Below are 57671 nucleotides of genomic sequence, written 5' to 3'. Positions count from 1 at the left end.
CTAAGTTCAAAATAACTATGTTTTAAAACCTCATAAAAATTAACGATATTCATATTAACGTCGTTAATAACTTCACATTTACTTGGGGGTTTAGCCCAAAAAATAGCACCTCCTCCAAAAAAGGCTTCAGTATAAATTTCATGCTCAGGAATTAATGGTAAAATATCTTTTATCATCATTTGTTTTCCTCCATAATAGCTGATTGGAGTTTTGATTTTGGAAGTTGTCACACTATCCATCTTTTTATTATTCATAACTTATTTATTAGTATTTAAATTGCTTTTAAACAGATTCAAAAATAATTTTCAAGCCACCATTAAGAATAGCCCCTCTAAAATCATCATTAGAACCTTGTGGAGAGTTATCTATTATGATAATATTTGTATCCGTTAATTCCCAGCTAAATGAGCTAGGTAATGACATAAGTCGTCCACTTGTTAACTCATGTAACAAGATAGATACTCCTTGTATTCCTAAAACGCCAGCTGTTTGATTATGAGTTATGGTAGCTTCATACCTGTTTGTTGTGCCATTCCAATCAAAAGAGCTAGGAGTTTCAGTTATCCAACTTCTAGTTAATGTATTACCTGATAATCCAAACTCATCTTTCAAAACACTTTTAACTGATTTTAACTGCCACAACTTGCGGTGATCTCCCATTGAAGGATGATAAGGTTCAATCTTAAAACGTCTGATTTTGTGAGGTTTAATTGTTTGACCAGCCTGCGTTACTTTAATCACATTAGGATCATCAAAGTTGTCAGAAACAATTCCATATTCTTGACTATCAGATAAGCCTATGGTTTCAGGTAGATACCCTATTTCACCATCTAATATAACCCAACCCTCGCTTATTTTTTCGTTATTATTAATATCCACCCCTCTTTCAACTCCTGTTAAAATAGCATTATCAGCAAGAGAGCGAATCACTTGGTGTATTCCATTACGATAGATATTATCTAAGAATCTAAAGTCGTCCAATTCGATTGGATATCCACCATTTACGTTTGTTTCTAATATATTCATCTTATTATTGTATTAAAAAGTTTCTATTTTGTATTTCTTACCAGCTGCTTTATAAAAATCGATTTGTTCTCTAACTACTTTTTCATTGAAAGTCACAGAAGAGGGGATAAATACAATAAAGTCTATCTTCTCTACAGCTTCATCATTGTTTATTAAATAAACAGGAACATTTTCGTTGGCATTATAAACAAATAAAGGTGGTAATAATTCAGCGCTATTATAAACGTAGTTATAGGTAGAATTTGCAGTATCTTGTATGTAAATTCTCCTTTGAGTATTATCATACAAATCATTTAGATAGTGTTCTAAATAGATAATTTGACCATTAAAAATAAGTTTATAATCAGTATCTGCTTTAAATTGATTGTACAATATATTTACAGCTTTTATTGGGTGTAAAATCAGGTATAAAAAAGCTATTGTTTTATCCTTTCTTTTTGAGAAAGGCAACAACTTATTAATTAAATTATTAAAATCTATTAGCATTATTTATATGTTATTGTTGTTGACAAAGGGTTAGTGACAGAAGCTTTTAAATGTCCTGCATTTGGTCTATAATAGTTGTTTTGAACGATTTGAAATGGTAAAACCCCGTATCTAGCCAATGCTGTATTAAAAACAGGATCAATAACACCTTCTATCTTCTGAATTTCATCTGTAAGCTTTGTAAAATTTAAAACACCATCAAAAGGTAGGTTTTGAATGTAATTTTTAATCACATCAATAACAGGATAAGTACCAGGAGCAATTAAAGATTCGCCTGAACCTGAGATTACCTGTTGATTGACAGTGATAGTATAGTGTATTTCAATTTCATCAGCGTCTGAACTAATAACGGCAATATTAGTACCAGCAAATTTAATTTTATTGATGTAGTTATTAAAAGCAACTAATTCGATGCCAGTTAATGGCTCTGGAGTTCCTGAACCATCAATTTTGGCAACTTTTATCCTCAATTGTGAACCAACTTCTGAAACCGCAGCTCGTTGTATAATTTGATTTGTTGTGTTAATACTTGGATATTGGTATTTATGATCAACAAAAGCTAAAGTATCACCAAATTGAAACTTTAAGCATTCCTGTCTATACCATCGTATATTGCCTGTAACTGCAGCTTTTACCCTTTCTTCAATTTCTGCTTTATGTCTATCAAAAATATTTTCATGTACCCATGCTGCCACAGCAAACAACCAAATGAACAGCCTCCAATTAGCGACTTTACTAGTTGTAGTTAAATCATTTAACAATGTTTGTGAATTGTCAATCTGTGGCTGAAGGTTAGAAAGTTCAGACATTTGTTGTTTTTCTGTGATGATTGAATCGTATATTTCTGTAATTAATCTAGCCATTTTTTTATTGTGTTACTGTCCAACCTTTATTGGTTGCTATTAATAAGTCCGAAGCTGTTAAATTTGATACTCCAATATTTCCTGTTATTGTTATCGTTGCTGATACTGTTGCTAAATCATTGAAAATTTGTATTAAGGCTGTTCTATCTAGGTTGCAGTTAGCAACACTAAAAGATACTGAGATATTAGGAACTCTTAATTCAGACAATGAGTAGCAATTATCAAACATTTGAGAAGTAACAGTGAGGTTACCTAAATCACTAAAAACAATACTTTTTATAGCTCTACAACCTAAAAACATATATTGAGCATTAGATAATGCTGTTGATATTACCTCAATAGATTCCAATGCATAATTATTCATAAACATTCTAGTAGCAGTTGTACAAGCTGGAATATTGACTAACCCTAATTTACATAGACTAAAATTGTTCTGTGAAAAAGAGTTTGCATTTGATGCATTAACAGCTGTTATATTACCTAGTTCTCTTATGCTGGAATCGCTAAAGACATATAGAGTTGGTCCTGTGTAAGTTAAGTTACCAACTTTTTCAATATTTCGTGCCGCATTTATATAAGGTAAAGTGTTGGAGTTAGTGATATTCAAGTCTCCTAACTTATTTATGCCCGAATATGAAAACATATTATTCAAAACAGTTGGTTTAGTCCAGTCTAATTCAACAACTCGAATATTTGGATTATAGTTAAATAGACTATTTAAGTTAGCACTTGGTGTTGTTCCTAATATTCTAAACCTTTCCAATAAAAACATCTTACCATTATTACCTCCAGCATAAACGTGTGCAACATTTGGAGCTATAAAAACAATATCTAACCAATTAGCAATAACACCAGTATTGTAATTATAACTAAATAATGAAGTGAAATTGTTAGTTGTTATTGTAGGCGTTACAGTAACTATAACTTGTTTATAGCCATCACTTGTTAAAGTAGCACTATTAATTAAGTTATAATCGTATGTATGGACAGCATTCGTATTGCTGTTATAATTAACAATGTTACCATCTCCCCAATCAACAGTATAACCTCCTGTAACGCTGAAACGCATGGTTAATTCATTTCTTCCGTCAGGAAATACAGCCAACAAACCAACAAACTTATCCTCATTAACTGGATCTGTTAATGCTAACCACTCATTATTTCTTTTCCATTTCTCAGAAACTAAAACTTTTCCATTAGTCAATTCTCCAATAGGGGTGTCATTGTCATCCACAACCTCTATGTTTAGATCATTGGTAGCTGGTAAATTAATTAATAGGTGATTATTTATTGTAATGATAGAATCAGGTAGATTTAGTATTGTTCCTGTTGGAACAACTTCGCTATAACTGTTATCACTATTTTTAGCAACTCCGTCTCCCCCAGTTGGTGGAGGTGGTGGAATTACTACAGGAGTAAAAATAAAGCTTCCAGTAGCTGTTTTATATCCAATTTCATTAAAGTAATTAACGACCTGTTCATCAATAGCTTTGATATTAGGAATATTCAACTTTTGCCCAGGAGCAATTTCACTATCAACATTCAAAGAGTTGGCATTTAAAATATAGAATATGGCGCTAATATCACCATACTCTTGGAGTGCTATATCCCATAAGTTTTGATTTTTTATGACTGTTATCGTTTTCATACTTATATATTTGTAGCATCAATATTTATTACTCCATTGTTAACTTTCATTTTTCCTACTTGCTTATTATCTAATTCCAAGTGTAGTTTTAACTTTCGTTTAACTTCTTCAATATTAGAAGACTTTAACATTGAAATTATATTTGGACCAATCAAAGGAAACTGTTTTAATTCACCTTGATTTAATGAAACGATGGTATCTACCTCCTGATGTAAAGAATCACCAATAACAAAATCACCATTTCGGATTGCAATATCTCCTGTATCATCCGTCAATATATCTGTGTAAAGATTAGCCATGTTTTATTTTTTTATTTTCAACATTTGAGAAGTTCCCTAATGTTTTTCCTGATATTGCTGTTTTAAATGCCGCTTGTAAAGCTGATGGTGAACCACTACCAGGTTCAGGTATTGGAGCTGGACTATTAATCACACCTATTAAAGCACTCAAAACAGCATTATTCTTATTAAGTTGCTTAACCAATTCAGGGGTCTTAGTTAAACCACCAAAGCCGTCACCATTTATTGTTGCTGTTCCATCATCTTTTAAATGGAGTTTAAATCCATTTTTAACGGTAATTAAATAGCTATCAATTTCTTCAGCCATTAACAATAATGCATTCATATCAGAATTTTCTACCATTCCAATAAGAACTTTAGTACCAATAGTAGGTATTGTTAAAATTCCAGTTGTATTAATATTCAATAAAACATCTTCAAAAGGCAAATCATCTTCTAAACCAATTGCAGTCATAGTGCCATTGCTTAAATCAATACTATCAACTTTTGCCCATTGAATTGTAAGAGGTATCATATCACTTACAATTGCTCGAACAGATTGCCTTATTTCTTCTTCAAAAGCCATTATTTATGCTTGTCTATCAATTTTTACTTCTCTTCTGTATCCACTATCTGAAAATGAGGTAACAACCTGTTGAATTTTATATTTACCCGCTCTTTCGGGATAATCTTTGTCAACTAAGTTGACAGTGTATCCATGAGAAATAAAAGGAAAACCGAAAGTTTGAAAACTTCCTTTATACCCATCTACTTTAAGCCGTTTTAAATCCTCATCAGCTTTCTGTTTTAATTCTTCTATGTTAGAAATATTGAAATAACTCAGTCTCTGTTCTTGACCATCTTTATCACCAACAGATACTTGTAACTTATTACCATTACTAAGTGTTGAAGTTGCAGTTACTTTTATTTTAACATCATCTGAAACAAGGTATTTTAATTGATTACTAATTATGTTTTGTGAGAAATCATAATTAACCACAGAATCATCATCAGTATATATTTTACCTGATACAAGCGTACTTCCTTTAAAATAACTATAGATTCCCATGCTTTTTAATCGAGAAAGTACTTGAGCAACATTTTCTCCTTTTTTAGTTCTAAAAGCTCCAATAGTAGCATCAGCAGTATCAATGTTAATTCCTAATTCATCAGGGATAATAGCTTTCAATAAATCAGAAATTTTTGTTCGTTTACTTGCATATTTAGCACCTAATTGTTTTAGTTTCCACATATAGTCTTCACATTGAATTTTAATTGGAATATCCGCTTCAACATCAGAAACAAAACCAGTAAACTCATCATGATATGTGTTATTATATCCAAGTTTGATTTGAACAACATCACCTCTTCTGATCCATTGCTTTATATCAGTAGGGGTGCCATCATTTAATAAAGGTAACTTGATATTTCGTGGCAATTCTATTTCAGCTTTATCAGTTAAGTTTTTCCAAGAGGTATCTATTTTACATTTTGATATACGCCTAATTTCAAACGCTTGTCTTCTGTCGTTTGCTTCAAACTTTATATAGGCTACCATTGCTAACATTATAATTAAGTATTTCATTTTTATTTTAGTATTAATTCAACAGGTTCGGTACTTTCGCATGAGAGCATAAACGGTCTATTATTGGGATACCCTTTTACTTGGGGTAGAGTTATTTCGTCAATGTCAATTTTGTAAATAGATAGTAAGCGAAACAATTTACCTGATACACGAATAGAATCAGCTAAGTTTTCAAACTCCTGTAGTCTTAATAATGTTTCTTCAGGAAAATCTCCTGATGCTTCAGGTAAGATTAAACCTCTTATTCTAATTTTCCAATCATCCAAACCGTATGTTTCTTTAATACTTCCATTACCTCCGTTTACTCTTGTTTTTCTTTTAATTTTTGATCGCCTAAAATCAACCATTGTAGTTGCTGGAAGTTGTAAATCTTGAAGTTCTTTTTGCTTGATTTGTCCATCACTATAATAATTGTATGTACCACCAAGAAACGTGATTGGAAAAATAATTGGAGTACCTAAATAGCTTTTAACATTGGATTCATCAATAGTAATAACCTCAGCATTAGGGAATAGAATATTCTCTACAGGTTGCTCTGTTGTACCAGTATCATAAACTGCCAATTTTCCAGCTGCGCCAAAAGCAGCATTAAAAGCTTGTGATATATCGTATCTTAACTCTGCCATTATCCTAATGTTACTAAAGCATCTCTACCTGAATCAACAAATAGTTGTGTCATCTTCTCTTTTATTTCTTCTAGTTTTTGATCAAGGTTATCAGATAGTGTAAAGTGGTTTGTAATTTCTAAATTCATAGTAATACTCTTAGCATTCCCTGCTGTGGTACCAACTGCTGCTGTAGGCTGTTGTACTGTACTAACTGCTCCACTACCAATTGATGATTCAGGGAACAAATTAGCATCAGCTGAAGCACCAAGTGCATTTTCTCTTTCCAGTTTTTGTTGAAATGTTTCTTGGACCTCTTCGCCTTTAGGGTCTGTTGTAACTTCACCATCACCTTTAACAGTTATTGTAGCCTCTTCATCACCTCCAAATCCAAATAAACTTTTAATGGAGTTCCAAACAGCTTTCATCTTTTCCCATAATTTTGAAGCCCACCCAGTCAAGTAATCCCAAATACCTGAGAAAAAATCTTTTAAAGCTTGTTTGAATCCAGGGAATATTCTGTCCACTATATCTATTAACCAAGCGAAAGGGTTATTTTTAGCAATCCATTTAATGAATTTCCATATAACGGCTGTGATTTGGTCCCAATATTTAACTAATGCAACAACAGCTGCAATAGCAGCACCAATTCCGACAATAATTAAACCGATTGGATTCGCTGTCATTGCAACATTTAATCCAATTTGCGCAACAGTTGCGCTTCCTAAACTCAATACAAAAGAACCTAATCCTTGAAGAGCTGCTAATATAAAACGTCCTGAAGCCATTAATGCTTTAAATCCTGATATTGCAACCCATTTACCAAAGCTAAAAGCTTGTAAACCTGCCCATTTCAAACCTCTACCAACTAACATAATAGAACTCCAAAAACCACCCATTATCAATTTTACACCTTCAATTGCTCCAGCTAATTGAGATAAGACACCAATACCTTTAATTCCTCCTTGAACAAATGGTAAAAATCCCTCAGTTGCATTGAATAGAGAAATACCTAAATCCTTAAATTTAGCATTTAAGCGACCCATTTTTTCAGAAAACGAACTCATAATTGTTTCTGATTGTTGAACAGTAGTATTAGTTCCAGTAACAGCTACTGTCATTTTATCAATTGAATCTGTATTGCCTATTAAAGCAGCTGCTGCTAACTGATTTTCCTTACCAAACAATTTGGTAATTAAAGCACTATCATTACTAACTTTTTGAAGTTCTCTTAAACGCTCAGTAAATCCAATAGACTTATCTGATAGCTTATTAATATCAACACCAGCAAGCGCTAACTCCTTTTGTACATCTTTGGGCAAGAATCTTCCTTGTGATAAAGTTGTCAATACATTTCGAAGAGCAACACCTCCTTCAGCTCCTTTTTTACCTGATTTATCTAGTTGTTCAATAGAAGCAACAAGCACTTCAAAAGGGAGGTTTGCTCTTTTAGCATCTCCACCGACATTTTGAATGGCAGCTTTTAAAGCAGGAAGTTCGGCACTTCCTTCTTTTGCTCCAGCACTCATAGCGTTCATCATTAACGATAATTGCTCTTGTGCCTTTATTGGGTTATCTAAACTAACACTATATTGATTCATTGCTGTTGTCAATACTTCAACTGCACCTGTAGTGTCGCCATTCATTGTTTTAGAAAGCCTAAAAACATTTTCAGTCATTTTATTTAACACATCAGGCGTATCAGCTAAAGATGGACCTAATTGTGATAATAACAACTTATATACTTCAACACCTTGGGAAGCTTCGCCACCATAAGTTTTGGCTAGCTTTCGGGCATTTGTTTCCATTACTTGTAATTGCTCATTTGTTGAACCTGTAATGGCTTCTAAATCTTTTAAACTACTTTGTAAGTTAACACCAGGATTAATAGCTTGGTCGATACTGTCTCCTAACTGTGAAAAAGTTTGGTTAACTTGCTGAAAAGCAATAGCCTTTAATGCTATTTTATCAAATGAGCCTGCTAAACCATCAAATCTTTTGGCTGTACCTTCAACTTGACTAGCCATCTTTTTGAGTGGTCCAGTTACCTTATCAACAAGGTTAAGAATCCATTTTGTACTTACATCAGCCATTTTCGTTGGTTTGTTCAGCGTTTCGGGTAGAGTTTTCTTCTTTGCCTAGTAGCAAAGCTTGTAGCATTTCTGCTTGATTCCTAAGGTCAAATCGTTTAATCCAAAAGGCTTGTTGGAAGAGTTCTGCCCAACGCTCTTCTTCCAAGCCCTCTGGATTTATACCAAACAAATGCCTTATGAGTGCATTTCCTTTTTGAATGAGATCGAAGCCGTCTCTGTCATCAATGACAGCTTCGCTTAAAGCTTTTTTACCTTAGCAGATTTGCTTTCAGTTAATACGTGCATTTGAGAGCTTACACCAGCCATTAACTTTACATTTGACTTGAATTTTTCATCACCTCCAAGCCAGCAAGCTTTTAGGAATAATAACCCTGCTGCCATTTCATCTGTTTTTGCTTTAGATGTTATAGCACCAAGTTTATCAATTTCAGGTTCTTTTAAATAGCATACATGAACAGCATCTTCAGTTTCAACATCAAAACGATAGACGTTTCCGTGTGCTTGTTTCCATTGGGTGATTTGAGCATTAGTTACTTCACCGATTGTTTGGGTCTTTTTGGACATAATTTTAGTTTTTTTGTTGGTGTTTCCAGTTTTCAATATCAGCGTGTGACACTTCATTGATTGTGTCTTCAATTAAAGGGGGATTAGCCCCTTGTTTAATTAATTCATCACGATGTTTTATTTTTCGGATTCTTCTTTCTTCAGACAGTAGATAGTTTCCGAAGCTAACTAAGTCTTTTCGATTAAAATAGGTTACCATTTTCTTTTATTTTTTCATGGTTATGTGGCACTATTGCCAATTATATATTGTAATCAACATGAGAGGTCAACAATTCATATTTATGCATCATTTTACCTTCTCCTTGTTTTGTACTTCTACCGTTTGATTTAAAACGGCAATTACGAATTACATCTTTGAGGATTTCTCCGTCATATTCATATACTACAGATATATCAAAAGGTGCAATTTCTTGTAAACGTTTACCAGGAGGCAAAGACTTTTGAAGTGCAATAGTTTCTTCAACATATAAAGAGATAGAAGCTTTTGCTGTGTAATTCCCCATAGATTGACCAACTGGATAGTTTCCTGCTCCATGTTCGTTGTTCATTTCCATTTCATCTTCGTACTCTATTTCAGTAATACCGTCAACGTCTCTACCTAATAAGTTTAACGTTATATTGTTCCACCCGATAAGTGTTCCAAATTTGTTTTTAATTCTAGGTTGTGCCATAATGTTTATGCATTAAATGGATTTGTAATTCCTAATTCGTTAACAATTTCTCGTGCAATTCCTTTAGGGGTAATACTTATCTTAATGATAATTGGATTACCTGATAACACATTTTGCTTTGGATCAATAGATATAGATAAGCCGCTAATCTCATCATCTTTTAACATTTGACCTGTATGTTTTAAAGCTGCGTTTTCCCAATCTGCTATTGTGCTAGGGGCTATAAATCCAGTTGTGGAATCTACATTTATTGTACTTTTCATCTTTGGAGTTAAAGCACGTCTAACATAACGAGCAGCTTTATTCCAAACACGATTCATTTCAATATAAGCATAGTCATCTGCTAACTCTACAGCTGTAGGAGAATCATTAAAATATATTCCAGCGTAAGCCTCATAAAAACCAGCAAAAATATATCCCTTATCTTCTAACACTTTTTGTTCTGTTCTATTAATAGCTGAAATCAATGTTCCATTACTTAAAGAAGCCGTTAGCCATACGCCAGCTGTTGTGTCAGTTAAAGGATAGCTTTCGTCCCCTTTCTTTGTGTCAGGTTTTTCAATAATATTAACTGACCCTAAATTCTCATGAACTTTTCTTACGCTCAACATCCCTAATCCAGCCCCTACTGCTGCATACTTAGCATAAGCATTATCTAAAGCTCTAATTGATGGGTCAGATGCGATAATAACAGATATATTTTCACTCGACTTTGTACGCATATCTTCCATCGTTGATATTGTACCTCCAGCATCTCTACCCTCAATTAAAACAGAGTCAACATAGATTGCATCTTCTTTAAGAGCATCTACTAACTCTTGTGCTTTAACAACAGCAGCGGTTGCATCTGCATCTATTCCATTGGTAATTGTTGGTGTATAGGTAGTTGTATCAGGGTTTAGTACAACACCAAAAGATTTAGCTTCACGATTAACTAATGGGTCTAAAATTAATTTTTTCAAATTATCATTATTAACATCACACATATTAGTAAGTGATGTTCCTTGTGTTACTAACATAATATAAAGAGTTCCATTAGGTGAGAGCCTGAAAAATTCTTTAATATGATGATAAACTAATACACCATTATTTGCATCATAAGCGGCATTTAAATCTAAATCTTCCGCATCACTTGGCTGAATTAACTTTTTAACTTGACCTAAAGCAATCTTTGAGGTGGCAATACCACCAAATAAGATACCCATTACTCCATCAGTAGATGCGTTACGCCTTGATAACCCTCCGTTTTTTTTTTTGTTTTTTGGACCTTGAAATGCTGACATAATTAGCTGTTTTTAGTAGTTTTACTTCCTGTTTTTCCTTTAGCTGCACCACTTTTAGTTGATGTTTTTCTTTTGGGTGTAGTTTTACTACCTGCTTTTACCTTGGTAGAAGCATCTTTAGTTGATGTTTTTACTTTTGGTTCGGTAGTGGATGTTTTCTGTTCTTGATCGGATGATTCCTCTTTTGATTTTAATGGATTTTCTATTTTATGAATTGTTAATCCACCATTAGCAGAAGCGTGATTGTGTGCAGCAAACTTTTTACCTGGTAAAAAGAACTGACCGTCTCTTGTTGCTAATAAAAAATCAACATTTTGATTTTCTTTAAAAACTGGCTGTGCCAATTCTTTTAATTCTGATTGTGAATATTTTTTACTCATTGTTCTCAATATTAGTTTATGTGAATCTTGAAAGAGGATTGATATGTTTGATAAATAAGAATAGCAGCAAGACTATTAACAAAGCAACTACAATAAAAAGTGAAGCTTTATAGTACCACTTCACAGGGTTAACAATAATTTCTTTATGCCTTGATCGTTCAATTAACCTGTCATTTTCATTACGTTGCTTGAGAACCAACTTTTCAGTACTTAAAACCAGTTTTTCCAAACTGTCACAACGCATGTCTAAGCTTAACAAACCATTATGGGACTTTATTTTTGTCTGCGCTCTACCTTTTTGATAAATGATTACTGTATCTGTTTTAAAAACCTCATAAGGTACTTGAACCTTAATAACTTCAGAAGGTATTTTAATTGTATCAATCTTTACTCTATCGATATATACAACACTATCTTGTTTTACACTCATTGATGTAGTTTGCTCTGTAATTGTTTTGTGTGACTTACAAGCAAAAGACAATAAAGTAATAGCTATGTATATTAATCGAATCATTTAGCTGTTAATTGAGCAATTAGTTTTTTGTTTTCTCTAGTTAATGATTGAACTTTCGTTTCTAGTGTTTTAATCTCCTGAGTTAGTTTTGTATTTTGAACAGTTAATTCATTTACTTTTTGATTTAGCTGCCTATTTTCATTTAAAATAAGCGTTTGGTCATTTATTATTTTCTGCTGGTTCTTTCTTAGTGTATCTACTTCTTTTTTTAAATCCTCTGCTAACTTTCTCCAAATTCCAGCGGCTTTATCTACATTGTCAATTTCTAAGGAATCAACCTCAGCAGCATTTTTCTTTCTAGCGAAAAACCATGTAATCAAAGCAGTAAAGAAAGCTGTAGCAACAGTAGATAAGACCTCTACAACTCCCATGACCTAAACCCTTAAAACGGTGTTACAAATAACTTGTGCTATCTTCTGTCGACCAGCTTCACTTGCTAGTATTTCACACTCTTTTTTATTGGTGTGAAACATAGATTCTATCAATATAGCAGGACACTTTGTTTTGGTTATAATTGTAAACTTTGCCTCTTTGTCAATATCTCCATCATCAAAATCGGTTCGCTTGCGTATGTCAGGAAATAGCTTGTTAAATTCCTCCATCCATATTGTTGCAATGCTATCGGATTTTGTGGTGCCTGGAGAAGTAAAAACCTCTGTTCCATGCGCAGAACTATGTTTGTACCCATTACTATGAACTGATATTAAAAAAGGTTTTTTATTGTGTTTTAAGTAATGTTTATTTGCTATTTTAACACGCTGTGATAAGCTGACATCCTTATAATTATCAGGTGCAACCGTAAACAATGTATCTACACCTTTCTTATTAAGCAATTCAGCAGCTCTTTTAACCACATCCCGATTGCCTACACCTTCATAATAGACATTATTTAAAATAGTAGAGCGCTTTCCTTTAGTCACATATTGTTTTGTGATAGGGTGAATGCCCCCGTGTCCAGCATCTAATATTACAATATTTGCCATTTCTTTAGGTTTTAAAGGATTTTCATTTGGAGTACTTGCTCCCATAACTGCTAGGGAAATTCCTAGCATTATGATTAGGTTGAATAAATATTTCATTTTACGTTTTCTTTTTAATTAAACTTTTCCATCGATTAAAGCAGCTTGCTTTCTATCGTCTTCGATTACTGCTCCAATGAACTCACCGTAAATACGGATTTCTGTTCTTGGAATCTCATTACGTGTGTCATTCTCCATGGAAGTCATGGTAAAGAATAAATCATTCAAGTAATAAATCGTGTTTGATTTATCAATAAACACACTAGCAGTACTGTCTGTAGCTATAGGAGTTGCACCTAAAGCTTTTTTAGCACCTGAGTTATCATAAAGAATATCGATATCCGAAGCAGCAAACTTAACTCCAGCATAAGGTACTGGCTTTAGGTTTCTTTCATCCATGATTAATTCACGGAATCTACTTTTGCTCTCTTCATGCGCTTGTAAATCAATTAAATGATTTTTGTTTAAGACACAAACAGGATTTTTAATGTCTGTTTGTCTAAGTAGTTTTAAAATATCAGCAGGAACTAACATTTTACGTCCAGTACCATCATCAGCACCTGATGTTGCAATAACTGGCTTTTTATTAGCTACATGAGAAGTTGGTGCAATAGCGTGCAAAGTATGCTGTAATAAGGCATTTAAAACAGCTTCTTTCAATAACTTTCTTCCTTCTGATTTTTTATCAAAAGCTAAAGCTCGCAATTCTTCTTTATCAAAATAAAGCGTTTCAGTTGTAAACGGCATCCAAGGAATAACTCCTTTTTGACCATTCAATTTTCTAGGAGTTAAAACCCCTGATGTAGTTAAACCTGTTTTAACTTGAATATCATTAATCAATTTGTTAATAGATACTCCTTCAGCTGTAGCAGCACTTTTATTTACTTTGCCTAAGAAACCAGTAAAGGTATCTTCATGGTTTTGTAAATCGTAAATTAATTGAGGTTTTACGAATCTATTTAAGTGATTGCCTGTTGTAAATGTTGCCATGTTCTTTTAATTATGAGTTAGTATATTTTTTAACTAAGGCATCGTAAGCTTCAGGGCTGTTTTCTGCCATTGCCTCTAATTCAGAAGGTGTATAATCATCTAAAGTTTTGCTTGAATCTGTGATCGCTTCAATGTGATCGCTTACCACAACAGTTGCTTGCATATTTTCAAGCATTGCTTTTGTCGTATCAAAATCATTTTTAGCAGCTTTTTTATACAGTTCTTTTTGATTAGCATTAATCTTTTTTGCTTTAACAGCCGACTCAATTAATGTATCAACTTTCTCGTTTTGAACTGTCTCTTTTAAGTTGTCTAATTCAGTTTTATAAACATCTGCTTTATCTGCTTTTGCTTTAAGTGATGTTATTGCTGCCTGAACTTCCTGTTCGTTGGCATTAGGTGTTAAGCCTAATGATAATGCAATTACCTTCATATTTGTATTTTTTATTTGATTTGTGTTTGATTGGGGATTAATAGCAAATGCAACCAATGCTTCAGGAATGTTTTGATATACTTTTTCAGAAAGTAAGGCTTGTATATCTTCGACATCAGGGTTTTCACTTTCTCCAATTATTGCATCGACAAAGCCTTTTGATTTAGCCTCTTTGGCATCCATCCAATAATCTGTTTTCCATAAATCAGCAATTGTTTCTTTGCTCATGCCTGTTTTAGCTGCGTATTGGTCCAAGAAATTATCCTGTAATGTTTGTAAAAGCTTTAAAGCAGAGGACAATTCATCCTCATTACCTTGAACACCAACCATTGGTCGATGAATCATAAACTGACCATTAGAAGCCATTGTTATTTTGCTAGCTTTAATTGCAATGATGGTAGCAGCTGAAGCACATATTGCTCCTAATTCAGCAGTTATGGTACCAGGAAACTTTGAAATAATATTAGCGATCTCATTGGCTTCAAAAACACTTCCGCCGCCACTATTAATATAAAGGGTAACGTTATTAACTCCTTTAGCAACTAACTCATCCACCTTTTGTTCAAAGTCTTCTGAAGAGTTTCGCCAATTGCTAATTGAACCCTTTATTTTAACTTGCGCTTCTGTTTTAGAAGTTGCTGTTACTGATATGTAAAACTTGCTTTTCATTTTTTACAAAGTTCTATCTGATTCTTTGCTAAAAAAAATCGGTTTTACACCTAAGTAGCTGTGTAGTAGTATAATAATTCGATAAAGACACCAGCCTGTAAGTTCAATTTTGTTTTACCTCTATATGACTAGACCTTTGTATAGTAATCAGTTATATATAAGGTATGGCAAAAGATAAGGAGAAGGCACTTGCAAGGGTTTATTACATTGATAATAACCTTGATTCGGATGTGATTGCCAGCAAATTAAATGTTTCAAAAAAAACGGTGGACCGTTGGATAATATCAGGCAATTGGAAAAATTTAAGATTAGCCAAGCAAGTTGCTCCTGAGAAACTTCAGTCCTTTTATGAAGAACTATTACAGGAATTAGTTAAAAAGCGTTTAGAACTAGAAAGGACTGCTGATTCATCGTCTAAAGAAAAGGTAGCGTTAAGTGATGAAATTTCTAAGGTTAGTAAATCATTAGAAGCATCAAGAAAAAGCGACAAACCCTCACTTACAGCAGTTGTACACGTTATTGAATCCTTTATGAATGCACTATTGCAACATGATAGAGTGACTTATTTTAAAATTCTTGACTTCCATATTAACTGGTTACAACAAATGGCTGAAAAATACGGATAATGGCAAACGTAAATAGAAATAAAGCGCTAAAAAGGTATTTGGCTAACCTTGAGTTTATTCGTGAAACTGGAGATGTGAATGCTGATAATTCATTATCGGCTAGGACACAACGAATAGAAAGAGCAAAGAGAGATGTTAAATACATGGTAGAATACTACTTTCCGCATTATGCAACCAGCGAGTGTGCTGATTTTCATATTGAATTTGCTGAAATGGTCAAAAAGCAAAAAGCCTTTAAAGGTTTTGCTGAATGGGGGCGTGGTTTAGCAAAATCGGTATGGTCTGATATATTGATACCCTTTTGGTTGTGGTTGAATGATGATTGCCACTACATGGTAATTATTGGTAACAACTATGATAAAGCTAAAATGTTATTATCAGATATTCAAGCAGAGTTTGAAGCTAACCCTAGGATTCGTCAAGATTTTGGAGAACAAAAAACATTAGGTTCATGGGAAAATGGAAACTTTAGGACAAAAAGCGGTTTTATCGGAAAAGCACTTGGTATGGGACAAAGTGTAAGGGGATTAAGGGTTAAATCCCAACGTCCTGACCTTTGTATTTGTGATGACTTAGAGGGCAAACAATTGATTAAAAACCCCAAACGTCAAGATGAAATGGCTGAGTGGATTCTCAGAGATTTAATCCCAACAATGGACGGTGATTTAAGACGTTTTATTCAAGCAAACAATCGATTTGCTCCACGTATGATTCAAACTGTGTTGCAAGAGAAAAGACCCAATTGGACCATTCACCATATTAAAGCTTATGATCCTGTTACACACAAACCAATATGGTACCAAAAATATAGTGATACTTATTACAAAGAATTAGAAACGGAAGTTGGAACACTTGCAGCATTAGCTGAGTTTAACAATGAACCGCATATTGAAGGTAAGATATTTAAAACAGAATATATCCAATGGGCTAAATTACCAAGGGTAGACCACTTTGATTGTATAGTTGGTTTTTGGGATGTAGCTTATGCAGGAACCCAAACAGCCGATTATAACGCAATCCGTGTATGGGGCATCAAGGACAAAGATTTCTTTTACATTGATTCTTTTGTTAAAAAAACAAAGATGCGAAGTGCTTTGGAGTGGATGGCTGATTTTTCAAAGAACTTACCTAAATCTGTGATTATCAATTGGAGGTTTGAGGCGCAATTTTGGAATGATGAAGTGGAGCGAACAATCAGCGAAGTAGAAAAGGACCACCAAATACATTTAAACATTGTAAAGGCTGACCGTCCAAAAGCAAACAAATACGAACGTATATTGACCTTACATCCTTATTATCAAAATGGTAGGATATACTACAATGAAAAAAAGAAAGGTCACAATGATACACAAATCGGTTTAGCTCAGTTATATGGAATTGAACCAGGTTACAAAGGACATGATGATGCGCCTGATGCAGACCAACAGGCTATTGAGTATTTAAGTGCCTATATTCAAACTTCAACTTTTCAGCCCATTTTAGGAATGAGGCAACGCCCATCAAAAGTGTGGTAATTAACTATAAAACAAACAATATGATTTTTGTTACAAATGGAGATATAGAGGTGTTAATCCGTGCAGATATGTTACAACATATTATTGGAACAGATAGCACTCTTTTAAATAAAGCTGAGTTAGCAGCAATACAGAAAATACGTACTTATTTAAAAACTAGATATGATGTAAACGCTGTATTTGCAGCATCAGGAGCAGATAGAAACGAGTTGATATTGATTTATACAATTGATATTATGTTGTATGATTTACATAGCCGAATTAATCCGAGAAAAATTCCTGATTTAAGACGTACGCGGTATAAAGAAGCAATGGAATGGTTAAAACAGGTTCAACAAGGTGAGTTATGCGCTGAACTCCCAAAAGCTGTCAACAATAATGGACAGCAAATTGGTTCTGATGATATTAAATGGGGAAGCAACCCCAAAAGAGAACATTATTTTTAAATACCATTTAAACAGTAATTAAGCAATGAGTACATTTCAAAATATAAAAAACAGCATTAAAGGTAACGTATTAAAATTATTATCTGATAGGGATATTATTGTTGAAGCTGCGGTTAGAAAATCCAATTCAATTGAAGGAAGAGTACAGCCACATGAAAAAAGTTTAGTCGCTGTAGATATTCAACATTGGAGGGCTGCAATATTATCAGCATTAAATAATGAGGACCCTGATAGGATACAGCTTTATCAAGTCTATGAAAATATATTAATAGACAACCACTTGTCAAGCATCATCGAATCACGTATTTTGCGTGTATTAGGTTCGCCTTTTAAAGTCATTAATAGTGATGGAGAAGAAAATACAGACCTCACTAAACTATTAGAACGTTCTTGGTTTGAACAGTTTATTAAACATACTCTTAGTTCTCGCTTTTGGGGTTCTACATTAATAGAGCTAGTACAAGGGGAAAATGGAATTGAAAAAGCAGTATTAATTCCTAGAGAGAATTGTAACTTTAAAAAGAAAGTAATCTATTTAAAGCCTGATGATGATAAAGGAATCTCATTTGATAAAGTGCCATTATTGAATACAATTGTAGAGATTGGCAACTTTTATAACTTAGGATTGTTGTATAAAGCAGCACCCATAGCATTAGCCAAAAAATATGCGTTAGGCTCTTGGAGTGAATACACAGAAAAGTTTGGGGTGCCTTTTCGTTGGGTAACTACAGACATAACCAACGATACTAGAGCTACGAAATTGGGGGAAATAATGAGCGCGATGGGAAGTGCTGGTTGGGGTGTTTTTAAAAAAGGAGAAGAAATCAATGTGATGGATACTCCAGGAACATCAGCACATCAAATATTTGATGCTTTAATTGAGCGTACAAATAAAGAAATGAGTAAGCTAATATTGGGGCAAACAATGACAACAGATTCAGGTAGTAGTCGTTCACAAGCAGAGGTCCACAAACAAGTTGCTGAAGATAGACACCTTTCAGATAAGATTTTTATTAAAAATATCATCAACGATTCTTTGTTGCCACGATTAAACAATTTAGGTGTAGGAAATTTCGAGGGGTATAGCTTTGATTGGGATACAACAGAGGAACTATCTTTAATTGACCTAATAGACACAGTAACCAAGTTAAGTGGAAGCTATGAAATTGACACTGAATACATCACCGAAAAAACAGGTATCCCAATAATAGGAATAAAAAGTTCAAGTAACAACACACAAGAATTATCAGAGGACGAAAAAACATCCTCAAAAAAAAAAGATAAAACAGTAGCTTTCAATTTCTCTATTCCTGTAATGCAAGAAGATAGTTGTTGCGGTGATACAAGCGAACCTTTAATGGAAAGTCCAACTCTAAAGAAAATCCAAGAAAAATTATTAAAAGATGTACATAGTGGAGTTGTAAAGCTGTCTAGTCAATCTTATTTCGATTACTTAAAAGAGGAATATATAAAAAGTTTAAACGAAGGTTTTAAAGCTATAAAATCATTAGACTATAATAAACCTGATCACACAGCAAAAGCTTTTATGGAAGCTAATATTAGTCGTTTTTCTGCTGCTAAAAACTTAGCAATGGTTAATGAATTAAACGCTGTTTTAAATGATTCTAATTCTTTTAATGAGTTTAGAACTAAAGCACAGCCTTTATTAAAACAATTTAACGCTACTCACTTAAAAACAGAGTATGAATTCGCAAGAGCTGTTGCTCAAAATGCTTCAAGGTATTATCGTCAACAAGATAATATAGAAGAGAATCCATATTATATTTATAAAACAGCTGCAGACAATAGAGTTCGACAATCTCACGAAGTATTGCATAATAAAGTTTTTAGTAAAAAAGATAGTGCAGTACAAGCTATTTACCCTCCAAATGGTTGGGGTTGTCGTTGTGAAATGGTAGAAACATTTGAAGTACCTAAAGGACAGAAGTTGCTATCAGGAAGTGATGCAAAGGAATTGTTACAAAGTAGCGGAATTGATAATAACGGAGTTAGTGAATGGGATAGAATGAAGCAGGGGCGTTTTAATGTGAATCGTGGGGATTTAAAAACTGTTTTTGATGAAAACAAACTTTATGTAAAAGGAAACTTTGAACAGACTTTTAACCTTAAAAATAATGGACTAAAACAACATGCTAACATTAATAAAAATCAATTTAAAGAATTGAAAACAAAGAGCACTTCAAGAATAGAAGCTTTAGAGTGGTTTGATAAACGTGTTGGAGATAACGACTTAAACGACAGTAATAATATTCGATTAACTGATTTTTCTGACAAACCGATTACCATCAATAAAAAACAATTTAAACAACATTTAAAAGATGATCGAGCAGACTATGTATCTGTAATTGATGAGTTATTAAATGCTCCTGATGAAGTTTACCTTGTTAATCAAGGTAATGGAAAGTTTGGTTATAGATATGTGAAATTTTATAAGAATAAGGTAATGAATGCTTTTGTTAGGCTGGATAAAGATAAAAACCTATTAGACCTTAGAACATGGCATCCGTTAGATAAAGCTATTGATACAAAAAGAGAAGGAATATTAGTAAGAAAGTCTAACTATAAATAGACGCTTACCAGCAGGAATACCATTTTGAACACTACACATGAAGTGTAGAATCTTGGCAGGTCGGACGAACCTCTTGCTGAAAGCCTGTTGTCTTGGTTCATTCCCTTTACTAGGTATTCCTGCTAGCTACAGGCGTAAAGCATTAAAACAAATATACAAAAAAAATGGCAAACCAATTTCAAGCACCTGATTTTAATGAAGCTAGCAAAGCTATTACTAAGCTAACTAATAAACTACCCAAGCAAATAGGAGCAATAGCTGAACAGTTTTTTAAAGAAAGTTTCGAGAATCAAGGTTTTACTAATAACACATTAATTCCATGGAAAGGAACTAATTCAGGTAAGGCCAATAAGTTTGGAAAAAAGAGTGAGGGGATTTTAATTAACTCAGGAACTTTAAAAAGAAGTATCTCTTTTGCTGCTAGTAAAGGATATGTTGAAGTTTCTGTGGATGGCGATGTTGTTCCTTATGCTAAAATACATAATGAAGGAGGGATGGTTTCTTTTGCAATAACTGATAAAAGTAGAAAGTTCTTTTGGTTTATGTTTAGTAAAACTTCTGACCAAATGTGGAAGGCTATGGCTTTAACTAAAAAAACATCCATTTCATTTAAAATGCCTAAACGTCAATTTATTGGCAAGAGTGCTATGTTAAACAAACAGATTGAAGGACATATCCTAAAAGGATTTAAAACCGTAGAAAACGAACTATTTAACCCTAAATTTAAATAATTATGAAAGTCATTACTGAAGCTTATAAAGAAATAGCAACAATATTAACTAATGAGATTGCAGATATTGCTTGGATTGATATGTGGCATAATCAAATTAACTTCTTAGAGGATGAATATGCCTTTCCTTTTCCTGCAGTATTCTTATCTTTTAGGGCTGGAGAAATGGAAGATATTTCAAAAGGAGATCAAAACATTGATACATTTATTGATGTGTACCTTGCTTTTGAAACTTTAGCCGATACTTATCAAGGTGCTTTTAATCAGCAAAGTGCTTTAGAATTTGGAAACATCCTACAAAAGATACATCAGAGTTTACATACTAGAAGTGGTGTTCATTTTGGAACATTAAGACGAATGTCTTTTGCTCCTATTGATACTGGAACTGGTATTATGTTGTATCGTGTTACTTATAATGGTATGATTGGAGATTGTAGCATAAGTGATATGCGAGCATGTCAACAAATCGAAGTTGCTAATCCTGGTTATGAATTAGAAAAGGGAGAAAAGACTATAAATCCTAATGATATAACTTATCAGATTGACTGTTGATTAAATTTATTTAATTATTTTAGCTATTATGAATATAAAAAATATTACTCCAGATTTATTAGATAATTGTTTAAGTTTTTTGTTAGATAACTGTTCGCTGCATTCAGGAAGTCAACTAAGCGCAGAATCATTAGAAAAAGAACTAGAGGTAAACAATGAAGATTTAATAAATATATTTAGCATTCTTGAGCATCATAACATAATTAGAAATTGGGAAATTAAACATAAAAAAATATTTATATTTTTTCTGCAGGCAGATGCTCATGACTTATATAACAAAGGAGGGTTTAAAGCTAAATATGAAGTGATTGAAAAGCAGATGATTCTTTTACAATCTGAATTAGATAAGCTAAAGCCTACTTTATCTTTAGATAGTATTAATAATATTACATCCATTATAGCAACTGTATATCAGTTTTATGATCGGTTTAAATAATTATTGATAAGTTTGTCAAGGGTGGTCTCTTCGTTATCCATTAATAGAACTGATAATTCTCCATTAAACTTTCCGATTGCTTTTGTACCAAAACCTTCACATATTATACCTTTGGTGTATCCTTCTTTTAGTTTTTTAAACTCTCTGCGAAAAGAAAAATCAGGTTTCATGGATAGTCCTGTTGCTTCTATATATTCCTTGCTGTATTCTGACATAGTATATTTTATTTATTTTTTTTGTCCATTTCATCAAGAAATTGCTTCATAATCATAGCAGGTAAAATCCCAGCAATAGAGCTGTTCCAAATAGCTGTTTTAAGGTTTTCCATTTTAGGTAATATAAAGAATAATTGATCTTTTGTTTGCTTCTCTGAACAAAACATAGGGTCATTTGAAGCTAACAACATTCTACAACTAAGAGGTCTCACTTCATATATGTTACATGCATTAGTATTCAAATTAAGGAATATACATTGTTTGAACTTTAAAGGAGTTTTGATCTTATTACTAGCTTGGCTGTGAGCTCTATCAAAATCTAGTTTTAAGTTATTTTCCAAAATATAATTGTGTATAATCTTAGCTTCGTCATCAGAAACAGTTACTTGTTTTGAACAGCAAAAAGAACAACCTTTTTTACAGGTTATTGTAGGTTGAGTTTGTTCTATATAATCAGCCATATAGGTGTCAACAGTACGATAAACTTCTTTCATAGTATTAACTGCCCCTTGCTTTTTTCTCTGTTTTTTATACGACTTTTTAAGCCTAATTATATCGTAAGAATGGTATAATCTGAAATACCATGGACTTTGCTTTAATTTTTCTGCATATAAATCAGGTTTAATTATGAAACCTACTCGATACCATGCCTTTACTAAATGATTTATCATTAACTACTTAGGGTTTTTCCAAATATAAAAAAAGCCTTTCAATATGAAAGGCTTTAGTTTAATTGTGTTATAATATATTCCTCTTTTGACGAAAATATGTTTCATTTATGATACATAAAAGCTGTTTTTAATTATAAATGTTTCAGAGTTGAAACTATTTAAATAGTTCGTATTGACGGCTGTTATAATTTGTTATAAGAATCTCAGTTTTTCTATTCTTAATATTTCTACGCTCCTTTATAGATATGATGTTTAGTTTCCTTTTGGATGCTTCTTCTAAAATAAAAGGGTGTCTAAATTCACTCATAGCAAACCTCATACCTGTCTCTTGAAGAGTATTAAATAAATCAAAACTATCTTTCTTTGTCCAGAGAGGTGTGTTGTAGTTGTTTTCTGTTTCTAAATAAGGAGGGTCAGCATAAATAAATCTGTCTGCTTTTCCAATATGTTTATCACTTACATAAATATCACTAAAAAAAAACCTAAAATCCTTATTCCTTACCATTGTATTTTTTAATTGTTCTGAAGAAAAAAGAATTAACTTCTCCAGCTTTTCTTTATACGAACAATCACTATGTAATAATCTAAATGTATCAGATTTCCCTAAGTAGGAAAATGAAGATAAATAAAGGAATCTTAATGCTTGTTTCACTGGATCTGATTCTTTGTTTTTTTTCCAATAGTAAAAAAGTTCTTCATTAACTGGAGTTACTTTTAATAACAATAACAATTGCTGGTAAGAATCTTTTATAATAATAAATAGATTGAAAACATCAGAATCTAAATCATTCAATATACTGTATTGTGATTTTGGCTTTTGAAAAAAAATAGAGCCACTCCCCATAAACAACTCATAATAGACTTTATGACTTGGAAATTTTGATATTATTTCCTTTGCATATTTGCTTTTATTTCCTAAACGTCTAAACATCATACTTTAATTAACTCATTTTCTATTTATGATCAAGTCAAATAATAGGATTAGAAAAGCAAAGGGATAAGTAACTGATATAATTAATGCACTTAACTTTTCGTTTTTTGCATAGTATCTCCAAATCCATACTATAGTTATGATGTAACCAATTAGGTATATTAATAAAAATATTTTCATTGTTTTACTTTTTATTGCGTCCACTTAAAATGTTATCGATTGTTTTTGGTGCTAGAAACACTTTTTCAGCAATCTTCTCCAATATTGCTTCGTGTGTGTACATTTGCTTACCGTTGATTTTCTTAGAACGCCAAAAATTGTATAAGCTTTCAATCTTCTTATCTCTTAATTTCATTAATTTCTTGTCTCTCGCCATTACTGATTTATTTTTGTGTTGTTGATTTTATAATTTCTTGTTGCAGTAGATAAAACTCTTTTGCCTGTTTATGTTTCTTCTTTTCTTTTTCCATTGCTGTAGTATCAGGAAGACCTATATGTTTATTTGCTAAATGCTTATTTAAGCTGAGTTTAGCTCCTAACGTTGTTCTTGTTTCAAATTGTTTTTCTATTGCATTAAGAACTTTACTAACACTAAGTTTTCTAGTATTGTTTGCTGTTTTTATTTGTCTTAGAGTGTAGTATATGTCCTCTAATGATAAGTTAAGTAAATAGCCACTATTGATTTCAACGTTAATTTCTTCAACTTCATCATTATTCAACTCACCTTTTAAACTAGATGATAGATCATGTAATAATATTCTAGTTACGGTTTCAACTTTTTGATTACCATACGTTCTCCTTAATTTTGATAAAGAAGGGTATTGGTTTTCTAAAATCAATTTAGGTGTTAGTTTACTAAAGCTTCTTATCAAATCTAACTTAGAGCTTTTCTCTAAGGTCATTTGCATTATTGTTGGCTGTTTGTTGGTTTTTACGAGTGCTGTTCCCATCTTTAATTTGTATTAAAATTGTATTTAAGTTGGAATTAATTTGTTTTAATTGTATTTGGTTCTTATAAAATTCATCAAGCCTTTCCCAGTAGGTAAAAACTTGTTTCCAAACTACTAAAGCTTCATCTTCAGTAGCGCTTACATCATTCAAATAGGAAATAATTTGTTTTAAAGCTGCACCTTCAACATTTGTTATTTTAGGTTTTAAACCATTAGAAAATTTTTCATAAAAACGTATGTAAACTCCCATAAATTGATTGTGTAAACTCTTAGAACTATTTTGTAGTATCTTATCAAACTTCACACGTTGCTTAAAGTGCTTTTCAACATCAGATATATGAGCTTCGTTAAAGGGAATAGCTTTATTTAGATGCTGCCAAAACTCATTCGACATTCCACCTTTTTTATACTCTAATCTTTTGAATTGACCATTGTAATAAGTAACCAAACATTGAGTTTTAGCAGTTGTAAATGTTAGTATGTATTTATTTGTTAGTTTCATTTCTGTTTGTGAAATAATTCAAGGTTAATATCTTCTTCATAAAAAGGGATGCCGTGTTTTAAACCGTCCCAATCAATCATGTCAGCAGTATATAAGTTGATAGATAATAGATATCCATTTATGTAAGTAATTTGAAAGCTATCATCTTTATCTGTGTAGTAGTTTACTATTGTTGTTTGTGGTATAGGCATATTTCAACTTGTTACGTTTTTCATATAATTAGGGTAAACTTTTTCTTTAGCAATTGATAAGATTTTAGTAAGTTCCTGTTTGTTATGAGCATTTAACGGTTTGTGATAGCAGCCATATTTAATACACCAATCGTTTAACTCTTTCATTGTATAATGCATTTCGTGAACAAACAGCTGTATCATTTTTTTTCGCATCTTATCTTCAGGTGTTCCTTCCCACGGCTTTTTGTCGTTTAAGTTAAAGCTACTCTTTAGCCATTTTAGAAACTCTTTGTATTCAGTTTCATTTAATGCTTTTAAGCTGTCTTTTTTGCCTTCTGTAAACGAGTGGATCAAATCACTTCGGTGTACCTCTACACCGAAGCTTTTAATCCTCTTTTCAATTGCGAAATATGGTTTATAACTAATCATTGTCTTTTTGAGTACTTAAATCCTATTTGAGAATTAGTATCATTAATCTCCTTGATTTTTTTTGAGTAAAATTTAAATTTCTTTTTATGAAACTTCTTTTTCTTTTCTAATTCAGAAAGTTTCATCTTTAGCTAGTTAGATTAATACCAGGAACATTCATCTGCTTTTTAGGGTTAAAGCCATTGGACCTTAATAAATAGTTGTGCGCTTTTCTTATATCCTTTAGTAATAACTTTTCGGCTTTAGTTTTAGAAAATACCTTTCTATTGATTCTAAATGGCTTATGGCGTAATCCTAATTCAATTAGTTTCTTTTCTCCTAATGGTTCGTTTGGATGGTTCATGTTTTTGATTGTTTATTAATATTTAGTTTATATTTTTAGGCTCAAAAATTTTGATATTATGAGCAATTACGAAGAGTACAAGAAGCAATTAACTGAGCTGATGGTTAAACATCACGAGATGAAGACCGAGTTCCTGAAACACATTGTGGTTGTTTCAAGTGCAGTTCTTGCTGTATATACTTCATTGTCGAATTTACATGCTCACAACATTTGTCTTCACCAAGCTCTAATTCTATTATTATTGGTATCCATTGTTTTTGCAACCCTTGGCTTATACATTTTGATAGTTCAAATTCGCACTCTTCGCAAAGATGCTGCGGAACAAATAGCACGTAATCTCCTCCACGTAGAAAGTGAAGAAAATCGATATATTTCAGCCAAATACGAATGGATGTATAAGCTTTGTGAATACGTTTCATTAACTTCATTTTTGGTTGCTGTTGCTTGCTTGTCAATTCTCGCATTGTAAAAGTTATTTCGTTTTTAATTCTTCTTCTATTTCGTTACAAGATTGAACAATGGCAAAGCCAAATATTGATTTTACCATTTCGGGATTGTCTTTGCTTTGCTCTAATATGGTTTTAATAACCGCTATCATCTTTTCAATGGTTGGAGTAGATATTGACTTCATAATTAAATGCTTGAAAAGTTTAAATCCACGTTTTGATATTCTCCTGATTTATCTTTAGCCCATATTTGAAAGTATGTTTTTGAATCAGGTCTTCGGATACTGTTTTCTAATAGTTCCATAGCTTCTTGAAATAGAGGAGCTTTAATCTTGCTTTTATAACGTAATAAACTCATTACTTTTTTAGCATCGAGTTTACCTCTGCTAGTTTCAAATGCATCAAGTACTAATTGCTTAATGAAATCGTCTTTACTTTCCACATTAGCATCTAGGAACTCATCCAATTTATCTTTGCAAGCAATGATGTTCAAATCATCAAATTCTATGCGCTCATTTACTCTACTTTGGATTTTGATAGAGCGGTCGAAGTTGTACCAGGTAAAGTTCCCTTTTCTATCTTTCTTATTGTTATGCTCTTCCATAAACAAATCGTAAACCTCTCTACATACTTCTTGCACTTGATCTTTAAATGTGGTTAGTTGAGCGTTCACCTTCAAAGCATCTTTTAAAAGCTTGCCTGATTTACGCTCCATTAAGCGTTCTAATTTTGTGGTTCTTGATGATGGGATTTGCATTCCACTTTCATCGGACCAAAGTTTATCACTTGTTTTTTGTGTTTTGGCTACTAATTTCATTGTCTGTTATTTTTAAATAGGCTGTTGTTAAATGTTACTTCGATTAGTCCTGAATGATTAATACTAAGGTGAGTTAAATGGTTTTTAACTGTCATTAAATTGACTTTTAAAAGGTTTAATTGTTCATATTCTTTCATCCACTCATCTGTTATTTTATTTGGAGGGTTTAAAACTTCTTTTTCTAATTGCTTTATTTGTTTTATCAACTCCTTTTTTCGGTACTCCAGTTCTTGTCTGTAGGATGATTTCTTTTTGTCATAAGGCATAGTGTAAAAGTTTTATATAATCCAAAAAGTTTGTTTCAGTTCGATAATCATAAATGATAGGAAGCATTGATTCTTTATAAACTTCATCATTGAGTGGTACCTCACAACTTTCGACATCAATTAGCAATTGATTTTCCCAGTCCTTCCATTTTTTTAACCACCATTTCCAAAAGTTTCTACACCCATAAAAGTGATTGAATAGCTTTTGATATTTTTGGTCATCTTCAGGATATAATGTTTCTAAAAACTTTCGTCCTGAATCCAAAAAAAGGTCATTGTATTGGTTTTCTGTAAGTACCTTTCTTTGTAGGATAGACTGTTGATTGTGTGCGTATATTGCTTGTCTTTTCTTGGCTCTTGTTAATTTCTTTGGTTTCATAAGGACAGGTTAGATTGTAAATTATTTTGTTTGGTTGGTAATTCTTATAACTCATTGTTTTTATGTTGTTTAAATTCGTTTTCTGACAGGTGAATCATGTTTTCAAGCTCTCTTTTAAAAAAGTTTGTTGAGATAGCTAACCCTGATCCTTTCCCCCATTTGTTAGAAACAGAATTAAAGGCTAAAACTTCTTTTAATTTTTTCTTTCCATTGTGAGACACAACAGCTTTAAAAATTGCATCATTGTGTTTATAATATTCTCCGATTAATATTGCAGGCATAGTTTTGTTATTTTTTTTCACTCCAGTATTTATCCGCTCCTTGTTGCCAGACAGTATATGGTTGACCTCCACCATATCTGCTTGTTGGAAAAGCTTTATATCCCTCTACCCATATTTTAACAAAGGCATCGAATCGGATAGACTTTGCAACTCTACCTGAAGGCTCTTTTCCATCAGCATGAGAAATCAGGATAAATAACTTTTTAGGAAATGTTTTTCTTAATTCTCTGTAGGTATCGTAATTCATACCTGTATATTGAACACTATCAATAGCAATGATATCAGGGCTTTTTCGTTTTTTCAATCGCTCTATTAAATCGCTGATTGGTTCTTGGTCTAGTAAAACAATTCGGCGCTTTACTTCTTCCATCCCTGTTTCAACAAATGCTTTTCTCATAGATAAACTAGCACCTTCTTCTAAAGAGTTGTAAGCTACTTTACCAAACTGAGTAAGGTATTTGCATAATTGAAGTGTGAAACGTGTTTTACCGTTTCCTGACTTTCCCCAAATTAACCAGCTTCCTGCTAATTCAGGTTTGCCAATGCAAGCATCCCAATCACCTTGGAAATCCAACACCTTAAAATTGGTTGTGTATAATTCTGATATGCTTACGGCTCTTTTCATGTATAAACTCTTTTTAATCTTTTAATTGTGCTAATGCTGACTTTGAATTGTTCTGCTACAGCTTTCTTTGTTTTTCCTTTTTTTAATAGCCTTGCGGCTTCGATTTTATCTTTTTCTGACATCTTCCGCTGAATAAGCGGATTATTACTTCCTGATAATTCCCACATTAAGTTTTTATAGTGGTTGCTATCTCCGTGAATGTGTTTTACTATGCTTTCATTTTCAGGAGGTGGACCATTGAAAGTGTAGCAAACTAATCGTGAAACCATAAATGTTCGTCCGATAATATTTACCCTTGGATAGACCTTTCCGTTTTTTGTGTAGTTTCTGATTAAAACAGGGGCATCTTTCCATATAATGGAGGTTCCATCTTCAGAGATTTTTAAATCAGGAATTACAGGATGATATTTATACTTTAATTCACTCATAATTAATTCATTTGTAATGACCTTTTATATGCGTGAATCTTTCTTTTTACTCTCCTTATATCGTTATCACAATCATCATAAATCTGCTTTATTATGGTTTTATTTTCCACTTGATTAGCTTGACAGATCATCACAACATCAGTAAAATTGACCCCATCTAATTCAATAAAACGTTTTCCTAGTCTCGAATAAATCTCACGATACCCTTTTTTATTTAATGACAGTCCTCGCTTAATTCTCTTTTGAAGGTATTGAGTTGCCATTAGCACAATAGAGCATTTATCTTGAAGTCTATTGTATAATGTAATGAAGAAATAAAATACCTGATCCCTTAATTTATCCGCTTCATCTAATATGATTTGTGGACAATCTTTTCCCTCTAAAGTAAGGACAGCTACTTCCATCATTTCTGCCATCACCATACCAGCAGGGTCTTTTCCCATAGCTTTTAATAACTCTTTTAAAAACCATCTTCTATCCCAGTACTCGTTACAGTTCAACAAATAGACATCTTTATTGTCTTGAGTAAATCTTTTGGCGCTTTCTGATTTTCCTGTACCTTCTGAACCAACAATTGATATAACTAGATTATGTTGTTTAGCATCATCAAAAACATGAAACAATGTTTGGGCATCTTTAGTCATAGCAAATTGCCATGGTTTCTTTTGGCTTTGAATTTGAGCAGCTATTTTATTCCACATGGAATCATTAATTAACTCCCAATTATCATTTACTATTTGTGATAACGTTGCTGCACTTACTCCTTTCAATCTGTTGGCAGCTTTATTCTGCGAACCTGATTGATTAATAAAGTTTTTTAAATCCTCTCTAACTCTTTGTTTTTGTACGTGTTCCATAGGTTAATATTTGTCAAAATGATTAAATGAATTATCTGTTTTGTCTTCTTCTTCGATATAGATATAGTTGCTTTCTTCTTTTTGGATTTTTCCAATGTTATTGGCAACTTTTTCTCGTTTGTTTTTTAATCCTAATAGGGATGGACTATTTAATCCATATTGATGAGCTGCACGTCCTTCCGATTCAAGTAGGCTATCCATTTTTTCATCAGCAGCTAATCGAGATTGTTTTTTCAGTTCTTCAACTTTTTTATAGTATTCAGCTTCCCAAGATTCCTGTTCTTGCTTGCCTCTGTGGATTTCAACTTTTATTCTCGCTTCACTTACAAACCTTAATCCTAGCGGTGTGTTTTCATAGAGATAAACCATAGACATATCCTCAGGGTCATATTTGATATGAAACTTCTTATCTACATTATTTCTAAGCCATTCAACATCAGGTAAACTATCTTCACGGTAAACCACATAAGTATGCTTTTGCTTTTTCTCAGTAAAACTGATTCCGTAAGCTGTGCAGATAACAGGTTTTTCACGTTCAACCCAAAATAAATCTACCATATCCCAAAGGTTTATTGCTGATGTATTAGGGTTTGTACTTTGGTTATACATTTCTAATCGCGGAACTCTTGTTTTAGGATGTAATGCTTCGTTCCATTCTTGTCTTCTCTTTTTATATATTTCGACAACCTCTTCAAAAGTTGGTAGATTAGCTTTGTTAGCATTTATGAACTCTCTGTTCATTTTACTTTCTTGTCTTTTAGCAGTTATATTTTGTCCAGTAAAAAACCAATCACGTTTTAAAAACTGAGATTGAAATCTAAAAAAGGCGTTTTCAATTGTTTTCGATTTACCATTATATGGTTGAGTTCTTATTGCTAATCGTGAAAGCTTGGTTAAGAAATTACCTGACTTCAATTTCTTGTGTCCTCCTTGACCATCAAAACCTAATTGATAAGGTCTGTGTCCTGAAATTTGAACAGCCATTTTATAAGCATGATATTGGGTAACATAATCTTCACTTTTGCTAATGTGGTACCCTAGCAATACCTCACTATAAGCATCCATTATTTCATAAACTTGGCAGGTTGCCACTTTACCATCTTTGTCTAAATAGAAATAGTTAAGCTTTGTTCCATCTGAATACCATAAAGAATCGCGCATTGTTGGTAATATGGTTGAATGCTGATAAACAAATTTTTCTTTACTAACTGCATCGCCATGTCTGTGACCATACCACAAGTGTTTTACTCCTTCTTTATTTAGGTAATTGTAAAGTGTTTTCTCTTCTTTTAGTGTTTTCCAACCTTTTTGTATAGCTAACTGATTGTATTCAAAAAGGAGCTGTTCCATATTGGCACAAACTGCCACACGGTCAGCCCAACGAGATATTACCCAAACTTTTGCATCTTCTGTTATCTTCTCTGAATTGTCGTTACAGAACCCTTTATGAATTAATGATTCGTAACCCTCAGCAATATACTTTTTGTGCTTACGCTTTAAACTTTGAACATTTTTAGGCAAAGTATGTGGGTAAGTGTGCTTTGGTAGTTTTTGAATAGCATCTGAAGATTCTATCCAGGCATTTTTTACTTTCCCTCTAACTGATTTTGTTTCGTTAATTACTTTGTGTAAGGCATTTAAAACACAAGCATTTGCTAAATATTCTTTTTTTGCTTTTTCAGGTAGGGCAGAGCCGTTGTCCAAAGTGTAGTTATTAAAATACTCAGCTGCTTTTAAATCTGTAACTAACTTATCTTTTATTCGACTTTGTTTAGTTGTTTCTCTTGGGTCTCCAAATTTGTCAACAATAACTTTTTTAAAGCGTTCAGGTATTGAATCGTAAGAAACTAAAGCTGTACGACCATTGCCTCCACGGCGAATGACTTGAAGCCATTTTCTTCTTATTAAATTCCTATAGTTATTCATTGACATAACGTTGTTATTGTCATATAACCATCCACCTTGGACACATAATATGTTATTGTAATATTCAAACATCTTTTATATCTCTATATCGTTAATGTCTTTTTGTAACATTTCTTTAGCTTTTTTTCTGATGTCTTTAGCTAAGGGCGATTTAGTAATGTCTCTTAATGCGTTGTAAACTGTTTGTCGAGATGTTTTAAACTCTTCTACTAGTTCTAATAAATACCCTGACGGGACTTTTATTTCGTTCCTAATTATTTTCATATCTTTACATTTGTAAATTGCACACTACAAATATCGTAAATATATTTTCTAAATTCCAAATAAAATGGTAAATAATTTTACTACTATTAAAGACAGAGTAATACAAATAATTGATAATAAAGAAGTTAGTAAAGAAAGTTTTTTTAGGACTATAGGCATGACTTCTGCTAATTTTAGGGGTAAAGCAAAAGAAACACCTCTAAACTCTAATGCAATTAAAGAGATAATAACAAACTACCCCGAAATAAATTTACAATGGCTAATCACAGGGGAAGGTGAAATGGTTAAAGAAGATTCAGCACAGCCTGTAAGTGCTTTTAACTTGAAAACGGACAGCAATATTAGTCAACAAAGAATACCCTTATATAATATAGAAGCAACAGCAGGATTAATCCCTTTGTTTGATAATCATAGTCAAATAGAAACAGAAGAGTATATTAGCATTCCTCATGTTCCAAGGTGTGATGGCGCTTTATTTGTAACTGGAGACAGTATGTATCCATTATTGAAAAGTGGTGATATAGTCGCTTATCAAAAGGTACATGATAAAAGAAATTATATTTTTTGGGGAGAAATGTATTTAATTTCAGTTGATATGGGAGGTGAAGAATATGTTACTGTTAAATACGTTCAAAAATCAGATGAAGGAAAGGAATATATAAAATTAGTATCTCAAAATTCACACCATCAACCTCAGGATGTACATATTGATGATGTAAGGGCTTTAGCATTAGTAAAAGCTTCTATAAGAATAAACTCAATGTAACACCTATACACACATGAAAAGGAGTTGAAACTCCTAAATCCCCATGTTTTATTAGGTTTATGGTTTTGTTATATGGGAATAACCCCTGTTTTAAATTTAAAAAATGGTATTTTTAATACGTTTTTTGAGTAGTAAATATATTTTCAACTATGTATTTTTTACATTTTTTGAACAACCAACTGAACAACCAACTGAACAACCAAAACAAAAAGTCAATAATTTAAGACATAAAAAAAGCGCCTAAAAACAAGGCGCTTAGTTGGTGTATAAATATTCTGTTGTTTTGCTTATACCCCTTTATATATTAAAGGTTGTAGGCATTTCGTAAAATAGCCTTTAAATGGTTTTTAAACACTATTTATACAGTCAGACAGTATTTAGACATTATTTCCCTATTTTGGGACAATTCGAAAAAAGTTGGATGTTTGAGGTAAAATGGCTAAAACCTTTTATATACGTGGGGTTTTGGCTTTTTCGCCTTTTGCCTTTTTATGTATTATTCGTTATATCCCCCTTATTAATACGATTTTTTAAAAACGCCGAAAGCACTAGTATTTACTAGTGCTTTCGTTATGCGGTCTGGACGGGACTCGAACCCGCGACCCCCTGCGTGACAGGCAGGTATTCTAACCAACTGAACTACCAGACCTAAATGTGGATGCAAATTTAATAAAAAAAATTACATTAGAGACATTTTTAGGAAAAAAAGTTAAATTATAATTTTTGCATCAAATATTGATAGAGTTGAACCATAGCCTCAATGTCTTTTTTATGGACTTTTTCGTTAGCTGAATGAACATGGTCTTCTGGAGCTCCAATAAACAACCAGTCCATAGGAAAAGGAGAATGCTGTAGTTGATTACCATCAGAACCACCAGCACCTTCCACTTCTAATTGGAAAGGAATACCGCTTTCTTCAGCCAGAGCGATAATTTTATTCAAATAACTTCTTCTTGGAATCCCAGAGTCACGCATTGAAATGGCAACACCCTCTCCATGTTTTACTCCATCAGTAACCCAAGTAATGTCAGAAATTAAATTTTGGGTAACTCCCCATTGCTCATAAATGAATTTAGCCAAATAACCAACACTTCCTCCTCCATGTTCTTCCCAGCATGAGAAAGCAATCACACCATGTTCAAGTGTTTGAGCAACTTGTAAAGCATTCCATACCCCTAAACGGTTGTCCATATAGCAACATTGAACAAAATCATCATCTTCTCTCCAATTCGGCTTATAAACCAATTCGGTTCCACGCTCAATTTCTCGATCAAAAACATATTCAGGATGTTTTTTACCATTTTCATCCTCTATAACAACCAATTCTGCTTCAATCTTACCATGGCGATCTTCACCAATAAGAACAGTACCCTCTTCCAAAACAGGACCACCGATTTTTACCAGTTCCTTTCCATATTTAACTGTAAAACCAATAGAATCCATGTGTGCATATATAGCGGTTCTAGGAGTACCAAATTTTAAGACAATACAATCTTGAAAACCATCACCATGAAAGATTTCAGGTTGCGTTTTCCAAGTAGATTGATGTTCTGCTATGTATTGTAAAATAAAGTTTTTTAAAGCAACTTCATTTCCAGCTGGAGCATGAATGTTGCAAAGGTTTTGTAGTAATTGCATTGATCGTTTTATTTTGCTTTCGGTATAAAATAAGATTTAGGTTTTAAAACATTATCCCATTGGTAGTATTGTACCCTAACAAGTTCTTTACTACCGTCAACAGCTAAGAAAGCATAACCAATATTAAGTTTCTTTTGAGGTCCCTCTGCTGTTTCTATCGTATCAAAAATTTTCCAAATGTTAACTTTTTGGGTGGCGTTATCTTTGTCGGTAACGGCTATGGTAACATTAGGTTTTGTATTCAACACAGAATCAATTTGAGCTTCCGTTAAATCTTCGACAACGTGGCTAAAGTGTAATTTTTTAAAATGCGTCACATAATGTGAAACCTGAGCAGTATCAAAAGCAGGAATAATTTGCTGATTACCATCTAAGAGTTGCACTTTACTATCTTTAAGAACTTGTATACCAAAAGATTCATTGGGTTCGTCAATGTTTGAAAAAATGATTTCTTTAATAGCTCCCACACTGTAGTTATAAATTCCAGAAAAACGCCAGTCAACAAAACTAGTAAAAAAACGAGGTTCTAAATTCCCCCTCATACCAGGTTTGTAGACAATAAAAGGCACAGATGATTTTTGAGCTCTTTCTTGTAAAAGCATGTAGGTGCCTTGATGATCGGCAGTACTGTTGCCGATGTACCATGATTTAACAGGTGTCGTTTCATTATTGATGAAAAATTCTACCTTTTTATGTCTAACAGCCAAAAAGTTTAATGTAGTATTAACTTCAGCTTCATCTAAATCTTGTCGGATAACAATTCTTTTTAAAGCATCTAGAATCAAATTAGCATTTTCAGGTTTAGCTTTAAAACTAGAGCCCTCAACCATCCATGTTTTGGTTTTGTTTTCTCGGGTAATAGTGATTTCGTTTCCTTCAGTATCAGAAATTTTAAATTTAGAGATCGCTGAGGTATCAGCTATAGCAAAGTTCCTTAACGGTCCATCAACCGATTCAGTAGTTTCTTTTGTCGAGAAAAAAGCAACCCCGCCTAATATGATAACCAAGGCGACAAGTAGGATGGTTTTAGTGTTTTGATTCATTTTTAGCTATTTTAAATACGGTATAGTTTAGTTGTTGCATAAGTTAGTTGCAAACAAAAATAAACAGTCAAGTCGTGGATGCTTCCAAGTTGACAGTATTGCTGTCACGAGTTACGCAGTATATTTTCTTTTTCTTATCATTAATTGAATAAGTCCCAAAATTACAACAATAAATATAGGAATCACAAGATTTATAACCTGCCATTTGGTTCTTTCTAAGGAAATGGCCTTACGATTCAATAAACGTTGCGTTTTCATACGTGAACGGAGCGGAATTAAATAATCGTTCCCCATCATATAATCTACTAAGTTTAAGAAGAAAATTCCGTTACCGTGGTAAGGAACAAGGTTTCCTGCATTGTCACGTACCATAGGATCAAATTCTAAACGGTAAGGCACTAGATTTCCTTTTTGTGTTTGCCCCAATTCGTTTCGAATAACATCACCATCACCAATGACCACCATCTTATTAGGTTTACTTTTATCTTTAAATTTAGAAGACTTGTTCTCAATAAAAGTATTCGTTATTCGCCCTTTGTAGTGAGAGTCAAATTCACCCTCTAAAATATATCCTAAAGGTAATTGTGCCACATCTTTAACTTGTTGACTTAAAGTAGGGTTGTAGCCATCTAAAAAGTCGTAACTGACTCTAAATCTAGAAGGCATTTTTTTATAATCTTTAGAGGTTTCTAAAATTACTGTTTTATTGATGTTCGGGGTTCCAACAGCTTCTATCGAATTGACATATTTAAGTATAACAGGAGCCACGTTTTGCATAGTAATGTGATTAGAACCTACTCGAGGGTATAAAAACCAATTGTAAAGCGGTTTGTAATTATCTCTTCTCCAGGTAGCTCCACAATTAGCATCCGTAATTAAATCTTTATTCACTCGAACCCCATATTTAAACAACATATCATCGATATTTAAGTCGATTGGAGAGCTGTAGATAAATTTATCAATCGCTAAACTATCTTCAGGAACTTGAACCATATCAATCAACCAAAAGACCTTTTTTCCTTGCATAATAAATTGATCAATTAGATATTTTTCTTTCTCGTTAAAAGGCTGTTGAGGTTTAGCAATAATCAAGGCATCAGATTGATCTAAAGCATGGATGTCTTCTTTAATTACAGAATCTTTTGGAAGATATTTTCTGATTTGAACAGTATCAACATTATAAAATTCAAGGAGTTGATCTCTAATCATTCTAGCATCAGCATTATCCAATTCTCCATGACCTCTGAGGAAAGATATGGTGTGTCTTTTTTTCTTAGTTAAATCCCAAAAACTTTTAATAAAAGAGTACTCCAATTGGTTAATTCCAGCATTGACTTGAGGAGCAGAAACCAAGTAATTTCCAATTTGTAAAAAGTTGACAGCAGTTTGTTGGTCTTTATAGCGGATAATTGCTCCAGGCCAGAATTCTATTTTTTCTTCAGACCCTTCAGAGCGATCGACTAAATACATAGGGTAAATACCATCTTCATATATTGTTCGTTTTAGATCATCAGCCAAAGCCTTATCTTTATTAGGGTTAATGAATTTATATTTGATTTTATGTTTAGAATAAGCTTTAAATTCCTCTAGTTTTTCCTTAACTGCGTTTTGAAGTTTTTGGACATGAGCAGGGAACTCTCCATCTAAATAGATTTCAATATTGACAACACCGTCCAATTCTTCTTCAAAAAAAGTAACGGTTCGATCAGATAATGTATGAATTTTATCTTCTGTTAAATCCAGACGAGCATATTTATTTTTACTAATGAAATTCACTAAAATAATAATGGCTAAAACCGCTATTATTTCAATTAAATGTCGTGTTATAGGAGATTTTCTTTTGGTCATTTTGAATGTTTTTATTCAGTAATGCTTTAGCAATTGAGAGCCGTTAGTAGGCATAAGTAGATGATTTTGCTTTGGACATTATTTTATTTAGTTCTATCGCTTCGTTTTTAAGAGTATTCAGTTGTTTTATATTATCAGATAAGTTGGTTGCTTCAATCATTTATAGCCATACATATTTTACTAAAAAAATCATTTTTTGATCGAGCTTTACAAGACTTTCAAGAAGCACGGAAAGCTATGATATCAACAGTAAACTTTTTAGTTCTGCACTTAATGTTCTCTATCAATTCAACTTTATTCTTCATTACATCATTAACTTATCACTACCACTTTCTACTTTGCATTACAGTACGGGTTAATACAATAAAAAGTGCAATAACACTGATATAGTAGATTAAGTCTCGACTATCAATCACACCACGTTGCATACCCAGATAATGTTCTTGAATACTTAAATTAATAAAAAAGAGGTCAAAAGGAGCTTCTAATGTTACAGCCATAAATTGGAATCCGATATAAAAAATAAAGCATAACAACATAGCTATAAGGAATGAAACCACTTGATTTTGAGTTAATGATGAAGCAAAAATGCCAATAGAAACAAAAACGGCTCCCAATAAAAAGAGCCCAAAATAAGCGCCCAATGTTCCTGCGTGATCAATATTTCCTCTTGGTTCTCCCAATTCAACTACAGAATAATAGTAAATAAGAGTTGGAAGTAAAGCAAGGAAGACCAAGGTAACACTTGCAAAATATTTGGCTAGAATAATCGATAAGTCAGAAATAGGTTTGGTTAACAGGAGTTCAATCGTTCCCGTTCTGTTTTCTTCAGCTAAAGAACGCATAGTAATAGCAGGGATAAGGAATAAGAAAACAATAGGAGCATTAGAAAACAATACTCTTAGTGAAGCTTCTCCCATGTCTAAAACATTTCCTCCTCCAGGAAAAATCCACATCCATATACCAACGGAGACAATAAAAATTAAAATAGTGAGGTATCCTATTAATGAATTAAGAAACGATCTTAATTCTTTTAAATATAATGCGTACATATAGTTTTTGATTCTAAAACAACAAACTTAATGCACAAAAGTAGCAATAACAAACCGTTAAATAAGTTAAAAAATATTAAGTTATAAAAAAGCAACTGTTAAGTAAGAAAAACGTTGTAATTTTAACTAATGAATCCTAGAAAAGATTGGCACTAAGTTTGTTTAAAACCTGTTTTTTGTCGAAAAATGCTAAAAAGACTTTTTATATATCTACTCTTTATTTTACTTACTGCAAAGGTGTATGCAACACATATTGTGGGAGGGGAGTTGTCTTATCAGGCATTAGGGAATAATCAATACCGAATTACCTTAAAAGTATATAGAGATTGTATCAATGGTGTTGCAGCTTTTGATGATCCTGCTTCTGTAGGCGTTTTTAATTCAAGCGGAGGTTTGGTAACAGAAGTGCAAATTGCTAATCCAACGATTACCAACTTACCAATTGTGGTCACGAATCCTTGTTTACAAGTCCCTCCAGTCATTTGTACTGAAGAGGCTATCTATCAAGCTGTGGTCACACTTTCAGTTCCCTCTGGAGGACTGGATTTAGTTTATCAACGTTGTTGTAGAAATAATATTATTCAAAATATTGTTACTCCCGAAGATATGGGAAGTACTTATATTTCTCATATCCCAGATCCAGCTTTAGCAGTTGATAATTATGGAGCACGCTTTTTAAATGTTCCGCCATTGGTGTTGTGTAATGGAGATAATTTTGTTTTTGATCATTCAGCAATAGACGCTGATGGAGATGTTTTGGTCTATGAAATGTGCACGCCTTATCATGGTGCAAGTAGCCTTTCTCCAATGCCTCAACCACCTAATGGAGGGCCTTATACCAATATTTCATGGGCTCCAGGATATGGAGTCAATAATCAAATAAATGGTATACAGAATTTACAAATAAACCCTAATACAGGAGAGTTAATCTGTACACCAACTTCCAATGGGGTATATGTCGTAGGGATTTGTGTTAAAGAATATCGAAACGGTCAACTGATTAATACAACATTGAGAGACTTTCAATTTACTGTAGTCTCTTGTTCTTCTACAATCATCTCCGCTGTTCCAGATCAAACGGTACTTTGTGATGGTTATACAATGGAATTTCAAAATAACAGTACTAATGGATCTTTTTATCATTGGGATTTTGGTGTAAACTCGATTTTAAATGATACTTCAATTCTTGAAGAACCCGTTTATACCTATCCTGATACAGGAATGTATGAAGTCACATTAATCGCAAATCCAGGATGGCCTTGCGCAGATACTTCTACAGCTACTTATATGGTTCAATACCCAATACAAGGAAATATCGATAATGTTACTAATCAGTGTTTAGAAGGAAATTCTTTTGATTTTGCGATAAACGGAAACTTTACTCCCACAGCAAGTTTTAGTTGGCATTTTGGTGGAACAACTTCACCAACGACTTCAACTAGTCAAACGCCACAGGATATTGCCTATAGTAATGATGGAGTATATACAGTAACAGCTTCGGTTAATGATCGGGGGTGTTTTAGAGATTTTACACAGCAATTAGAAGTGTATCAAATGCCAGAAGCACTCATTGATCCAGTTGATAATTGCGATGGCTTAACAGCAAATACAGTCAATAATAGTTTAAATGCCACTTCTTACTTTTGGAATTTTGGTGACTTGACAACATTGGGAGATACTTCATTGTTATTAGGGCCATCATACACTTATCCGGCTAATGGTATCTATGATGTGATGCTCATAGCGAGTAATGCCAATTGTGTTGATACAGCTTATACTACACACAAAGTAAAGGCGCCGATGAACCCTTTGGTGGTTACTAATGATCCCATACAGTGTTTAATGGGAAACTCTTTTGATTTTAATTTATCTGGTAATTATACAACGGGAGCAACTTTTGATTGGTATTTTGGTAGTCCAACCAATGTTGTTAATAACGCAACTGAAAATGTTTTAGGGGTGGAGTACCAATTTAGTGGGCATCATCATGTGACAGTGACAATAGAAGATGAAGGATGTATTAAAGATACAACGATAGAAATAGAAGTCGTACAAGAGCCTGTTGCTTCATTTTTAGATGTGGATAATTGTGACGGACTTGAGGCAATAGCGAATAATACGAGTACTAATTCTAGTAGTTATTTATGGGATTTTGGAGATGTGACGAACCCTAATGATCATTCAACATTGACGAACCCCAGTTATACTTACCCAGAAAATGGAAGTTATCCAGTTACTTTAATAGCGTATAATGCCCATTGTTCAGATACTGTAGAAGGGATCTTCAAGGTGAAAGAACCGATTAACCCTACTTTTTCTACAAATTTAAACCCTCAATGTATTACCACTAATTCTTTTGATTTTATATTGTCTGGAAATTATACGAGTGGAGCTAGTTTTAGTTGGGATTTTGGAGGACCATCTTCTCCTACAACAAGTATTTCTGAACATCCTACAAATATTAATTACAACACTGAAGGTTATTACCTAGTTACTGCAACAGTCGTTGATGAAGGCTGTACAGCAACTGCTACAGATACAGCAAAGGTTTTTCCATCTCCTGTGATTAATTTTAGTTTGTCGGATACAGTTGGTTGTATGCCACTGACAGTCGATTTTATTGATGAATCGGTTGCATGGGGAGATGTCGATTATTTTTGGGATTTTGGAAATGGAGTGACTTCAACCGAACATGAACCCACTTATATCTATGAAGTTGACGGAATTTATGATGTTACGTTTAGCTTAACAACAAATGAGGGATGTTTGGAGACATTAACGTTAAGTAAGCCAGCCGCAATAACTGTTTACCCAAGGCCAAGAGCAGACTTTAGTGTGACTCCAGAGGCCACTAATATATTCTTTCCCGAAGTAGAAATAACTGATCTTTCTTCAGGAGACATTTCGAGCCTGTATTATGTGGTTGAGGGGAATACCCTAAATGAAGAAAATCCAATTTATAGCATTAATGGAATGGGAACTATTCCAATACAGCAAACAGTGGTGAATACTTATGGATGCGATGATACAATTACGAAAACGGTTTATGTAGAGCCTAATGATCTATTATACGTGCCTAATTCTTTTACTCCAAATGGAGATGGGAATAATGATTTCTTCAAGCCAGTTACATTTGGGTTAGAAGAGTATCAATTTTATATTTTTAACAGGTGGGGAAGTATTATTTATGAGGGAAATGAGTCTTCTGTCGGATGGGATGGATTAATAAATGGAAAGCCCGTTCAGGATGATGCGTACGTATGGCAAATTAAATACAGAGACCATCAGCGAAAACGATATGAAAAAAGGGGCCATGTAATTATTTACAAATAGCCCCTCTTTAAATGAATTTTTTTAAAGTTTAGCGTGTTCCCGCTCTGTGAATATATTTGTCCATTTGAGCAATTTGAGCTTTAATTTCTGGACTTTGAGGATTCAATTGTTTCGCTTTTTTGAAATAGTTTCTAGCCATATTAATGTTTCTAGATTGAATTTCAATACTCGATAACTGAATCAAAGCAGCTGCTTTAGTATCTTTATCTGGTAATCCTTTTTCTAAAGCTAATCTTAAATTTTTTCTTGCTTCCGCTCTTTTTCCATTTTGTAAGGCTATCATTCCCATTTGTAAATGCGAAGCACCCTCACTTTCCTCACCAACTAGCTTACTTTTGCTCTTCATACTTTTTCGCATGTAGTCCTCAGCACTTTTAAAATCTTGATTGGTCATTGCCATATTAGATTTTAACATATAAAAACCTTGTCGAATTGGCTTTAATAATAGTTGAGGGAAATAAACCGTTTTCATGTATTTCTGTGCCAATGCCATGTCATTATTTTGAATCGCTTCTTGGATTAAACGCAATGGACCAAAAATAAAATGGGAAACAATTGCTACTACAGCTAATATAATTGCCGTCCAAAACCATTCCCAGCTTTTAATATACGCTAGTACACCAGAAAGAGCCAATAAAGCGAGCCCAATTTGTAAACGATAAATTAAAAGCAATTTGTAAAATTTCATTGTCATAGTACTTTCTCTTTTTATAAAGTGAATTAAAAAAGTTGTGCAAAGGTAATGATTCTTCTGTAATCTGATTTGAAATAATGGGATATTGTCTTTTTTATCAAGTGGATAGCCAAAAGAAAGGGCTAATTGAATAGCCCTTTTCTTTATTGTTATGATTGAGTTGCAATATAGATGTCAGCTTCTCCATTAGTAGGGTCTGCGGCTTTTTCTCCATAAACTTCAAAGTCTGTAGTGTACGTTCTGTTTAAGTCTTCTTCCCATATTTTATTCCAAACATCGACCACGGCGTTTTTGGTTAAATCACCTTGGGCGGTAAATTGATAGTAGCTTCCTTTTTCTATTGTAGCAGCTTTCATTCCATCAGGAATATGATCTAGGGAATGTACCCTATAACCTAAAATAGTTGTGTAAGGTTGAGTATGATCTCCTTCATATTCTGTGTAGACGGCATAAATTGTCGGGTCTTGAATATTAGGGAGTGTTTCAGATAAGTTAGCACTCATAAATTTTTGCCATAGTTCACCAATATCTTTTTTAGCTTGATTGTTTTGATTGGTTGTTTTTACCCAGATTCCAACAATGTGGAATGCTTCAATTTGTCGTTTCTTCATAGTTTTATTTTTTAAGTTTGCTACAAAGCTACTTTCATGTTTTGACAAGGGTGTGTCAGGGGTAGGGTAGAATTTTTTATACTCCTTTTCATAATATTCTTGAATCGTCATATTGTGAGGCTCAAAATGTTGATCCATTACGGTTAACCTTTGAATTAAATCAATTCGGAAGACTCTAAAACTTTTACGTAAACGACAAAAGGCAATAAGTAGCCAGTTTTCTTGTGTACTGTATAATGCAAAAGGTTCTACTATTCTTGAAGAATGTTCCTGTTTTAACGAAAGGTATTCTAATGCTATTAAATGAAATTGAGTAATGGCGTTTTGTAGTGTCATTAAATAATGACTGGTACTTTCAGCTTGGAGATTAGCTCTAAAAGAAACACGATTGGTCAATAAATCTGCACTTTCTTTTTGGGAGTGTTTAAGAACAGCTTTAATTTTTGTGATGGCATTTTGATAATGGTCAACCAATGATTGATCCTTGTTCTTTCGTATCAACTGTTCAGCAGTGATTAAAGCATTTGCTTCTTCTTCTGTAAACATGATAGGAGGGAGTCGATAGCCTTCCATTAGAGAATATCCTTTGCCTTCTTCGGTAATAATTGGAACTCCTGATTCTTCAATCGCACGAATATCTCTATAAATTGTTCGAACACTAACATTGTACTTCTGAGCAAGCATTGTTGCTGTTACTATTCGTTTAGATTGTAACTGTGTTACGATAGAGGTTAACCTTGAAAGTCTAGACTGCTCTTTCATTTTTAATAAGCTTTAACGTCGTGCTCCATTATTTCGAAAAAAATAGTAACAACTTGACGTTATACGAAGTCAGTTTTTAGTGCTAACTTATTTTTTAGTGCTTTTAATTGTTTTTCAGCTTCGTCTTCATTCCAATTAAAGTAGGTTTTTGCAATAGGCAAAATATGTTCCACTTCATTTAAAACATTAGTTGGATCAAAGTTTAATTTACCCGTTCGACGATTAAAGAAATCTTCTAAAGTACAAATCCCCTCGTAATTTAAAGCAAACCATATCTCAGATTCAATCAGGTGCTTTCTTTTTTTAGAAAAGAAGTTATCTAATATAATTTCGGTTTGTTTTCCGTAATTTCTGACTAAGTATTCAGCTTTAAGTTCAGGAATTTTTGCTGTCCTCAGTTTGGTTTTAACATTGTTAATGTATTGATAGACTTCGTCTGGGTTTTTAAATTCGCCCCCATTAATCACTATGGTATCTGTTTTACAAGGGTTTTTAGCTCCTATTTCCTTGCTAACTAGATCAACTATTTTTTTAGCCATTAGTCGATAACCAGTTAATTTTCCTCCAGTAATAGTAATCAGTCCAGAGTCTGAAATAAAAACTTCATCTTTTCTTGAAAGTTCAGATGGTGACTTTCCGTCTTCGTGGATTAACGGTCGTAGCCCCGACCATGAAGAAACAATGTCATTAACTGTTAGGTCAAGCTTAGGAAAGAGATTATTAATTGATTTTAATAAATAATCAACATCCTCAATAGTAACATTAGGTTCTTCTAATTGGTCACTGTAATTGGTGTCAGTAGTACCTACATAAGTAACTCCTAATCGTGGAATTGCAAAAATCATTCGACCTCCAGGAACATCAAAGTAAACACTTTGTTGTAGAGGGAATTTTTCTTTAGGAAATACCAAATGCACCCCTTTAGTTAAGTGCAGACGTTTACCCTTTAAAGAGTTATCTTTTTTACGAATAAGATCACACCATGGACCAGCGGCATTGACAACTTTCTTAGCTTTTAACTCAAATTGTTCATTGTGGATTAAATCTTGGCAGACAATACCATTCGTCTTTTCATTTTCATAAGTTAATGCAGTAGCTTCACAATAGTTGAGTGATAAGGCCCCGTATGAGTAAGCCGTTTTTAAAATCTCAAGCGTCAACCTTGCATCATCTGTTCGGTATTCAGCATAGTATCCACCAGCGAGTAAAATATCATCTCTCAAAAGCGGTTCTTTTTCTAAAGTTTGCGCTTTAGAAAGCATTTTTCTCCTATCCTTACCTTTTACGCCTGCAAGCCTATCATAAAACCAAAGTGCGATATTGGTAGAGAATTTTCCTAAACTTCCTCCTTTTACCAGTGGAAGCAACATTTTTTCTGGAACCACTAAATGAGGTGCGTTCTTATAAGCGATCGCTCTTTCCTTTCCGACATCACTAACTAATTTAACCTCCAGTTGTTTAAGGTAACGCAAACCTCCGTGAATTAGTTTAGTTGATCGACTGCTCGTTCCAGCAGCATAATCCTGTTTTTCGACTACTGCAACACTTAATCCACGACTCGCTGCATCTAAAGCAATCCCAGCACCAGTTATACCGCCTCCAATAACAACTACATCAAACGTTTTGTTTTTCAAAGTTGTTTTGACTTCTTCTCGTTTGGCGTAGTTAAATTTATAATGTTTTAATCCTTCCATTTATTTAGTTTGCGATGTGTTTTTTTATCATTGATTGAGAACAAGAGCATCAAAGGCGCTATTATTTCTCAATTACCTCATTACATCATTATATCATTACCGCTATCAATTCTCAATCCAATTCATAGAACGTTTTACAGCTTTCTGCCATAAAGAATATTTCTTTTCAACTTTAAGAGGATCCATTTTTTGAGTAAACGTTTGATCTATTTGTTTCATTTTTTTCAAGTCCTCCATCTTCCAAAAACCTGTGTGTAAACCAGCCATATAGGCAGCGCCTAATGCCGTAGATTCGATAGTCTTAGGTCTTACAACTGGGGTGTTGAGAATATCAGCTTGAAATTGCATGAGGTAATTGTTTGCAGTAGCTCCACCATCAACATTTAGTGTTTTAAGTTCAACTCCAGCATCTTTTTCCATTGCTTTTAAAACATCTTTACTTTGAAAAGCAAGTGATTCAAGTGTAGCCTTAGCCAGTTCTGGAATTCCAGTATCTCTTGTCAAACCAAATATAGCTCCTCTGGCGTACATATCCCAATATGGTGCACCTAAACCAGCAAATGCAGGAACAACTACAACATCACTATCATCCTCAATAGAGTTGGCCAAGACTTCAGTTTCCGAAGAAGATTCTATGATTTTGATACCATCTCTTAACCATTGAACAGCTGCTCCAGCAATAAAAATACTTCCTTCTAAAGCATATTCGATTTTGCCGTCTATTCCCCATGCAATAGTATTGATTAAACCATGTTGACTAACTTTTTGAGTGCTCCCAGTATTCATCAACATAAAACAACCTGTACCATAAGTATTTTTAGCATCACCAACTTCAAAACAACCTTGTCCAAAAAGCGCACCTTGTTGGTCTCCAATTACGCCTCTAATAGGGATTTTAACTCCTTTGTACTCCCAAAATCCAAAATTATCTGAGCTATTTTTTACTTGTGGTAAAATAGATTTAGGAATTTCCATTAAATCCAAAGCTTTTTGATCCCAATCCAATGTGTTGATATCAAAAAGCAATGTTCTTGAAGCATTAGAATAGTCTGTAGCATGTACTTCAGCATTGGTTAGATTCCAAATTAACCAAGTATCAATAGTTCCTACAATAAGATGATTTTGTCTTAATAAAGCTTCAGAGCTTTCACAGTTTTTTAATAGCCAATGAATTTTTGTTCCAGAAAAATAAGAATCGATAAACAAACCAGTTGTTTGTTTAAAATAATCTTGATATCCAGCAGTTTTAAGTTCTTCGCAGAAAGCAGCCGTTCGCTTATCTTGCCAAACAATGGCATTATATATAGGTTCACCAGTAGTTTTATTCCACGCTACAACAGTCTCTCTTTGATTGGTAATCCCAATAGAGTCAATAGTCTCAGGTGAAATGCTGTTGTGCTCTATTAGAGAAGTCAATACTTTTAGTTGTGTCGATAATATTTCATTAGGATTGTGTTCTACCCATCCAGATTTTGGGAATATTTGAGTAAATTCTTCTTGCTCAACTCCAACAACTTCTCCGTTTTGATCAAATAAGATAGCCCTACAACTTGTTGTTCCTTGATCGATAGCAATAATATATTTCATGCATTAATATTTATTAGTTTTTATCAATCACAGATCTTGTGATAATGTTTGGAATTGTTATTCCAATGATAAAAAGAACTTTAAACTAATTCAAAAGTCTTGTAAAGGTACTGAAGTTGCTTAAAGTTATCGAGTAAAAAATAAAAAAATGGATTTTAAAAGACATTTTAGTGTGCTTTCTCCTCATTGATTGGGTCTCCACAATTGGAGCAAAAAGGTAAATGAGCAAAGTTTTCAGACCCGCAGTTATTACATTTGTTAAACAATTCAAGTCCACAAAATCGACAAAAATTGGTGACGACCCCATAGGTGCTGGTTTTATCTTTATTGCTCACAGATTTATCCCATTTCTTAACGATAAAGTCTTTACCACATGATGGACACATGTGGTTGTCTAGTGCCTTTTCAGCAGTTTCAGTTTGTACTTTTTTAGCACGTTCAGTCGTGGATACTTTAAGTTCTTTTTTCTTTTGTTCAATAAAAGCTTTGATCTTATTGATGGCGTATACACCAAATAAAATACTGAGGATGATACCAACTGTATATCTTATATACCCTCCATAACTAGGGAGGTAAGGTACCAATCCGAAGAAAAATGCATAAAAAGAGAAGAGAACATATCCTAAAAATAACGGCCAGTACTTGTGTTTACGAAATTTAATGATAAAATAAATTCCTAGTAATAAAATAGGTAGGATAAAAAGTAAACGAATGAGGAATACTTTTAAATCGTATTTTCTTATTGCTTTTTCCCGTTCTTGGTAAGCTCTTTCATTTTCTTGGTAGATAAGCACCTCTATTTCACTCTTTTCTTGATCAAGTTCTTTGATTTCACCATTAATGATCATGAGTTCTTCCCTCCATTCTTGTTGAGTTTTATAGTACTCATCCAATTCATTTGCTCTTGAAAGTACCTCTTTATCTTCATTAGGAGAACCCACAGTTTTTCGAGCTTCTAACCAATTGTCATAAGAACGTTTAGCATTAGCATAATTATTATTGACAATTTTTAGAGTATTCTGAATGTTTAAACGTTTCTCTTGTTTATGCTGTATTTTGGTGTTTACTTTTTTGATCTCATCATTCTTTTCATCGATAAAAGTATGATTTTCAAATTGCTCAACAGTTGGCATTTCTTCCCATTGGTCAACATCGTCAATCAGTTTATTAGAAAGGGAAATTAGGAACCCGCACAAGAGAATAGCGATGACATAATTAATTAGTTTAGAAGTCTTTTCTAATTTCTTATTATTAAATTCCATATCGATAGTTATTTAGAAAGTAGCTTGTAATTAAGAAGATAAAGTTAGGTTATATTCTTAATAAAACAAGAATGTAAAAGTCGTAAATGACAATTAGAAGACGATTTATTTTAATTAACCAAAAGATTAATTTGTATTTTTGTTTTTTATATGAAGAGTCAGGATGAAATTTACATGCAACGCTGTATAGATTTAGCTCAAAAAGGGTTAAAATCTGTAGCTCCTAATCCTATGGTGGGATGCGTTATCGTAAATCAAGGAAAAGTTATTGCTGAAGGCTATCATTTAAGGTATGGAGAGGCGCATGCTGAAGTCAATGCGATCAAGCAAGTTAAAAATCCTGAATTATTTAAGACAGCCACTTTATATGTGTCATTGGAGCCATGTGCTCATTTTGGAAAAACACCACCATGTAGTAATTTAATTGTTGAAAAAGGGATTCGAAAAGTGGTAATTGGTTGTGTCGATCCTTTTGCAGAGGTAGCTGGTAAAGGAATCGAAAAGTTAAAAAAATCAGGAGTAGATGTAACAGTAGGAGTACTTGAACAAGAGGCCTTAGAGTTGAATAAGAGATTCTTTACTTTTCATGAGAAAAAGAGACCTTATGTCGTTTTAAAGTGGGCACAAACCTTAGATGGGTATGTCGATATTAAAAGAAAAGGAGAAGTGCCCCAAATAAATTGGATAACGAGACCTCAAACTAAACAATTAACAGATACATGGAGATGTCAAGAAATGGCTATTCTAGTTGGGAAAAATACTATATTAAACGATAACCCAAAGTTAACTGTTCGAACGATTCTAGGTAGAAATCCTTTGCGTTTGGTCATAGATAGAAACGTCGAATTGCCATTAGAATACAACGTGTTTAATTCAGATGCAAAAACAGTTGTATTTAATGAAGTAGTTGATAAGGAGGAAGGGCACATCAAGTATGTGAAAATAGATTTTAGTAAAGCTTTAGATGCTATTTTAGATTGGTTGTATCAACAGGATATTCAGTCTGTTTTAGTAGAAGGGGGAGCCTATACCTTACAACAATTTATTAAAGAAAATAAATGGGATGAAGCCCGAATTTACACAGGGAATACCTTTTTCAATGAAGGGGTAAAAGCTCCTCAATTAACCATTGAAGAGTTTGAGAACACCTCTTATGGAAAAGATCAAATTACAATCGTTAATAATCATTCTTAATCAACTGTAGCTATATACAATGATCAATCTATTCATTACAATATTATTGTTTAATGTTTTAATAATAATATTTAAATTCTTTAACCGCTACCATGTAGATAATCTACAAGCGTTGATTGTTAATTACCTTACCGCAGGAACCTTGGGAGTACTCAATAGTACTCAAACAATAACATTTGAGTATGTCTGGAATGCACCATGGTTATTTCACGCGATGATTGTGGGGAGTTTATTTATTATAGTATTTAACTTATATGCCACTGGTACGCAAAAAGTCGGTATAGCGATCACTACTGTAGCCAACAAAATGTCTTTAGTGATACCTGTAGCCATAGCTCTGGCTATTTATCCCAATGCTAACATTACAATCTGGACAGTTGTAGCTTTTATTTTGGCTATATTAGGGATTTACCTGTCATCCACAAAGAATGGGAAATTGACTTTCAATAAGCAGTATGTATGGTTGATATTGTTAGTTTTTGTTGGGCAAGGAATAGCAGATTCGGTATTTAATTATGCACAGAAAAACTCAATAGGAAATGGAGAGTCACCGGCTTTCTTTTCTGTGTTGTTTATGATGGCTGCCCTCTGTGGAGTAATGATATTAATAGGGAGAAGTTTTAGAGAAAAAATAAAATTCTCGTATAAAAATATTGTTGGAGGAATTGTTTTAGGGATTCCGAATTATGGTTCATTGATTTATTTCTTTAAGGCATTAGATAGCTCAGGATTACACCCAAGCGTTGTGTTTCCTATTGTTAGTATGGGAGTTGTGGTGTTGTCTGCAATAATAGGAATTGTCTTTTATAAAGAGACCTTGTCAAGGTCAAACTGGATAGGGATTGTAAGTTCTGTTTTAGCTATTGCTTTAATTACTTTTATGTAAGGGATGAGAGTAAAGGTATTAATAGTCGTTTTGTTATTTATTGCTGTAGTTGGTAACGCTCAGGAGCTGTATAACTTAATTGGAGCTAATAAAGTTACAGCTTATACGTATTGGGAACATGGCGACCATAGAACTTATAAATGTACACGAACAGAAACCGTTTTTAAAAATGGTAAAGCAAAGCCTAAGAAATCAAAGTTGAATGAATATCAAGTGAGGTTAAAAGTATTGGATACTTTGGATGGTTTTTATACAATGAGTTTAATATATTCTGATTATTTACCAAATATAAACGCCATCTCAATAACTAAAACGACAGATGTTGAAGTTATCTATCGTGTGGATGAATATGGTGTTTTTGATTCTATATTAAACACTGAGAGGCTTAAAGAAAGCGTCAGGTTATATTTCAAAGAAATAATAAGAGTAAATAGTATAGCAATTGATAGTAGTATGGTTAATGAGTTATTAAAAGGGGATAATATTCATACGCTTTTTATGGATGACCTTGCGATGTTTCATAATTTATATGGCTTACAATTCGAAATAGGTAAAAAAGAAGCGTACGAATTCACCTATGCTACAATAAATGATTTTAATTTAAAGGGAATTGGGAAAATTGAGTTGAAATCAATCAACAAAGAGAAAAAAGAAAGTGTAATAACCGTTAGCCAGACTCCCGATAAAAAAGAACTCAATAAATATACTGATTTATTATTCAAGTTGCTGGTGTCAACAGGAGAGGAAAAAGAAAATGGTTTTTCAGAGTTTAATTACCAATCAAAAATCAAACAAACCTATTATATGGACTTACAAAAAGGTTGGATGAATAAAATCAAAATGAAAAACACGGTAAAAGTAAAAGGAAATAAAGGCCTTATGGAAAAAAGAATAGAAACAATCTATGAAGTAAAGTAAAAGCTCATCTAGCTTCTCTTCTCTCTCTTCTATTTTCTATCTTCTATCCTCTATTTTCTACCCTCTCTATTCTAATTATCTTTAGGGAGTACTTACAGCTACATTCATTACTTTCCCGTTAAAAAAATCTTTACCATTAATAGCAAAATCAGCAACATAGTTCGCCATTTTTTCTGGGCTAAAAGGTGCTTGATAACCAGGGAAAGCTTCTTCCAGCATTTCAGTTTGAACGGCTCCTAGTGCTAAGCAGTTTACTCGAACACCAGTTTCTTTAAATTCTTCAGCCAAACATTCAGTCAAAATAGTCATTGCTCCTTTAGAAGAACTATAACCACTTAAACCAGGGAACTTAGCACTTCCTTGAACACCTCCCATACTACTTATGTTTACAATATGAGCAGTTTTTGTTAGTTTAGGAAAAAAATACTGAATCAAACGATAGGGACTCATTACATTCACGCTGTACATATTTTGCAGCTCAAGAGGAGAGATTTCCATAAAAGGTTTATTGACCAAAAGGCCAGCATTGTTGATGATAACATCAATAGAATCAACCGTTTTAAAAACTGTATCTAATTGGTGATGGTCAAAAGTGACTAAATCAAATGAAATAGGGATAATATTATCATTTTTAAGAGCTAAAAGAGGTTCTATATTTCGCGATAAACAATAAACTTTATGCGCTTTTGCTAATTTTTTTGCCGTTTCAAATCCAATGCCTCTAGAAGCTCCTGTAATAATAATATTCATGCAGGTAAAGTTAATAAATAAATAAAAACGTTAACTTTTTAGTAGGTAATTTCCTGCTTAAAAGTTTACTTTTGCAAAAAAAAACAATAAAGAAAACGTTGTACTCTGTACAGGTTAGATAATACAATATTAGAATGGCAGGATTTGATTTATTTGGAGCTGAAGAGCGAAAAGAAGTAATGGAAGTTTTAGAAACAGGATGTTTGTTTCGTTATAACCACGAACATTTAAGAGATGGAAAGTGGAAAGCAAGAGATTTAGAAACTTTAGCAAAAGAATATACTGGAGCAAAACATGCACACATGGTTTCTAGTGGTTCTACTGCTGTTACAACAGCTTTGTCGGCTGCTGGAATTGGATTTGGAGATGAGGTGATTGTAACACCTTTTACCTATATCGCAACAGTAGAAGCAATTTTATGGCAAGGAGCTTTGCCTGTTTTTGCAGAAGTAGATGAGACATTGTGTTTGTCTGCAGAGGGAATTGAAGCAGTTGTGACCGAAAAAACAAAAGCTGTATTGTTAGTACACATGTGTGGAGCAGCAGCAGATATGGATGCTTTGATGCCTGTTATTGAAAAACATAATTTAACTTTGGTTGAGGATGCAGGACAAGCTCTAGGAGCATTCCATAAAGGGAAATCTGTAGGGTTATTTGGAAAATCAGGAGCTTTTAGTTTTGATTTCTTTAAAATAACAACTGCAGGAGAAGGTGGATTATGTATTACTGATGATGCAAAAATATACGATTATATGCATCAACTATCAGATCATGGACACGATCATATAGGAGATAATAGAGGGATGGAACAGCACCCAATCCTTGGAACAAATTTTCGTATTTCAGAATTAAATGCAGCGGTAGGATTAGCGCAAATGCGTAAAATTGAGACCATTCGAAATAACAATAGAAGAAGTAAAGCTTATTTAAAAGGATTGTTAGCTGATATAGACGGTGTTTCTTTTAGAGCAAAATTAGATGAAGAAGGAGATTCAGGAACATTCTTAAACTTCTTTATGAAAGATACTGAAACAGCACAAAAAGTAATGGCGCAGTTTGCTGAAGATGGTATTGGAGGGTTTAACTATTGGTATACAAATATGTTCCATTTTATTAATCAGTGGGATCATATCAAAGAGTTAAAAATGCCTTTTAAAATGGCTATTCATCACCTAGGAGCACCGCAAGACTATAAAAATCTTGAGTTACCAAAATCTCAGGAAGTTATTGGTAAATTAATCTCTTTAGGAATCAAATCAAGCTGGACTGAAGAGGAGGTTAAAGCATTTGGAGAGAAAATGGTAGCCGCAATCAAAAAAGTAGTTGGGTAAGATCATGTGATAATAGAGTCAAGAGTTCTATATAGCAATTATTATATTTTATCAATAAAGCATTAAATCATTTTAAAATATGCATAAGAATTTTAAAAACATTGAAAAAACAGTTTACGGAAGAGGAAGTTTTAATCAATTAGATGAAATTATAGCTCCTGTTCGTAAAGAAAATGATGGTTTTTTCGTGTTTGTAGTAGATAATTATTTCAAAGGAAAAGAATTAGAAAATAGAATTCCATTGAAAGAAAAAGATGTTATTTACTTTATTGACGTTGATCCAAAAGAACCTACAACAGCACAAATAGACGACTTAAGAGATGAAGTGTTAGCCAATAATGGAATGCCAAGTGGAATCGTTGGTATTGGAGGGGGGAGTATCATGGATATAGCCAAAGCTTCTGCTTTAATGTTTAAAAATGAAGGTTCTTCAACATTGTATCAAGGTCTGAATTTGGTGAAAGAAGAAGGTATTTATCATTTAGGTGTTCCTACTGTAAGTGGAACAGGTGCTGAATGCTCTATGACAGCTGTGCTTTCTGGGCCAGAGAAAAAATTAGGGTTAAAATGTGAATGGACAGTATTTAACCAAGTGATTTTAGATCCAGATTTAACAGCAACAGTACCATCTGATCAGTGGTTTTATACAGGAATGGATACTTTTATCCATTGTATAGAATCCAAATCGGGAATAAACTATAATGTTTTTTCTCAGGCTTATGGAGATCAATCAATCGAATTGTGTAAAGAAGTATTTTTAGGTGAAAATGCTGGGCAAAATCCAGAAAATGATGAGAAGTTAATGATGGCTTCTTTGTTTGGAGGATTAAGCTTGACGTATAGTGAAGTAGGGGCTTGCCATGCATTGTCTTATGGACTGTCTGTTGTATTAGGAATGAAACATGGGTATGCCAACTGTGTAGCCTTTAATCATTTGGATGAGTTTTATGGAGATGCAGTTAATGATTTTAGAGGTATGGTAAAACGTTTTAACGTAACATTGCCTCAAAATTTAAGTAAAGATTGGACAGAAGAACAAATTGAAGAAATGGCTCAAGTGGCGATTAATTTACCTTTCATGTGGAGGCATGCTATTGGAGAAGATTGGGAATCTAAGTTTGGAGTAGAAGATATCAAAGCCTTGTATAGAAGAATGTAATTGACGATAAATCGATGTGTAAATCCTTTTAATCAGTCAGGGGAATATATTGTTCTATATTGTATGTTTTTTGGGGCGTTTATCATAACTTTTGAAAAGTTATAATAGAGATAAGAAATCATGAGATTAGCTTTAGTTTTGGTTTTGAGCATAACCAGTTTATTTAACTATGCTCAAATAAGTGAAGGAGATAGACCACATACATTTGTAAATGCTCAAACAAGAGGTCAAGCAGATAGTATTTTTGGTCGTTATCAAATAGAGATAATAGCAAAACCAGACCTCGCAACAGCAGTAGCTGAGGACGTTGTTAACGATAGCGAGGGGCTTTCTTATCGTGTTGGAATCATTACACCGGTAACGCTTTCGATCTATAATTCTGGGACTTGGACAGTACTTCCTGATGGGAGTAAAATCTGGAGACTGGGAATAAGAATGAGAGATGCACAAGCTTTAAGTTTGTATTTTTCAGAAGCTGTTGTGATTCCAGGAGGTGGAAAATTAAATGCATATAATGAGTCTCAAACACAATATGTAGGGGCATACACGTCAAATACCCCAGTTTTTCATGCAATGGAGATGATTGAAGGGGAAATGCTGACGCTAGAGTATTACATGCCTAGTGGAGAAACACAATTACCCAATATATCCATAAGTGGAGTTTCTTATTACTATAGAGGAGTGGAAGAACGAATCGCTGGATTTAGAAACTCTACATTGAATCAAAATAGAGGACCACACCTTTCTTGTCATGTAGATGTGGCTTGCCCAGAAATAAACGGTTGGACTAACCAAAGAGATGCTGTTGTTCATTATACTTTTAGAACAGGATTGTTCAGTACTTCGATGTGTTCTGCATCTATTATGAATAATACTGCTAATGATTGTACTCCTTATGTTTTAAGTGCCAATCATTGTGGTGAACCAACTTCGAACTCAGATATCAATGGTCATGTATGGTATTTTAATTATCAAAGACCAACTTGTACTCCTGGGAATACCAGTCAATATAATGGAGCTCGTTCACAAACAATGAATGGAGGAACTTTAAAGGCTTCTTCTCAATTAGGAACAGCTCCTGCTTCAGCAACAAATCAAATTAAAGGAGCAGACTTTTATTTAGCCGAATTAAGCACAGCAATTCCGTCTTCATTTAATGCTTATTATGCTGGTTGGAATAGGACTAGTAACGCTCCGTCTTCTGGAGTAGGAATCCATCATCCCAAAGGAGATGAGAAAAAAATAGCAACTTATACTACAACTCCTACCAAAACAAGTTATGGGGGAGCTTGGGCGTATTCGCATCTAAAAGTATATTGGGGAAGTACAGCAAATGGTTCTGGAGCTTTGGAAGGAGGGTCTTCTGGTTCTCCTTTATTTAATCAAAATGGATTAGTTGTTGGACCAGCTACAGCTTCAAGTTTAACTTGTGGTTCTGCTGGAGGGTATTCTTTATATGGAAGAATTTTTAAGGCTTGGGATCAAGAAGGAAATAATAATAACCAACGTTTAAAACCTTGGCTAGATCCAGTAAATTCAGGTGTTACTTCTTTGACAGGAACTTATGCTCCTTGTTCTTCAGGTGGTGGAAGTAGTTCTACAGGTACTTGCTCAACGCCTATTCCAATTACTTGTGGAACACCCTATAATGGAACTACTGTAGATGGTCAAAATAACATTTCAGCATATACCAGTTGTGCACCACAACCCGAAAATGGAAAAGAAAAGATTCATTCGATAACGATTACACAACAATCAGATTTAACAGCTGCCTTAACGAATTTGAATGGAGTAGATTTAGATATTCATATTTTAAGTAGTTGTAATGCTGGAGGGTGTTTAGCTCGTCATGACCATACTGCAACCGCAACAAATTTAGCACCAGGAACTTATTTAATCGCTGTGGATGGATATGGTAGCACGAGTTCTCAACAGGGAGCATACACCTTAACCGTCACTTGTACCCCAACAGGTGGAGGAGGAGGCAATCCATCAGGAGATTGTTCTAACCCAATTCCAATTACTTGTGGAACACCTTATAATGGAACTACTGTAGATGGTCAAAATAACATTTCAGCGTATACCAGTTGTGCGCCACAACCAGAAAATGGAAAAGAAAAGATTCATTCCATTACGATTACACAACAATCAGATTTAACAGCTGCCTTGACGAATTTGAATGGAGTAGATTTAGACATTCATATTTTAAGTAGTTGTACAACAGGAGGATGTTTAGCTCGTCATGACCATACAGCAACGGCAACGAATTTAGCACCAGGAACATATTTAATCGCAGTTGATGGTTACGGAAATACAGGGACAGAAGAGGGGAGTTATACCTTAACCGTCACTTGTACCCCAACAGGTGGAGGTGGTGGTAATCCATCAGGAGATTGTTCCAACCCAATTCCAATTACTTGTGGAACACCTTATAATGGGACTACTGTAGATGGTCAAAATAACATTTCAGCGTATACCAGTTGTGCGCCACAACCTGAAAATGGAAAAGAAAAGATTCACTCCATTACGATTACGCAACAATCAGATTTAACAGCTGCCTTGACGAATTTGAATGGAGTAGATTTAGACATTCATATTTTAAGTAGTTGTACAACAGGAGGATGTTTAGCTCGTCATGA

66 protein-coding genes, 1 tRNA gene and 1 pseudogene (1 of these 68 running past the window's edge) are annotated in these 57671 nt (G+C 33.4%); 16 read left to right on the top strand and 52 right to left on the bottom strand.

Features of this window, described 5'->3' with window-relative positions:
* The 21 genes from N4A35_05480 to N4A35_05380 form a co-directional block, all read right to left on the bottom strand.
* Positions 1-254, bottom strand: the start of a protein-coding gene (locus N4A35_05480; protein ID MCT4580851.1) for a DNA adenine methylase. It extends 574 nt beyond the left edge of the window; only the first 254 of its 828 coding nucleotides appear in the window; it begins with the start codon at positions 252-254; its stop codon lies off the left edge, out of view.
* Positions 255-282: 28 nt separating this feature from the next.
* Complete coding sequence (locus N4A35_05475) at positions 283-1026, bottom strand: hypothetical protein (GenBank protein MCT4580850.1); 744 nt, start codon at positions 1024-1026, stop codon at positions 283-285.
* 12 nt (positions 1027-1038) lie between these two features.
* Entirely contained in the window at positions 1039-1512 is a 474-nt protein-coding gene (locus tag N4A35_05470; GenBank protein MCT4580849.1) for a hypothetical protein, read from the bottom strand.
* Positions 1512-2375 (bottom strand): hypothetical protein, encoded by an 864-nt coding sequence (locus N4A35_05465; GenBank protein ID MCT4580848.1) that lies wholly within the window; start codon positions 2373-2375, stop codon positions 1512-1514. The genes N4A35_05470 and N4A35_05465 overlap by 1 nt, the downstream gene beginning before the upstream one ends.
* A gap of 4 nt (positions 2376-2379) precedes the next feature.
* The gene (locus tag N4A35_05460) at positions 2380-4023 is read right to left on the bottom strand and encodes a leucine-rich repeat protein (protein MCT4580847.1); all 1644 of its coding nucleotides are present in this window, start codon (positions 4021-4023) and stop codon (positions 2380-2382) included.
* Positions 4024-4025: 2 nt separating this feature from the next.
* Entirely contained in the window at positions 4026-4322 is a 297-nt protein-coding gene (locus N4A35_05455) for a hypothetical protein (protein ID MCT4580846.1), read from the bottom strand.
* On the bottom strand, positions 4315-4887 hold the full coding sequence (locus N4A35_05450; protein MCT4580845.1) for a hypothetical protein: 573 nt from the start codon (positions 4885-4887) through the stop codon (positions 4315-4317). Before N4A35_05450 ends, N4A35_05455 begins: the two co-directional genes overlap by 8 nt.
* Positions 4888-4890: 3 nt before the next feature.
* Positions 4891-5886: a hypothetical protein gene (locus tag N4A35_05445; protein MCT4580844.1), complete on the bottom strand. Its 996-nt coding sequence runs from the start codon at positions 5884-5886 to the stop codon at positions 4891-4893.
* Positions 5887-5888: 2 nt separating this feature from the next.
* Entirely contained in the window at positions 5889-6512 is a 624-nt protein-coding gene (locus N4A35_05440) for a DUF6046 domain-containing protein (protein MCT4580843.1), read from the bottom strand.
* Complete coding sequence (locus N4A35_05435) at positions 6512-8584, bottom strand: phage tail tape measure protein (protein MCT4580842.1); 2073 nt, start codon at positions 8582-8584, stop codon at positions 6512-6514. The genes N4A35_05440 and N4A35_05435 overlap by 1 nt, the downstream gene beginning before the upstream one ends.
* Complete coding sequence (locus tag N4A35_05430) at positions 8577-8753, bottom strand: hypothetical protein (protein ID MCT4580841.1); 177 nt, start codon at positions 8751-8753, stop codon at positions 8577-8579. The genes N4A35_05435 and N4A35_05430 overlap by 8 nt, the downstream gene beginning before the upstream one ends.
* A 68-nt stretch (positions 8754-8821) precedes the next feature.
* On the bottom strand, positions 8822-9148 hold the full coding sequence (locus tag N4A35_05425; GenBank protein MCT4580840.1) for a hypothetical protein: 327 nt from the start codon (positions 9146-9148) through the stop codon (positions 8822-8824).
* 4 nt (positions 9149-9152) lie between these two features.
* Positions 9153-9347 carry a hypothetical protein gene (locus N4A35_05420; protein ID MCT4580839.1) on the bottom strand — a complete coding sequence of 65 codons (195 nt, stop codon included), beginning with the start codon at positions 9345-9347 and terminating at the stop codon, positions 9153-9155.
* 40 nt (positions 9348-9387) lie between these two features.
* Positions 9388-9819, bottom strand: a complete 432-nt coding sequence (locus N4A35_05415) for a hypothetical protein (GenBank protein ID MCT4580838.1) — start codon at positions 9817-9819, stop codon at positions 9388-9390.
* 5 nt (positions 9820-9824) lie between these two features.
* On the bottom strand, positions 9825-11102 hold the full coding sequence (locus N4A35_05410; GenBank protein ID MCT4580837.1) for a DUF2586 family protein: 1278 nt from the start codon (positions 11100-11102) through the stop codon (positions 9825-9827).
* A 2-nt stretch (positions 11103-11104) separates the two neighbouring features.
* On the bottom strand, positions 11105-11482 hold the full coding sequence (locus tag N4A35_05405; GenBank protein MCT4580836.1) for a hypothetical protein: 378 nt from the start codon (positions 11480-11482) through the stop codon (positions 11105-11107).
* A gap of 16 nt (positions 11483-11498) precedes the next feature.
* Complete coding sequence (locus tag N4A35_05400) at positions 11499-11996, bottom strand: hypothetical protein (protein ID MCT4580835.1); 498 nt, start codon at positions 11994-11996, stop codon at positions 11499-11501.
* Positions 11993-12367 (bottom strand): hypothetical protein, encoded by a 375-nt coding sequence (locus N4A35_05395; GenBank protein MCT4580834.1) that lies wholly within the window; start codon positions 12365-12367, stop codon positions 11993-11995. The genes N4A35_05400 and N4A35_05395 overlap by 4 nt, the downstream gene beginning before the upstream one ends.
* A gap of 3 nt (positions 12368-12370) precedes the next feature.
* Positions 12371-13075: an N-acetylmuramoyl-L-alanine amidase gene (locus tag N4A35_05390; protein ID MCT4580833.1), complete on the bottom strand. Its 705-nt coding sequence runs from the start codon at positions 13073-13075 to the stop codon at positions 12371-12373.
* A gap of 18 nt (positions 13076-13093) precedes the next feature.
* Positions 13094-14005, bottom strand: coding sequence for a hypothetical protein (locus N4A35_05385; GenBank protein ID MCT4580832.1), 912 nt, complete (start codon positions 14003-14005; stop codon positions 13094-13096).
* 10 nt (positions 14006-14015) lie between these two features.
* Complete coding sequence (locus tag N4A35_05380) at positions 14016-15107, bottom strand: ATP-dependent Clp protease proteolytic subunit (protein ID MCT4580831.1); 1092 nt, start codon at positions 15105-15107, stop codon at positions 14016-14018.
* A 164-nt stretch (positions 15108-15271) separates the two neighbouring features.
* Here N4A35_05380 and N4A35_05375 point away from each other — a divergent pair, with 164 nt between their 5' ends.
* The 7 genes from N4A35_05375 to N4A35_05345 all read left to right on the top strand — a co-directional run bounded on the left by N4A35_05375 (position 15272) and on the right by N4A35_05345 (position 22001).
* Complete coding sequence (locus tag N4A35_05375) at positions 15272-15733, top strand: DUF1804 family protein (GenBank protein ID MCT4580830.1); 462 nt, start codon at positions 15272-15274, stop codon at positions 15731-15733.
* Complete coding sequence (locus N4A35_05370) at positions 15733-17247, top strand: hypothetical protein (protein MCT4580829.1); 1515 nt, start codon at positions 15733-15735, stop codon at positions 17245-17247. The genes N4A35_05375 and N4A35_05370 overlap by 1 nt, the downstream gene beginning before the upstream one ends.
* 20 nt (positions 17248-17267) lie before the next feature.
* Positions 17268-17693, top strand: coding sequence for a DUF1320 domain-containing protein (locus N4A35_05365; protein MCT4580828.1), 426 nt, complete (start codon positions 17268-17270; stop codon positions 17691-17693).
* Positions 17694-17718: 25 nt separating this feature from the next.
* Complete coding sequence (locus N4A35_05360; GenBank protein ID MCT4580827.1) at positions 17719-20283, top strand: DUF935 family protein; 2565 nt, start codon at positions 17719-17721, stop codon at positions 20281-20283.
* Positions 20284-20447: 164 nt separating this feature from the next.
* The gene (locus tag N4A35_05355) at positions 20448-21014 is read left to right on the top strand and encodes a phage virion morphogenesis protein (protein MCT4580826.1); all 567 of its coding nucleotides are present in this window, start codon (positions 20448-20450) and stop codon (positions 21012-21014) included.
* 2 nt (positions 21015-21016) lie between these two features.
* Positions 21017-21565 (top strand): hypothetical protein, encoded by a 549-nt coding sequence (locus N4A35_05350; GenBank protein ID MCT4580825.1) that lies wholly within the window; start codon positions 21017-21019, stop codon positions 21563-21565.
* A 28-nt stretch (positions 21566-21593) separates the two neighbouring features.
* Positions 21594-22001, top strand: a complete 408-nt coding sequence (locus tag N4A35_05345) for a hypothetical protein (protein ID MCT4580824.1) — start codon at positions 21594-21596, stop codon at positions 21999-22001.
* Here N4A35_05345 and N4A35_05340 read toward each other — a convergent pair.
* The 9 genes from N4A35_05340 to N4A35_05300 all read right to left on the bottom strand — a co-directional run bounded on the left by N4A35_05340 (position 21983) and on the right by N4A35_05300 (position 26215).
* On the bottom strand, positions 21983-22216 hold the full coding sequence (locus N4A35_05340) for a hypothetical protein (protein MCT4580823.1): 234 nt from the start codon (positions 22214-22216) through the stop codon (positions 21983-21985). The two genes, N4A35_05345 and N4A35_05340, sit on opposite strands and share 19 nt — an antisense overlap.
* A gap of 8 nt (positions 22217-22224) precedes the next feature.
* Positions 22225-22887 carry a YkgJ family cysteine cluster protein gene (locus N4A35_05335; GenBank protein ID MCT4580822.1) on the bottom strand — a complete coding sequence of 221 codons (663 nt, stop codon included), beginning with the start codon at positions 22885-22887 and terminating at the stop codon, positions 22225-22227.
* A 154-nt stretch (positions 22888-23041) separates the two neighbouring features.
* A complete protein-coding gene (locus N4A35_05330) occupies positions 23042-23821 on the bottom strand; it encodes a DNA adenine methylase (protein ID MCT4580821.1) in 780 nt (259 codons plus the stop codon).
* Positions 23822-24002: 181 nt separating this feature from the next.
* Positions 24003-24194, bottom strand: coding sequence for a hypothetical protein (locus N4A35_05325; protein MCT4580820.1), 192 nt, complete (start codon positions 24192-24194; stop codon positions 24003-24005).
* 7 nt (positions 24195-24201) lie between these two features.
* Positions 24202-24720, bottom strand: a complete 519-nt coding sequence (locus N4A35_05320; GenBank protein ID MCT4580819.1) for a hypothetical protein — start codon at positions 24718-24720, stop codon at positions 24202-24204.
* Positions 24698-25270, bottom strand: coding sequence for a hypothetical protein (locus N4A35_05315; GenBank protein ID MCT4580818.1), 573 nt, complete (start codon positions 25268-25270; stop codon positions 24698-24700). The genes N4A35_05320 and N4A35_05315 overlap by 23 nt, the downstream gene beginning before the upstream one ends.
* Positions 25267-25461, bottom strand: coding sequence for a hypothetical protein (locus N4A35_05310; protein MCT4580817.1), 195 nt, complete (start codon positions 25459-25461; stop codon positions 25267-25269). The genes N4A35_05315 and N4A35_05310 overlap by 4 nt, the downstream gene beginning before the upstream one ends.
* Before the next feature lie 3 nt (positions 25462-25464).
* On the bottom strand, positions 25465-25872 hold the full coding sequence (locus N4A35_05305; protein ID MCT4580816.1) for a hypothetical protein: 408 nt from the start codon (positions 25870-25872) through the stop codon (positions 25465-25467).
* A 127-nt stretch (positions 25873-25999) separates the two neighbouring features.
* Complete coding sequence (locus tag N4A35_05300) at positions 26000-26215, bottom strand: hypothetical protein (GenBank protein MCT4580815.1); 216 nt, start codon at positions 26213-26215, stop codon at positions 26000-26002.
* 58 nt (positions 26216-26273) lie between these two features.
* Here N4A35_05300 and N4A35_05295 point away from each other — a divergent pair, with 58 nt between their 5' ends.
* Complete coding sequence (locus tag N4A35_05295) at positions 26274-26684, top strand: hypothetical protein (protein MCT4580814.1); 411 nt, start codon at positions 26274-26276, stop codon at positions 26682-26684.
* A 3-nt stretch (positions 26685-26687) separates the two neighbouring features.
* On the opposite strand, the gene N4A35_05290 is transcribed toward N4A35_05295, so the two are convergent.
* The 10 genes from N4A35_05290 to N4A35_05245 form a co-directional block, all read right to left on the bottom strand.
* The gene (locus N4A35_05290; protein MCT4580813.1) at positions 26688-26846 is read right to left on the bottom strand and encodes a hypothetical protein; all 159 of its coding nucleotides are present in this window, start codon (positions 26844-26846) and stop codon (positions 26688-26690) included.
* A gap of 2 nt (positions 26847-26848) precedes the next feature.
* Positions 26849-27478 carry a DUF3164 family protein gene (locus N4A35_05285; GenBank protein ID MCT4580812.1) on the bottom strand — a complete coding sequence of 210 codons (630 nt, stop codon included), beginning with the start codon at positions 27476-27478 and terminating at the stop codon, positions 26849-26851.
* A complete protein-coding gene (locus N4A35_05280) occupies positions 27475-27744 on the bottom strand; it encodes a hypothetical protein (GenBank protein ID MCT4580811.1) in 270 nt (89 codons plus the stop codon). Before N4A35_05280 ends, N4A35_05285 begins: the two co-directional genes overlap by 4 nt.
* Entirely contained in the window at positions 27734-28123 is a 390-nt protein-coding gene (locus N4A35_05275) for a hypothetical protein (protein ID MCT4580810.1), read from the bottom strand. The genes N4A35_05280 and N4A35_05275 overlap by 11 nt, the downstream gene beginning before the upstream one ends.
* Positions 28124-28167: 44 nt before the next feature.
* On the bottom strand, positions 28168-28404 hold the full coding sequence (locus tag N4A35_05270) for a hypothetical protein (protein MCT4580809.1): 237 nt from the start codon (positions 28402-28404) through the stop codon (positions 28168-28170).
* Positions 28405-28411: 7 nt separating this feature from the next.
* Positions 28412-29029 carry a hypothetical protein gene (locus N4A35_05265; GenBank protein MCT4580808.1) on the bottom strand — a complete coding sequence of 206 codons (618 nt, stop codon included), beginning with the start codon at positions 29027-29029 and terminating at the stop codon, positions 28412-28414.
* Positions 29026-29457 carry a helix-turn-helix domain-containing protein gene (locus N4A35_05260; GenBank protein MCT4580807.1) on the bottom strand — a complete coding sequence of 144 codons (432 nt, stop codon included), beginning with the start codon at positions 29455-29457 and terminating at the stop codon, positions 29026-29028. Before N4A35_05260 ends, N4A35_05265 begins: the two co-directional genes overlap by 4 nt.
* A 2-nt stretch (positions 29458-29459) precedes the next feature.
* On the bottom strand, positions 29460-30314 hold the full coding sequence (locus N4A35_05255; protein ID MCT4580806.1) for an ATP-binding protein: 855 nt from the start codon (positions 30312-30314) through the stop codon (positions 29460-29462).
* Between the two features lie 3 nt (positions 30315-30317).
* Entirely contained in the window at positions 30318-32240 is a 1923-nt protein-coding gene (locus N4A35_05250) for a Mu transposase C-terminal domain-containing protein (GenBank protein MCT4580805.1), read from the bottom strand.
* A gap of 75 nt (positions 32241-32315) precedes the next feature.
* A complete protein-coding gene (locus tag N4A35_05245) occupies positions 32316-32504 on the bottom strand; it encodes a hypothetical protein (protein ID MCT4580804.1) in 189 nt (62 codons plus the stop codon).
* A gap of 64 nt (positions 32505-32568) precedes the next feature.
* Between N4A35_05245 and N4A35_05240 the strand changes: the two genes are divergently transcribed.
* Positions 32569-33270, top strand: a complete 702-nt coding sequence (locus N4A35_05240) for a S24 family peptidase (GenBank protein ID MCT4580803.1) — start codon at positions 32569-32571, stop codon at positions 33268-33270.
* A 575-nt stretch (positions 33271-33845) separates the two neighbouring features.
* Here N4A35_05240 and N4A35_05235 read toward each other — a convergent pair.
* From N4A35_05235 to gldF, 5 genes are all read right to left on the bottom strand, one after another.
* Positions 33846-33919: transfer RNA gene (locus tag N4A35_05235), tRNA-Asp, on the bottom strand.
* A gap of 65 nt (positions 33920-33984) precedes the next feature.
* On the bottom strand, positions 33985-34908 hold the full coding sequence (locus N4A35_05230) for an aminopeptidase (GenBank protein ID MCT4580802.1): 924 nt from the start codon (positions 34906-34908) through the stop codon (positions 33985-33987).
* A gap of 8 nt (positions 34909-34916) precedes the next feature.
* Positions 34917-35951: a hypothetical protein gene (locus tag N4A35_05225; protein ID MCT4580801.1), complete on the bottom strand. Its 1035-nt coding sequence runs from the start codon at positions 35949-35951 to the stop codon at positions 34917-34919.
* A gap of 111 nt (positions 35952-36062) precedes the next feature.
* Positions 36063-37799, bottom strand: a complete 1737-nt coding sequence (gldG, locus tag N4A35_05220) for a gliding motility-associated ABC transporter substrate-binding protein GldG (GenBank protein ID MCT4580800.1) — start codon at positions 37797-37799, stop codon at positions 36063-36065.
* Between the two features lie 323 nt (positions 37800-38122).
* Positions 38123-38851 (bottom strand): gliding motility-associated ABC transporter permease subunit GldF, encoded by a 729-nt coding sequence (gene gldF, locus N4A35_05215; protein ID MCT4580799.1) that lies wholly within the window; start codon positions 38849-38851, stop codon positions 38123-38125.
* A 186-nt stretch (positions 38852-39037) separates the two neighbouring features.
* On the opposite strand from gldF, the gene N4A35_05210 reads away from it, so the two are divergent.
* Positions 39038-42184 (top strand): PKD domain-containing protein, encoded by a 3147-nt coding sequence (locus tag N4A35_05210; protein ID MCT4580798.1) that lies wholly within the window; start codon positions 39038-39040, stop codon positions 42182-42184.
* 28 nt (positions 42185-42212) lie between these two features.
* Here N4A35_05210 and N4A35_05205 read toward each other — a convergent pair whose 3' ends face one another.
* From N4A35_05205 to N4A35_05180, 6 genes and pseudogenes are all read right to left on the bottom strand, one after another.
* Positions 42213-42872, bottom strand: a complete 660-nt coding sequence (locus N4A35_05205) for a hypothetical protein (protein ID MCT4580797.1) — start codon at positions 42870-42872, stop codon at positions 42213-42215.
* Between the two features lie 155 nt (positions 42873-43027).
* Positions 43028-43489: a GyrI-like domain-containing protein gene (locus N4A35_05200; protein MCT4580796.1), complete on the bottom strand. Its 462-nt coding sequence runs from the start codon at positions 43487-43489 to the stop codon at positions 43028-43030.
* A gap of 42 nt (positions 43490-43531) precedes the next feature.
* Positions 43532-44251 (bottom strand): annotated as a pseudogene (locus tag N4A35_05195) (YafY family transcriptional regulator).
* 59 nt (positions 44252-44310) lie between these two features.
* Positions 44311-45945, bottom strand: coding sequence for a glycerol-3-phosphate dehydrogenase/oxidase (locus N4A35_05190; GenBank protein ID MCT4580795.1), 1635 nt, complete (start codon positions 45943-45945; stop codon positions 44311-44313).
* A 105-nt stretch (positions 45946-46050) separates the two neighbouring features.
* The gene (glpK, locus tag N4A35_05185; protein ID MCT4580794.1) at positions 46051-47532 is read right to left on the bottom strand and encodes a glycerol kinase GlpK; all 1482 of its coding nucleotides are present in this window, start codon (positions 47530-47532) and stop codon (positions 46051-46053) included.
* A 167-nt stretch (positions 47533-47699) separates the two neighbouring features.
* Positions 47700-48794 carry a hypothetical protein gene (locus N4A35_05180; GenBank protein MCT4580793.1) on the bottom strand — a complete coding sequence of 365 codons (1095 nt, stop codon included), beginning with the start codon at positions 48792-48794 and terminating at the stop codon, positions 47700-47702.
* 150 nt (positions 48795-48944) lie between these two features.
* Here N4A35_05180 and ribD point away from each other — a divergent pair, with 150 nt between their 5' ends.
* Genes ribD through N4A35_05165 form a run of 3 tightly spaced genes read left to right on the top strand, consistent with a single transcriptional unit; the run spans position 48945 to position 51792 of the window.
* The gene (gene ribD / locus N4A35_05175) at positions 48945-49988 is read left to right on the top strand and encodes a bifunctional diaminohydroxyphosphoribosylaminopyrimidine deaminase/5-amino-6-(5-phosphoribosylamino)uracil reductase RibD (GenBank protein MCT4580792.1); all 1044 of its coding nucleotides are present in this window, start codon (positions 48945-48947) and stop codon (positions 49986-49988) included.
* A gap of 19 nt (positions 49989-50007) precedes the next feature.
* Entirely contained in the window at positions 50008-50874 is an 867-nt protein-coding gene (locus N4A35_05170; GenBank protein MCT4580791.1) for an EamA/RhaT family transporter, read from the top strand.
* A gap of 3 nt (positions 50875-50877) precedes the next feature.
* Positions 50878-51792 (top strand): hypothetical protein, encoded by a 915-nt coding sequence (locus N4A35_05165; GenBank protein MCT4580790.1) that lies wholly within the window; start codon positions 50878-50880, stop codon positions 51790-51792.
* 81 nt (positions 51793-51873) lie between these two features.
* Here the strand turns inward: N4A35_05165 and N4A35_05160 are convergent, their stop codons facing one another.
* On the bottom strand, positions 51874-52542 hold the full coding sequence (locus tag N4A35_05160) for an SDR family oxidoreductase (GenBank protein MCT4580789.1): 669 nt from the start codon (positions 52540-52542) through the stop codon (positions 51874-51876).
* A gap of 134 nt (positions 52543-52676) precedes the next feature.
* Here N4A35_05160 and N4A35_05155 point away from each other — a divergent pair, with 134 nt between their 5' ends.
* The 3 genes from N4A35_05155 to N4A35_05145 all read left to right on the top strand — a co-directional run.
* Complete coding sequence (locus N4A35_05155; GenBank protein ID MCT4580788.1) at positions 52677-53873, top strand: DegT/DnrJ/EryC1/StrS family aminotransferase; 1197 nt, start codon at positions 52677-52679, stop codon at positions 53871-53873.
* A gap of 79 nt (positions 53874-53952) precedes the next feature.
* The gene (locus tag N4A35_05150) at positions 53953-55032 is read left to right on the top strand and encodes an iron-containing alcohol dehydrogenase family protein (GenBank protein ID MCT4580787.1); all 1080 of its coding nucleotides are present in this window, start codon (positions 53953-53955) and stop codon (positions 55030-55032) included.
* 120 nt (positions 55033-55152) lie between these two features.
* Positions 55153-57671, top strand: a 2519-nt coding sequence (locus N4A35_05145; protein ID MCT4580786.1) for a hypothetical protein, incomplete at its 3' end; no start/stop codon positions are given.

Source organism: Flavobacteriales bacterium, assembly GCA_025210295.1.
Taxonomy (GTDB): Bacteria; Bacteroidota; Bacteroidia; order Flavobacteriales_D; family Parvicellaceae; genus S010-51.
The sequence above is the reverse complement of the archived record's forward strand: the minus strand, read 5'-3'. Positions and strand labels throughout refer to the sequence as shown.

Coding starts and splice junctions, on each gene's coding strand:
- N4A35_05240 (MCT4580803.1), top strand. CDS start 32,569: ATGGTAAATAATTTTACTACTATTAAAGACAGAGTAATACAAATAATT.
- N4A35_05285 (MCT4580812.1), bottom strand. CDS start 27,478: ATGAAATTAGTAGCCAAAACACAAAAAACAAGTGATAAACTTTGGTCC.
- N4A35_05420 (MCT4580839.1), bottom strand. CDS start 9,347: ATGGTAACCTATTTTAATCGAAAAGACTTAGTTAGCTTCGGAAACTAT.
- N4A35_05245 (MCT4580804.1), bottom strand. CDS start 32,504: ATGAAAATAATTAGGAACGAAATAAAAGTCCCGTCAGGGTATTTATTA.
- N4A35_05225 (MCT4580801.1), bottom strand. CDS start 35,951: ATGAATCAAAACACTAAAACCATCCTACTTGTCGCCTTGGTTATCATA.
- N4A35_05320 (MCT4580819.1), bottom strand. CDS start 24,720: ATGACCTTAGAGAAAAGCTCTAAGTTAGATTTGATAAGAAGCTTTAGT.
- N4A35_05335 (MCT4580822.1), bottom strand. CDS start 22,887: ATGATAAATCATTTAGTAAAGGCATGGTATCGAGTAGGTTTCATAATT.
- N4A35_05205 (MCT4580797.1), bottom strand. CDS start 42,872: ATGAAATTTTACAAATTGCTTTTAATTTATCGTTTACAAATTGGGCTC.
- N4A35_05405 (MCT4580836.1), bottom strand. CDS start 11,482: ATGAGTAAAAAATATTCACAATCAGAATTAAAAGAATTGGCACAGCCA.
- N4A35_05455 (MCT4580846.1), bottom strand. CDS start 4,322: ATGGCTAATCTTTACACAGATATATTGACGGATGATACAGGAGATATT.
- N4A35_05465 (MCT4580848.1), bottom strand. CDS start 2,375: ATGGCTAGATTAATTACAGAAATATACGATTCAATCATCACAGAAAAA.
- N4A35_05295 (MCT4580814.1), top strand. CDS start 26,274: ATGAGCAATTACGAAGAGTACAAGAAGCAATTAACTGAGCTGATGGTT.
- N4A35_05440 (MCT4580843.1), bottom strand. CDS start 6,512: ATGGCAGAGTTAAGATACGATATATCACAAGCTTTTAATGCTGCTTTT.
- N4A35_05230 (MCT4580802.1), bottom strand. CDS start 34,908: ATGCAATTACTACAAAACCTTTGCAACATTCATGCTCCAGCTGGAAAT.
- N4A35_05390 (MCT4580833.1), bottom strand. CDS start 13,075: ATGAAATATTTATTCAACCTAATCATAATGCTAGGAATTTCCCTAGCA.
- N4A35_05160 (MCT4580789.1), bottom strand. CDS start 52,542: ATGAATATTATTATTACAGGAGCTTCTAGAGGCATTGGATTTGAAACG.
- N4A35_05270 (MCT4580809.1), bottom strand. CDS start 28,404: ATGCCTGCAATATTAATCGGAGAATATTATAAACACAATGATGCAATT.
- N4A35_05250 (MCT4580805.1), bottom strand. CDS start 32,240: ATGAATAACTATAGGAATTTAATAAGAAGAAAATGGCTTCAAGTCATT.
- ribD (MCT4580792.1), top strand. CDS start 48,945: ATGAAGAGTCAGGATGAAATTTACATGCAACGCTGTATAGATTTAGCT.
- N4A35_05260 (MCT4580807.1), bottom strand. CDS start 29,457: ATGAGTGAATTAAAGTATAAATATCATCCTGTAATTCCTGATTTAAAA.
- N4A35_05300 (MCT4580815.1), bottom strand. CDS start 26,215: ATGAACCATCCAAACGAACCATTAGGAGAAAAGAAACTAATTGAATTA.
- N4A35_05435 (MCT4580842.1), bottom strand. CDS start 8,584: ATGGCTGATGTAAGTACAAAATGGATTCTTAACCTTGTTGATAAGGTA.
- N4A35_05355 (MCT4580826.1), top strand. CDS start 20,448: ATGGCAAACCAATTTCAAGCACCTGATTTTAATGAAGCTAGCAAAGCT.
- N4A35_05375 (MCT4580830.1), top strand. CDS start 15,272: ATGGCAAAAGATAAGGAGAAGGCACTTGCAAGGGTTTATTACATTGAT.
- N4A35_05315 (MCT4580818.1), bottom strand. CDS start 25,270: ATGAAACTAACAAATAAATACATACTAACATTTACAACTGCTAAAACT.
- N4A35_05340 (MCT4580823.1), bottom strand. CDS start 22,216: ATGTCAGAATACAGCAAGGAATATATAGAAGCAACAGGACTATCCATG.
- N4A35_05385 (MCT4580832.1), bottom strand. CDS start 14,005: ATGGCAACATTTACAACAGGCAATCACTTAAATAGATTCGTAAAACCT.
- N4A35_05180 (MCT4580793.1), bottom strand. CDS start 48,794: ATGGAATTTAATAATAAGAAATTAGAAAAGACTTCTAAACTAATTAAT.
- N4A35_05470 (MCT4580849.1), bottom strand. CDS start 1,512: ATGCTAATAGATTTTAATAATTTAATTAATAAGTTGTTGCCTTTCTCA.
- N4A35_05155 (MCT4580788.1), top strand. CDS start 52,677: ATGGCAGGATTTGATTTATTTGGAGCTGAAGAGCGAAAAGAAGTAATG.
- N4A35_05165 (MCT4580790.1), top strand. CDS start 50,878: ATGAGAGTAAAGGTATTAATAGTCGTTTTGTTATTTATTGCTGTAGTT.
- N4A35_05410 (MCT4580837.1), bottom strand. CDS start 11,102: ATGTCAGCATTTCAAGGTCCAAAAAACAAAAAAAAAAACGGAGGGTTA.
- N4A35_05275 (MCT4580810.1), bottom strand. CDS start 28,123: ATGAAACCAAAGAAATTAACAAGAGCCAAGAAAAGACAAGCAATATAC.
- N4A35_05360 (MCT4580827.1), top strand. CDS start 17,719: ATGAGTACATTTCAAAATATAAAAAACAGCATTAAAGGTAACGTATTA.
- N4A35_05450 (MCT4580845.1), bottom strand. CDS start 4,887: ATGGCTTTTGAAGAAGAAATAAGGCAATCTGTTCGAGCAATTGTAAGT.
- N4A35_05310 (MCT4580817.1), bottom strand. CDS start 25,461: ATGCCTATACCACAAACAACAATAGTAAACTACTACACAGATAAAGAT.
- N4A35_05475 (MCT4580850.1), bottom strand. CDS start 1,026: ATGAATATATTAGAAACAAACGTAAATGGTGGATATCCAATCGAATTG.
- N4A35_05460 (MCT4580847.1), bottom strand. CDS start 4,023: ATGAAAACGATAACAGTCATAAAAAATCAAAACTTATGGGATATAGCA.
- gldG (MCT4580800.1), bottom strand. CDS start 37,799: ATGACCAAAAGAAAATCTCCTATAACACGACATTTAATTGAAATAATA.
- N4A35_05445 (MCT4580844.1), bottom strand. CDS start 5,886: ATGAAATACTTAATTATAATGTTAGCAATGGTAGCCTATATAAAGTTT.
- N4A35_05290 (MCT4580813.1), bottom strand. CDS start 26,846: ATGAAGTCAATATCTACTCCAACCATTGAAAAGATGATAGCGGTTATT.
- N4A35_05330 (MCT4580821.1), bottom strand. CDS start 23,821: ATGATGTTTAGACGTTTAGGAAATAAAAGCAAATATGCAAAGGAAATA.
- N4A35_05265 (MCT4580808.1), bottom strand. CDS start 29,029: ATGAAAAGAGCCGTAAGCATATCAGAATTATACACAACCAATTTTAAG.
- N4A35_05305 (MCT4580816.1), bottom strand. CDS start 25,872: ATGATTAGTTATAAACCATATTTCGCAATTGAAAAGAGGATTAAAAGC.
- N4A35_05210 (MCT4580798.1), top strand. CDS start 39,038: ATGCTAAAAAGACTTTTTATATATCTACTCTTTATTTTACTTACTGCA.
- gldF (MCT4580799.1), bottom strand. CDS start 38,851: ATGTACGCATTATATTTAAAAGAATTAAGATCGTTTCTTAATTCATTA.
- N4A35_05350 (MCT4580825.1), top strand. CDS start 21,017: ATGAAAGTCATTACTGAAGCTTATAAAGAAATAGCAACAATATTAACT.
- N4A35_05370 (MCT4580829.1), top strand. CDS start 15,733: ATGGCAAACGTAAATAGAAATAAAGCGCTAAAAAGGTATTTGGCTAAC.
- N4A35_05200 (MCT4580796.1), bottom strand. CDS start 43,489: ATGAAGAAACGACAAATTGAAGCATTCCACATTGTTGGAATCTGGGTA.
- N4A35_05325 (MCT4580820.1), bottom strand. CDS start 24,194: ATGGCGAGAGACAAGAAATTAATGAAATTAAGAGATAAGAAGATTGAA.
- N4A35_05190 (MCT4580795.1), bottom strand. CDS start 45,945: ATGGAAGGATTAAAACATTATAAATTTAACTACGCCAAACGAGAAGAA.
- N4A35_05255 (MCT4580806.1), bottom strand. CDS start 30,314: ATGGAACACGTACAAAAACAAAGAGTTAGAGAGGATTTAAAAAACTTT.
- N4A35_05425 (MCT4580840.1), bottom strand. CDS start 9,148: ATGTCCAAAAAGACCCAAACAATCGGTGAAGTAACTAATGCTCAAATC.
- N4A35_05170 (MCT4580791.1), top strand. CDS start 50,008: ATGATCAATCTATTCATTACAATATTATTGTTTAATGTTTTAATAATA.
- glpK (MCT4580794.1), bottom strand. CDS start 47,532: ATGAAATATATTATTGCTATCGATCAAGGAACAACAAGTTGTAGGGCT.
- N4A35_05365 (MCT4580828.1), top strand. CDS start 17,268: ATGATTTTTGTTACAAATGGAGATATAGAGGTGTTAATCCGTGCAGAT.
- N4A35_05395 (MCT4580834.1), bottom strand. CDS start 12,367: ATGGGAGTTGTAGAGGTCTTATCTACTGTTGCTACAGCTTTCTTTACT.
- N4A35_05400 (MCT4580835.1), bottom strand. CDS start 11,996: ATGATTCGATTAATATACATAGCTATTACTTTATTGTCTTTTGCTTGT.
- N4A35_05345 (MCT4580824.1), top strand. CDS start 21,594: ATGAATATAAAAAATATTACTCCAGATTTATTAGATAATTGTTTAAGT.
- N4A35_05380 (MCT4580831.1), bottom strand. CDS start 15,107: ATGAAAAGCAAGTTTTACATATCAGTAACAGCAACTTCTAAAACAGAA.
- N4A35_05280 (MCT4580811.1), bottom strand. CDS start 27,744: ATGCCTTATGACAAAAAGAAATCATCCTACAGACAAGAACTGGAGTAC.
- N4A35_05150 (MCT4580787.1), top strand. CDS start 53,953: ATGCATAAGAATTTTAAAAACATTGAAAAAACAGTTTACGGAAGAGGA.
- N4A35_05415 (MCT4580838.1), bottom strand. CDS start 9,819: ATGGCACAACCTAGAATTAAAAACAAATTTGGAACACTTATCGGGTGG.